Consider the following 57,671-nt stretch of genomic DNA (forward strand, 5'->3'; position numbering starts at 1 on the left):
CTAAATCTTCCACTACGCGATACCCATCAAGTGGCGGGATCGGTAATAAGTTAAATACAAGTAAAACGATATTCAGCATAATAAAAATCTGGAAAAATTGAGCTAACGTATCTGCTACTGCAGATGGAATTGAGTATAATACACCAAATGTTAATAAGCTATACCAAATAATTAAACCGATTGCGCTTAAAATTAAGTTACTAATCGGCCCTGCAATTGAAACTAATATACCTGCAAGACGCGGTCTTTTAAAGTTATATGGGTTAACAGGAACCGGTCTTGCCCAACCAAATCCAAGAATTAATACTGCAATTAAACCTATAGGGTCTAAATGAGCCATCGGTGATAACGTTAAACGCCCTTGTCTCTTTGCTGTATCGTCCCCAAATTTATATGCTACATATGCATGCGCAAATTCATGCACTGATAATGCGATAATAATGGCCATTGCTACCAAAGGAATTTGGTGCAACGGGTATCTAAATAACTGATCCATGCTTCATCTCCTCTTCCATATGTCAAAAAAAGAAATTATTTGTTTTTTCGATTGTTCTTCCCCATAATCCGCTATAATAAGATTGTAACTTACATAAAAGGAGCGATTATATATGCCATACGTAACAGTGAAAATGTTAGAAGGACGCACAGAGGAACAAAAGAAAGCTCTTGCTGAGAAAGTAACAGCAGCAGTAAGCGAAACAACTGGTGCTCCTGAAGAAAACATCGTTGTTTTCATCGAAGAAATGTCTAAAAACCATTATGCAGTTGGCGGAAAACGCTTAAGCGACAAATAATTTCAAGTTTTTTCATAAGAAGCAGCCATTAGCTGCTTCTTATTTTTTTCCTTCTAGTAACTCGATGATTCTCTCTTTATATTTTCCTTTTCTTCCATCTTCATAGATTAAATCATGCGGATAGAATAGCTTTTGATCCCTTCTCTTCTTACCAGTAATCGCCTCAACAATATCCGATTCACGTGAAAGCTCTCTAAGCTCTCCATTTGGCATAAGAAGTAAGATTGGCAGGCGTTCTTCTTCTTCACCAGCACGGTAAAAGTCGTACGGTAAGTCTGATGTTGAATCAACTACTAAATAGTATTCTGGATCGAGTCCAATCTTTTTAAATAAGCTACTTAATTCCATCCAATTATCTAAACCGTGCTTATCTGTAAACTCTACATATTTAAATAGGTTTCGATTCATAAAACGACGGCATAGATCGCTTAAAATTGGATCTTCTTCGTCCTGCCATACTTGGAAGTAATAATACATAACGTTCTCGTCTAACTTTAAATAATCCTCTACTGTCACTTCTTCTTCAAATAAAGAATAGAAATGAACAGGGTGATTTTTAAATGTATAATACTTCTCATGCAATGATTTTGCACGGTGTAAAATCTTCGTTAAAATAACTTCAGCACTGCGCGTTACCGGATGGAAATATACTTGCCAATACATTTGATAACGACTCATAATATAATGCTCAACAGCATGCATACCACTATTTTTAATAACTACTTGATTCCCGTACGGACGCATAACACGCAGTATACGTTCCATATCAAAGTTTCCATATTTTACGCCAGTAAAGTACGCATCCCTTAATAAATAGTCCATGCGATCTGCATCAATTTGACTAGAAATCATGCTAATCGCTAATTTATTATTAGATGTTTTCGCAATTACATCGGCTACCTTTTGTGGGAAATCTTTATCCACACGACTTAATACACGATTAATTTCCGTATCTCCAACGATAATCTTTTGCGTAAATTTCTCATGGTCTAATGAAAATACTTTTTCAAACGAATGAGAAAATGGACCGTGACCGACATCATGAAGCAATGCCGCACATAAACATAACAATCTATCTTCAGCATTCCAATTCGGTCTGCCATCAAACACATCATCAATCATACGACGAATAATTTCATATACACCTAACGAATGAGTAAAGCGACTATGCTCTGCACCGTGAAATGTAAAAAATGTCGTTCCAAGCTGCTTAATACGGCGCAAGCGTTGAAATTCTTTCGTTCCGATTAAATCCCAAATAACACGATCGCGCACGTGCACATATTTATGTACCGGGTCTTTAAACACTTTTGTTTCGCTGAGTTTGTCGTTTAAATATACCACTTTCCGACATCCCCCTTTCTTTACTGCATTCTTACTATATATTATAAACGAAATAGGAAACAGAAAGAAATGAAAGACTATATTAATTGCCCTTATATAAAGAAAAAAACCACTTTTACCGGAGTAAAAGTGATTTTTTTTACACATTATTTCCCTAAAACGAACTCAGCAACTTCATCTAAAATCATTTCTTTACCTAGCGGGAAGTAACCTTTGTTTAAGTCTTCGTTTTTAATTGTAAATACGTGGTTATTTTTAACAGCGTTCATATTTTTCCAAATTGATTCTTCTTGGAATTCTTTTAGACGCTGAGAACCGTCACCAGTCGTAAATACGAATAAGTAATCTGGGTTGTAATCAATTAAAGCTTCTTTTTGTACTTGTACTAACGCTTTATCAGTTGGTGTACCTTTAACCGCTGGTAATTTTAAATCTTTAAAGATTACGCTACCGTAACCGTAGTCACCATATACGCGGAAAGCGTTTGGATATGCAGCCATTTTCATGAATTTAGCATCGCCAGTTTTCGCAACGATTTTATCATGTAATTTGCTTGCTTTTTCATCATACTGTTTGAACCATTCTTTTGTTTCTTTCTCTTTACCGAAGATTTGGCCTACTTCTTCGAATTTTGGACGCCATTGGTCTAATGGAGTTTTTAACATAACTGTTGGTGCAATTTTAGATAATTGATCATAAATCTTTTCTTGACGATCGTTTACAAGAATTAAGTCTGGTTTTGCAGCAGCTACTGCTTCGATATTAATTTTATCGCCCCAAGCAGAGCCAACCGGTTTAACGTCTTTTAATTTATTTGCAATATGTGCATCAATTTTTTCTTGAGATGTATTAGCAGTAATAATCGGTTTCATACCAAATATTAACAATTCTTCTGTTGAACCACTAAGGTCAGCAATTTTCTTTGGATTTGCAGGAATTTTAATTTCCCCTTTTGCATGTTGTACAGTGCGCTCTTCAGTCTTCGCATCTTTCGCATCTGCTTTTTTCTCTTCTTTGTTAGAACAAGCTGCAAATAGTACAGAAGTAACGACTAGTACCATTGCTAATAACGCCATTTTAAAATTCTTCATGTTTCCACTCCTTCTAGCTGTATTTCTCTTATAAGTTACAGTGAACTATAAGAAACAAGGTTAACAATTAATCAATATATATTTATTAATTGTTGTTTATGCCCCGTTCTAACGGGTGTTCAACTTCCTATTTACTAATAAGAAGCTCAACATCCATTAGAAGCCCCCCTCTTTACGAGGGGGATTCTACTTATGCTTTTTTACGCAATTGATTACTAATCATCGCTAAATCATATGTTAAACAAATTGGTTTACAGTTTACTGGACATGGAACGATTTGAGCTTCAATCTCAAATACACTGCGAAGTGTTTCACTCGTCATCACTTCGTCTGGCGTTCCTTGTTTCATTAACTTACCAGCTTTTAATGCAATCATATGATCTGAGAAACGAGAAGCATGGTTTAAGTCATGGATAACCATAACAATCGTTCTACCTTCTTCTTCGTTTAACTTTTTCAATAAGTTTAATACTTCTAATTGATGAGCCATATCTAAGTACGTTGTCGGTTCATCTAATACAAGTAATTCTGTCCCTTGTGCAAGAGCCATCGCAATCCATACGCGTTGGCGTTGCCCACCTGATAACGCCTCTGCTGGACGATTTGCGAATTCTGTCATTCCCGTCACTTCAAGTGCCCAATGAATGTAGCGATAATCCTCTTCTTTCAACGTTCCAAATCCTTTTTGATGAGGAAAGCGCCCATATGAAACGAGTTCAAATACAGTAAGGCCAGTTGGCACTTCTGCAGTCTGTGGTAAAATTGCCATTTTCTTTGCGATTTCTTTCGTTGGTTGTTTCTCGATTGCTTTTCCGTCAAGATAAACAGTACCTTTTTTCGCCTTCAAAATACGAGAAGCCGTTTTTAATAATGTGGACTTCCCACAACCATTTGGTCCAATAATTGTTGTAATTTTCCCTTCCGGAATTTCAACTGTTAATCCATCAATAATTAACCCTTCATTATAGCCAACAGATACCGCATCAACCGCTAAAGTTGCCATACAAAAAGCCTCCCTTTATTTTGTCCTCATAAGTAAGTATATAAAATACGGTGCACCAATTACAGAAATAACAAGACCGACCGGTATTTCTGAAGTTGTTAACACACTTCTTGAAATTACGTCTGCGAATAAAAGTAAAAACGTCCCTATTAGTGCAGCCGTAGGCAGCATAATTTGATGTTTACCACCAACAAGGCGCCTCGCTAAATGCGGAGCCATTAAACCGATAAAACCAATTCCTCCGGCAACAGCAACAGATGCACCAGCTAAACAAACTGCAATAAATAATAATTTACGTCTTTCTTTTTCTACATTTACACCAAGGCCAACTGCTGTGGAGTCGCCTAGGTTCATTACGTTTAATATGTGAGCCTTACTAATAGCAAGTGGCAAGAAAATAACCATCCATGGAAGTACACTTAGTACAAACTTCCAATCTGTGCCCCATAGACTTCCTGCTAACCAAATCGTAGCAAAACGGAAATCGTTAGATGTCATCTTCATAGAAAAAATTAAACTAACAGCACCAAACCCGGCTGCAACAGCGATACCGACAAGTATTAATCTCGTTGATGAAACGCCGTCTTTCCATGCTAATAAATAAATAATAACAGCTGCTAATATCGCTCCAACTAGTGCGAAGAACGGAAGAATGAATACAGATAAAAATGTACCAGTTCCTACTTTCCCGAAGAAAAAGTAGACAAAGATAACAACTGTTAATCCCGCTCCAGCGTTAATACCGATAATACCTGGATCAGCAAGTGGATTTCGTGATAACCCTTGCAAAATCGCACCTGACATCGCTAAAGCAGATCCAACTAGTATAGCAATGACCATACGTGGCATACGGAATTCAAATAAAATAACAGACTGATCTTCAGCCCCCAGTCCAACCAATGACTTTAATACGTCCATTGGGGGTATTTTAAATGTCCCTGTATTTAAACTCACTAAAAATACAGTAACGATTAATCCTACTAAAATTGTTAAAACCGAAACGTTCTTTTTTGTTAAGACACTTGTCCTCACATTTTTCCTCTCCCTTCGTTACGTGCTAAGTAGAGGAAGAATGGAACCCCAATTAGCGCTGTAATTGCTCCAATTGGCGTTTCAAACGGCGGATTAATAACGCGAGATAACATATCTGCACATTCAATTAACAGCCCGCCTAAGACCGCAGAACATGGAATAACCCATCTATAGTCTGAGCCTACAAGGAAACGAGTCATATGTGGGATGACAAGACCAACAAATCCAACCGATCCTGCCATAGAAACTGCCGAACCTGTTAACACAAGAACAAGTACTGTCCCGATAAATTTAATTAATGTCGTATTTTGACCAAGTCCAATCGCAATTTCTTCACCGAAGCTTAAAATTGTAATATACCTCGACATCATAATTGCAATGAAGAGACAAACTAGGCCAATCGGTACTAACATATTAATACTTTCCCATTTCACTCCAGCAACTCCGCCCGCATTCCACATACTCACCTCTTGGGCAAGATTGAAATATAGCGCAATTCCAGATGAAATGGCCCCTAATAAAGCACTAATCGCGGCACCCGCTAAAGCTAATTTCACAGGCGTTAATCCACCTGGCGAAGAAGATCCAATTCCATATACAATACTCGCTCCAAACGCAGCACCAATAAAAGATGCGATAACGAACATTAAATAAGGTGAATTAGGGAAGAATGCATACATAATTGCAATTCCAAATACAGCTCCATCTGTAATCCCCATTAACGATGGTGATGCAAGTGGATTTCGCGTCATACCTTGCATAATTGCTCCTGATACCGCTAAAAAGGCACCTGCTACTACGCCCCCTATTGCTCTAGGCATGCGAAGTTCTTGAATTACATTATGATGCGTAATAGAACCGTCAAACTGAAATACAGCTTGCCATACAGTCTTTAAACTAATATCTGCAGCACCAAACGAAATAGACAATGCCATGCTTAAAGCTAACAAAATTGTACCTGCTACTAAAATAATAGAAGCAATGAGCGGCCTGCTCTTAATCTCTTTAACATTCACATCTTGCTGTTCTATACTCCTTGCGCTCGCTTCCATCCCTCAACCATCCTAACCAACAACGTATGTTTAATTTAATGAAATGAAATTTATTCTCAAATAGCAATAAAAAAATTAAATGAATCGGCCCTTTCCTGATAATGATTCTCAGAATCAGACACCTTCTATTCTACCTATCGCTTCAAAAGACTGTCAACCATTATTTTGAAATACAAATTCATATAGGTCGAGACCTTAATAAATGGATAATGCCTATCTGTCATGAACTATTATCATCACCAGTTAAGCTTTCTCAGAATAGATTCTTCCTCTTATGGGCATAAAAAAAGAAGAGTAATCTGTTCACTCTTCTTTTCCTTACTTATTTAACTTCGCTTCAATTTTTACAATTAATTCATCTTCTGTTGGCGCTGCAACTGGACGATTATTTACAAATGCGAATGATTTTTTACGGCCAGGGCCACAGTAAGACTGACATCCAACTTCAATCGTTGCACATGAATCTACTTTTTTTAGCTTTGGAATCAACGTTTTAACGTTCGTTGCCTGACAATCATCACACACACGAAATTCGTTTCCCATTATATAACACTTCCTCTATTTTAAACTTTTCTCAAGTACATTTAAAAATAAACACTAAATGGTATTTTACCGCTCTTTGAAGCTCGTTGCAAGTTTCCTTTCGACGCTCTTTCCTCATATAATGCTACATATTTATATGTTTTCCTACAGCAGCTTCCATCATTCTTGGCAAAATTTATCCCGCTTTAATGGGCAGTAAGATCCCCACCTCAAAATTCAGCGAAAGCAAAGAAGTTAGGTGGGGGATGAAGAACCTCCCCACTGATTAAAGTTTCACTTTATACCTCTCATCGAAATCTACCATATTTTTAAAAGCTTTGTATAAAAGCTCATTTTTTTGCCCATTATAAAAATAGGAAGTTCATAAAAAGAAAGGGAGTTGAATCTATGAAAGTAAGACAAGATGCTTGGACAGATGAGGATGATTTATTACTTGCTGAAACTGTACTTCGTCACGTTCGAGAAGGAAGTACCCAATTAAATGCATTTGAAGAAGTAGGAGACAGATTAAATCGTACATCGGCTGCCTGTGGTTTCCGTTGGAATGCTGTTGTTCGCTATAGCTATGAACAAGCTCTTCAACTAGCAAAAAAACATCGTAAAGATAAAATGCGTGCTGCAAGTGGTGAACAAGCGAAAAAACGTTTACTTTATACACCACCAGCTTCAGATTCGATAACTAATTATGAAGAGTTCGTACAAGAGGAATCAATTGTACAATATAAAGAAGCTACTCCATATCAAGAAACTACCGTTCCTGCTACAAAGGGCTCTATGACAATGCAAGATGTTATTTATTTTTTACAAACAGTCGGATCTTCAAATATAAAAGTGACAGCTCTTGAAAACGAGAATACGAGATTGAAACAAGAAATTAAATCACAAATCCTTCGAAATGAAGAACTAGAAAAGAAATTGGAAAAATTAGAAAAACAATCTCATACTGTACAAGAAGATTACGAAACACTCATGAATATTATGAACCGTGCTCGTAAGTTGGCAGTCATGGATGAAGAAGAACGTTCTCAAACATCTTTCCGAATGGACCGAAACGGTAATTTAGAAAAAATTGCAGAATAAAAAGGATGCATATAATGCATCCTTTTTATTATTTCACCTTTAAACTTTCCCTTTATATGTGAGGAAACTCCATTCTTCATTTTTTGCTATAATAGAGATTGTCATTTTAAAGATAAGGGGTTAGTTATATGAGCAATTCCCGTTCCATTTTATCTCAGCCAGAGTGGCGTATTGTAGATCAGTCTAGTTTGGGACCAACATTCCATGCATTGCAGTCATTCGCAATGGACGACACATTATGCACAAGTATAGGAAATAGCCAATCAGCTGCAACAATGCGCTCTTGGGTTCATCACAATACAATTGTTCTTGGCATTCAAGATTCACGCCTACCACACTTGGAACAAGGTATTACCTTTTTAAAAGAAAACAACTTCAATGTTATCGTTCGTAATTCTGGCGGGCTTGCAGTCGTACTTGATGAAGGTGTGTTAAACGTATCACTTTTATTCCAAGAGACGGAAAAAGGTATCGATATTGATCTTGGATACGATACAATGTGGCATTTAATTCAGGAAATGTTAAAGGATTACGATGTTACAATTGAGGCAAAAGAAATCGTTGGTTCTTACTGCCCTGGTAGCTACGATTTAAGTATTCGCGATCAAAAATTTGCTGGTATTTCACAGCGCCGTATTCGCGGTGGTGTCGCTGTCCAAATTTATCTCTGTGCTACAGGAAGTGGCTCTGAACGTGCCGCACTCGTTCGTGATTTTTACAACCTAGCCATTCAAGGAGAAGAAACACGCTTTACTTATCCTGAAATTGTACCGAGTACGATGGCTTCACTTTCAGAATTACTTGGCGAAACCATTACAGTGCAAGATTTAATGATGCGCCTTTTAAAAACACTGCAACAATTCGCTCCAAAGTTAACACCATCTCAATTAACAATAGATGAAATACCTTTATATGAGACGAATTTACAACGTATTATTGATCGTAACAATAAAGCACTTGGCTTAGAAAAATAAAGACCGTCGCTATTTTAGCGACGGTCTTTATTTCAATTCGTTATAGAATTAAAGTGCTTGAGCTGCTGTAATTAAAGCTAACTTGTACACTTCTTCTTCGTTACATCCACGAGATAGGTCGTTTACAGGCATGTTTAAACCTTGTAAGATTGGTCCTACTGCTTCGAAGTTACCTAAACGTTGAGCGATTTTGTAGCCGATATTACCAGCTTCTAAGCCTGGGAATACGAATACGTTAGCATCACCTTTAATTGTAGAACCTGGAGCTTTTTTCTCAGCTACAGATGGTACGAATGCAGCATCGAATTGGAATTCTCCATCTAGAGCTAATTCTGGAGCCATTTCTTTTGCAATGCGAGTTGCTTCTACAACTTTTTCTGTTTCTGGAGATTTCGCAGAACCTTTTGTAGAGAAGCTTAACATAGCAACGCGTGGATCAATGCCGAATAGTTCAGCAGTTTTCGCACTTTCGATACCAATTTCAGCTAAATCTTGGCTATTTGGTGCAATGTTAATTGCGCAATCAGCGAATACATATTTCTCTTCTTCACGTACCATGATGAATACGCCAGAAGTTTTTGTAACGCCTGGTTTTGTTTTAATGATTTGAAGTGCTGGACGAACTGTATCAGCTGTAGAGTGAGCTGCACCACTTACTAAACCGTGTGCTTTGCCCATGTATACAAGCATTGTACCGAAGTAATTTTCGTCTTTAAGGATTTTGCGAGCGTCTTCTTCAGTTGCTTTACCTTTACGGCGTTCAACGAAAGATGCTACCATTGCATCCATTTCTTCGTATGTAGCTGGATCGTAAATATCAACGCCTGCTAATGTTAAATTCATGCTAGCAGCTTTTGCGCTAATTTCTTCTTTATTACCAACTAAGATTGGTTTTACTAACTCTTCTTTTGCTAAACGCTCTGCAGCGCCTAAAATTCTTTCATCAGTTCCTTCAGGAAGTACGATAGAAATGCCTTTTCCTTGAACTTTTTCTTTTACTGTTGTAAATAAGTTGCTCACGAATAAACCCTCCTACATATGTTAAAAAACTCTATCTTTAAGAATACTTCTTTTCCTCTATATTTTAAACTTATAGCTCCCAAAAAATAGATAAAATAAAAATGATTATATTTTCATAAAATTCAGCCGTTAAATTCACCTTGCTTAAACACTTAAATGTGACAATTTTATGCGCCAAGGTTTTATATAGATGATTTTAAAACTATATATGCTATAGTTAACGTGTAAAACTATCATTAACTGAGGTGAATAGAATGAGTGAAGCAACAACAACGTTAGATGGCTGGTATTGTTTACATGATTTACGTTCTATTGATTGGGCTGCATGGAAAACATTATCTAGCGACGAACGCGGACAAGCTGTGTCTGAATTTTTAAATGTCGTTGAAAAATGGAACGACGTAGCTGCTGCAAAAAAGGGCAGTCACGCAATGTATACAGTTGTTGGCCAAAAAGCTGATATTATGCTTATGATTTTACGTCCAACAATGGAAGAGTTAAATGAAATTGAGACAGAATTGAATAAAACAACTTTAGCTGAATATATGGTTCCTGCATACTCTTACGTATCTGTTGTTGAACTAAGCAACTACCTTCCAGCTGATGAAGATCCATACCAAAATCCACAAATCTTAGCTCGCTTATATCCTGAGTTACCGAAAGCAAATCATATTTGCTTCTATCCAATGGACAAGCGTCGCCAAGGTGATGACAACTGGTACATGCTTCCGATGGAGGAACGTAAGAAAATGATGTACAGTCATAGTAAAATTGGTCGCCAGTATGCAGGTAAAGTACGCCAAGTTATTTCAGGATCTGTTGGATTCGACGATTTTGAGTGGGGCGTAACATTATTCGCTGACGATGTTCTTCAATTTAAAAAGCTTATATATGAAATGCGCTTCGATGAAGTAAGTGCTCGTTATGGTGAATTCGGAACATTTTTCGTCGGAAACATTTTACCAGACGAAAAGGTAGAGAAATTTTTACACATATAAAGTGAAACTTTAATCAGTGGGGATTTTGTTCATCCCCACTGATTATTAGTTGAACCAATCGGGCTTTTACGGGCAGTTGATCGCCCACCTAACCTCCTTGCTTTCGCTTAATTTTGAGGTGGGGATCTTACTGCCCGTTAATGCGGGGTAAATCGTGAAAAAGGAACGAAATTCGTTCCTTTTTTTATTCCTCTCTATATTTCTCCTCAAAAAAGTTCTTTTTTCCGCAAATTTGAACAAAAATCGACAAATTCCTTTTAAATACCTTACAAAATTGTAACCTTTCTATATCCAAATTTATGCTAAAATGGTACGAGCTATATGCTAATAACGATGCGAAGGTGATAATGTATATGAAGAAAATCTTGTCTATTTTACTAGTGTTTCTATTGTCAATTTCTTCCTTAGGAGTAACAACATCCCATGCAGAAGAAAAAATACACATTGAGGCAGCTGCTGCACTTCTATTTGATGCAGATACAGGAAAAATACTGCATGAACAAAATCCAGATGAATTACTAGCTATCGCTAGTATGTCAAAATTAATTGTTGTTTATGCCGTGTTAGAAGCAATTAAAGAAGGAAAAATCACTTGGGATACAAAGGTAAACATTTCCGATTACGCTTATGAAGTTTCACGTAATAATGAATTCTCTAACGTGCCGTTCGAAAAAGGACGTCAATATACTGTAAGAGAACTATATCATTCTATCGTTATCTTCTCTGCAAACGGATCTAGTATTGCCTTAGCAGAACTTCTTGCAGGAAGTGAGAAAAACTTCTTAAATCTTGCAAATGAACATGCAAAAAAACTAGGGTTAAAGAAATATAAATTTGTAAACGCTACTGGTTTAAATAACGCTGACTTAAAAGAAAAACATCCTGAGGGTACTGATCCAAATGCAGAAAACTCTATGTCAGCTCGCGATATGGGTATACTTTCAAAAGCAATGATTACAAAGTATCCAGAAATGCTAGAGGATACAAAACAAAGATTTAGAAATTTCCCAGATAATCATCCGAAACCAATTCGTATGGAAAACTGGAACTGGATGTTACCAGGAGCTGCTTTCGCTTATGAAGGTACTGATGGTTTAAAAACTGGAAGTTCTGATACAGCTGGATACGGATTTACTATTACTGCTAAACGTGGTGATGTACGTCTTATTTCAGTTATTATTAAAACAAAATCAATGGACGAGCGCTTCACAGAATCTCGTGAGTTAATCGAATACGGGTTTAATAACTTCGAAAAACAAAAACTAAAGGTCGATAAAAACAATACACTCTCTGTAGTACAAGGGAAAGAAGATCAAGTAACTGTTGCACCGGAAAAAGAAATAACCGTAATTGCAAAAAAAGGTAGCAAAGACCCTTATAAAGTTGGAACTGAAGCAGATAAATCACTTGCTGAAGATGGTCATTTAGTTGCTCCTATTAAGAAGGATGCCAAAGTAGGCTCCATTACGTTAGAATCAACTGATAAATATGGTTTCTTAGACGGTAGTAAAAGTATGAAAGTTACTGCAAAAACGACAGAAGAAGTTGAAAAAGCAAATTGGTTTGTGTTAACAATGCGCTCTATCGGTGATTTCTTCTCAAACTTATGGTCTAAAGTTTTTTAATAAAAAAGCTGGCTCACGCTAGCTTTTTTTATTTTCTACTCCCAATGTAAAACTTCGTTTGGTTGTCATATCTGACTCTTTTTCCTCATACGTATGAACTAGTAATTGTTACACACTTCATCTAGAGATAAACCTCTTTCCAAAAGGTATTCCAAAAAGAGAGGTGACACATAATGGGCGTTATCGCGCATAACGAAGAAGATGTTAAATTATTAGCTAGATTGATGCGTGCTGAAGCTGAAGGAGAAGGGCAACAAGGAATGTTAATGGTTGGAAATGTTGGAGTAAATCGTGTCCGCGGGAATTGTTTAGACTTTAAAAATATTCGTAATTTACGTCAAATGGTTTATCAAAACCCTGGCGGTTTCGAAGCAACGCAAAAAGGATATTTTTATCAGCGTGCGCGTGAACAAGATATTGCTCTGGCAAGACGGACCATTCAAGGGCAGCGCTTTTGGCCTGCCAACTTTGCCTTATGGTTTTTTAGACCTGAGGGTGCATGTCCACCAACTTGGTATAACCAGCAAAACTCTGGTCGCTTCAAAAAGCACTGCTTCTTCCAGCCAAATGCTGGGGATTGCCCTAGCATATATTAAGGAATGAAAAATGAGGAGGGATTTTTGAATGGCACAGCAACAAAACCCGTATTACGGAACAGGTTTCTATCAACCATCTGGAACTTACGTACAACCGCAACAAATGACTCCACAGCAACAGCAACAACAGCAAGCAATGCAACAACAAGCTGCGCAAGCTCAATATGCTGTTTCTCAAGGTATGTTACCTCTAGAACAGTCATATATTGAAAATATTCTTCGCTTGAACAAGGGCAAGCAAGCCACAGTTGTAATGACTTATGAGCGTGGCAGTTCACTCGGTACACAATCCTATACAGGTATTATCGAAGCAGCTGGTCGTGATCATATTGTAATTAGTGAGCCAGAGTCAGGGAAACGTTATTTACTACTAATGATTTACTTAGATTATGTAGAATTCCCAGAAAGAATTACGTATTTGCCTGGTCAACAAGCAACTTATGCTCCAAGACCATAAAAAAAGCTGGCATATGCCAGCTTTTGTTTTTATAATCCTTTTACAACTGCAGTTCCGACTAAGATCCATGCCACAATAAACGCTACACCACCAAGAGGTGTAATTGGACCAAAGAACTTAATACCCGTCGTACTTAATGCATACAAACTACCTGAAAACATAATAATCCCGGCTACCATAAGCCAGCCAGCAGTAGTTAAAAGTGATGATTGAATTTTATCCATCAATAAAGCAACTACAAATAGTCCACCTGCATGAAACATTTGATATGTAACACCTGTTTTCCAAACCTCTAACATTTTTGCAGAAACTTTATTTTCTAAACCGTGTGCTCCAAAAGCCCCTAACGCAACAGATAGCCCCGCTGCAATACAACCTAGTAAAAAGAAAATTTTCATCTTAATTCCCCTTTTTTACTTTTATCATAAGCAATTTTTTCATATAAGCCAAACGATTTATCCTCTAAAAATCAAATAAAGAATTACCGTTTGCATCACTTTCTTTTATATACACTGGCTCATTAGAAACCGGTGCAATTGGTTGCATCGTGATTGGTTGTGATCCAATTATTTGTGATTGAATTTGCGGCTCTCTATACGTAGAAGATTCAACTTGCTCATCTAATAATAAATCACATAAAGCACGCACAACTAATACATGTTCTTTTGATTTTTGTCCTTCACTACTTTTTGCCTTTGCAATTTCATTCGCCATTTTATTTAAAATCTTATCGCTTGATATTTGCATCCCTTATCACCTCGTACTTTGTAGTTCTTTCTCAAATTGCCCCAGCTTCTCTACTGAACCAAATACTATTATCATATCATGTTCTTGCAACTTTTCCTGCCCCGTTGGATTATGTATAACATTCCCATTTCTCAAAATCGCTAAAATTGTTACATCAAATTGATTTCTAACATCACTCTCTAATAATGATTTATTAGCTAAAATAGAGCCCTCACCGACTGCAATTTCTTCAATTACAAATGACTGCTCCACGCCATACAGTACTGTATCAATATAATGAACTGTTAGCGGATTCGCAATACCTTTTGCAATATGAATCCCTGCCATACTAGATGGATTAATCACCTTATTTGCACCAGCCCTCTTTAATTTGTCTTCGGTTTCTGGTTTTTCTGCTCTTGCCACAATTTTAATTGCATCGTTTAATCCTCTTGCAGTTAACGTAATAAATACATTTTCAGCGTCATTTGCTACGATAGCAACTAAACCAGCTGCCTTTGAAATCCCAGCATGATGTAACACTTGGTCTTCTGTTGCATCTCCATGTACATATAAAAGCTTTTCCTTCTCTAATATGCTTTCATCCTTATCCACGACGACAAATGGAATTTTCTTTTCTTGCAATTCATGTACAACTTGAAGCCCTACTCTACCGCAACCACATACGATAATATGATTTTGTAACTGTGCTATTTGTTTATCCATCTTCTTCCTCCGTACTGCATGAAATAAATTCCCTTCAATAATCATAGCTGCCACTACACCGATTGCATACGTAACGATACCGACTCCAATCGGTATGATAAGGAGCGCAAAAACTTTTCCTGCCTGTGTTACAGGAATGGCATCTCCGTATCCAACAGTTAATACAGTAATCATCGTCATCCAAAATGCTTGAAACAAACTAATCTCTTCAATCGTCATAAATCCTAGCGTTCCTAAAATTACAACAAAAGTCATACATATAACTGCTATCCATAATTGCTTACGTGCATTCATATCATGTTTCAACTCTTTTCTCTATCTACAATCTTTGCCAGTGGAAATGAAATACATATATACTAGATACGGAATCTATGAAAGAGGTTGATATAATGAAAACATTTCTTTCCGCCTTACAATGGGCACTATTTATTTTAGCTGGGAGTCTTATTGTACCAATTAGCGTCGCAACTAGTTATGGTCTTGATGGCGCTGAAGCTATTGCATTCGTACAAAGAACATTATTTGTTCTTGGCTTTGCCGGTCTACTGCAAGCTATATTTGGGCATAAACTTCCTATTCAAGAAGGTCCTGCTGGCCTTTGGTGGGGAATTTTCTCCCTTTACGCAAGTTTAGGTGTCGTATTATTTGGATCAAACAATGAGACACTTAAAGTTCTTCAATATGCTTTCTTATTAAGCGGTATCATTTGTATTATTCTTAGCGTTTTTGGACTTATTGATAAACTCGTTCGCTATTTTACACCGACAGTCATTGGAACGTACTTATTTCTTCTTGTTGCACAACTTAGTGGTTCCTTCTTAAAAGGAATGTTCGGTCTTGATGGAAAGCATACAGAAGTACAACCTAACGTATTTATTCTTTCACTCATTGTTATTTTACTATCCTTTTTCATCATGAAGCTACCTATTATCGGACAATATTCTGTTCTTTTCAGTATCGTCTGTGGCTGGATATTATTCGCATGCTTCGGATTATCCAATCCAATAACACCAGTGACAGATATAATCCGTTTTCCATCCTTATTTGTTTTCGGAATGCCTCGTGTTGAATGGAACATGGTAATTACGGTCATTTTCGTTACACTCTTACTTCTAACAAATATGTTAGCAAGTATTCGCGTTGTACAAAAGGTTGTCTCTAAATATGAAGAAAATGCTGCATCAGATCGTTTTAAACAGGCCGGTATTATAACAGGAATCAATCAATTACTAGGCGGCCTGTTTTCGGCTATCGGACCTGTCGCTATTTCTGGATCAGCAGGTTTTATTGCAACGACTAATATTTATAAACGCCTCCCATTTATATTAGGGTCAAGCTTTATTATTGTCGTTAGTATATTCCCAAAGATCACTTCATTCTTTGCGGCAATCCCAGTTGCAGTTGGTTATGCTGCCATTTATCCTGTATTTGCAAGCATGATCGGTCTCGCCTTTCGAGAATACGAAACGGTACAGGATAAAGAACGATTATTTAAAGTAGCAGGTCTGTCAATCTTCACAGGAATTGGGGTTATGTTCGTTCCAGCAGGAGCATATTCCACGCTTCCACCATTTCTAGCTTCATTCCTAAGTAATGGTCTCGTTCTTGGGGCTGTAATGGCAATCTTACTAGAAATACTATTTTCTCGTTCGACAACAAAACAAGTATCGTAAATTGGAAAACTTCCATTATTGCACTCTACCTTTAGAGTTGTTACGATAAAATAAACATTTAATCATTGGGGTTTTGTCCATCCCCAATGATTATTAATTAATATGATGAGAAAAACACTCAGAAGAATGAATCTACTTCTTTTTAAAGAGGTTCGATGTCTTACTATTATTTCTTACATCTCCATGAACATATATTTGATTTAAATAAAGAAGGGAATTTTCAATATGACTTATAAAATGATTGTTTTAGATTTAGATGATACTTTATTACGTGACGACCATACTATTTCACCTCGTACGAAAGAAGCTCTAATGACTGCACAAGAACAAGGTGTAAAAGTTGTACTTGCTTCCGGACGTCCAACGTTTGGTATGCGCAATGTAGCGAAAGAACTTCGTTTAGAAGAATACGGCAGTTTCATTCTATCTTTTAATGGCGCAAAAATTATTAACTGTAAAACAAACGAAGAAATCTTTAGTAGTACGCTTTCTCCTGAAATCGTTCACAACTTATTTGAAATTAGTAAAACTGAAGATGTATGGATTCATACTTATATTGGCGATGATATCGTAACAGAAGAAAATAATCCTTACACTGAAATCGAGGGCGATATTACTGGGATGCCTATTGTTGTAGTAGATGACTTTAAAGCTGCTGTTAAAGAGCCTGTAGTAAAAGTATTAATGAATAAAGAAGCTGAACGCCTTGTTGAAGTAGAAAAGAAATTACAAAAACAACTAGAAGGACAATTAAGCGTTATGCGTTCTAAACCATTCTTCTTAGAATTTACTGAAGCCGGTGTTACAAAAGGAACGAGCTTAAACCAATTAATCCAAAAACTTGGCATTAAGCGCGAAGAAGTTATCGCAATGGGCGATAGCTATAACGATCAGGCGATGATTGAATTCGCCGGTCTTGGTGTTGCAATGGGCAATGCACCTGATGATATTAAGGAAATTGCAAACTATGTAACAGATACAAATATGAACGATGGTGTAGCAAAGGTTGTAGAGAAGTTCGTACTAAAAAAAGAAGCACTTGTTTAATATTTCCACTCATAAAACCTATTTGAAGTCAAACACTTCAAATAGGTTTTTATTTAAATTACCATGCTTTTGTGACTATATTTTGAACTTTACACTATTCTCGTAGTGTAAACTTTCTTTTTGTATATAATGAAACAAAATAGACTATTTTATTTTAAAAAAGAATACAAATTTACTATAAACAAGCATACGTTAAGGGAGGCTATTTTACATGTTATCTACACCAATCGGACGATTAAGAGCAATTGGACTTATTGAGGGGATTTCTTTTCTACTACTATTATTTGTAGCAATGCCATTAAAATATTTCGCAGGATTTGCAACAGCTGTTAAAATTACAGGCATGGCTCACGGTGTTTTATTTATTTTATTTATCTTCGCAGTAATTCAAGTAACAATCGTACACCGTAAATCAATTTTATGGGCACTTGGGGCATTCGTTTCATCAGTTATCCCATTTGGCACGTTTGTACTAGATGCAAAATTAAAGAACGAGCAACAATAATGAAAAGGTAGTTAACGACTGTTAACTACCTTTTTTATTTACAAATTTGGAATTTCCCAATCAATTTCCCTCTCGCCCATATTAGCTAAAATCGTATTTACTTTAGAGTATGGCTTACTTCCGAAGAAACCACGTCTTGCTGATAGTGGGCTTGGATGTACAGATTCGATAATGTGGTGCTTCGTATTTGTAATTAATTTTTTCTTCGCCTGTGCATGGCGTCCCCACAATATGAAAATAACTGGCTTTTCACGTTCATTTAATAGCTCAATTACGCGATCTGTGAAATGCTCCCATCCTTTTCCCTTATGAGAATTTGCTTCACCTTGTCGAACTGTTAATACAGTATTTAATAATAAAACGCCTTGCTCTGCCCACTTTACTAAATAACCGTTATTTGGAATATCATACCCATATTCATCTCGAAGTTCTTTATACATATTTAACAACGACGGTGGCGTTTTAATACCGGGTTGCACAGAAAAGCTTAAACCATGCGCTTGATTCGGTCCATGATATGGATCTTGTCCTAAAATAACGACCTTTGTATTTTCATAACTTGTATACTCTAGAGCGTTAAAAATATCTTCTTTCTTTGGGTAAACAACATGTGTACTGTACTCTTCTTTCAAAAAATCAGCTAGCTTACGATAATATTCTTTCTCAAATTCTGGTGCCAATAATGGCCCCCAATCATTTTTTAAAACATTTTCCATGCTTTCACTTCCCGTCTAATTAATTCACCATATCCTGTTTTGTAAATACTACAAATGAAATGATAAGGGAAACAACTGCCCAAACCGTTAAATTCATTAAAGAAAACTCCATCGATAAACCTTGTAATGCAGGTAGTTTTCCTGATAGATAATCTGTTAATGATAAATTCACACTAAAAATATATTTCGCACCTTCCCAAGATGTTGCGAACGAGCTTAAAATACCGCCTGCAATTAATGCAGCTAGCATAACGCCCATACCAGCTGGTGTATTACGAATTAAAACAGAGACCATAAATGATATAGTTCCGACAACGATAGCAACAAACCAGGCTAGTCCATACGCCATTAAGATGTATTGCCACTGCGGAATAAGATGTACAAAATTCGTATTTAACGTTTCCTTATCAATAACAAATCCAGTTAAAACAGGTAAATTCCATCCCGAGTATCCAAATACAAGCCCTGATAATACGTAAGCAAACACACCTACAAGGAGCAGTATGAGCGAAATGAAAAATAACATCGTTACGTATTTACTAAGGAGTATTTTCCAGCGCCGAATCGGCCGCGTAAGTAACATCTTCATCGTTCCATCACTTCGTTCTCCTGAAACGATATCAATGGCGACAATCATTACGAGAAGTGGAATAAATAATGTAATTCCTTGCTCAATAAACGCCCTTACAAAAGTTGGTGCGCCCGGTGCCATCGGGTTAATATCATGATCTAAATAATATTGTTGCTGCTCAACTCTTACCTTTAACCAATCACGCCATTCTTCTGGCAACCTAGAATTGTTCAAACGGTTTTGAGAATCAACAATTTGTTGCTGCAGCGAAACTTTCCAATCCGTTGTACCTAGCCTTTTTTGTGTTGTTTCTATTTCACGATACTGCGCATACACGAAGAGCGGGATTAAGATTGCTAAAATAAGCATAACAACAAAAATACGCTTCTTACGATAAATCTTCTCCGATTCGTTTAAAACTAGATTCGCAAATTCACGCATGCTGCTCACCCCTTGTGAGTTCAATAAATAAATCTTCTAGCGTAAATACAAGTTCCTTAACACTATGTACATCTATCCCGTTTTCTACAAAATGTTTATTCCAATTACTTATAGATGCGATATTCATGCGGCATAGTAATCGATCACCTTCTATACTCACTTCTCTTACTTCCTCAGCATCTTCTAGCATATCTTTTGCCTTCCCAATCGGCGTAACAATCCATTCTACGCGGTCACTTGCTGTTTTAATTAATTCTTCAACCTTGGCAACTGTTATCATCTTTCCTTTATGAATAATAGCAACGCGATCGCATATCATTTGCACTTCACTTAGCAAATGACTTGAAATAAACACGCTCATATTTTCTTCTTTTACAAGCTTATGTATAAATTCCCTAAGTTCTCTAATCCCTGCTGGATCTAAACCATTCGTTGGCTCATCTAATATGAGCAATTTTGGATTCCCAAGGAGCGCCTGCGCAATTCCAAGTCGTTGTTTCATACCAAGTGAGTACGTTTTTACCTTGTCATGAATTCTTTCATCTAAATGAACCATTTCAGCAATTTCAATAATACGTTCATCTGATATATCACCTAACATACGAGCAAATTGCTTTAAATTTTCCCATCCCGTTAAATATGTATACAACTCTGGGTTTTCAACGATACTCCCAATTTGACGCATCGCTTCTCTAAAATTTTCCTTAATCGAATAACCACCGATAGAAATCGTACCTTCTGTCGCCTTAATCAATCCGACTAACATTCGAATGGTAGTCGTCTTTCCAGCACCATTTGGTCCTAAGAACCCGAACACTTCTCCTTGCTTTACATCAAAGGAAATATTCTCTACAAGAGTCTTCTTTCCAATTACCTTCTTCAAGTCTCGTACGGAAAGTATCGTCGTCATTTTATCCCTCCTTGTTCTAGTTTTAATTTACTTGCTACATTTTGAACTAATCGGTCCGCCATATATGTATACCCTACTTCATTCGGATGAAAATGATCGGAGTATAATAAATCTTTCCCACGGTTTTGGAATAAATCAAATGTCGGCGTAATATACACATTTTTATTATTTACCGCTAATTTTTCTAAAGATGCATTCCAGTCTACAACAATGTTTGAAGCCCCCTTTAAATCTTCTACATCTTCAAAAGGATTATATAAACCTAGCCAAAAAATAGGGCTATCTGCATTTAATTTACGAATTTCTTCTATAATTTTCTTCGCTTCATTTTGGAATGTTTCCGTATCAGGACGATATGTTTCTAAATCTATCTTTCCAAGCGATTCCCAGCCTGGAAATAAATCATTTCCTCCAATCGTTAAAACGATTACATCTGCTTGTTTAATTGAATATTGAGCGCCACTACTTTCAATTTGTTTTAATAAATCGGGCATTTTTGCACCACTAACTGCTAAATTCGTTAAGGCAACCTTTTGCTTATAATCTTTTTGTAAATCTTCTTTCATCCGTCCAATATAGCCAATTCCTTCTTTATCACCAACACCGCGTGTTAATGAATCACCTAAACTAACGATTTGTAACGTTCCCGTTTTCTTTTTCTCCTTTGTCACTACATCGGTCTTTTTAATTAAATTTGAAGCTTTCGGATTTAATACATCATTTACACCTGAAACAAAGCCATATGCAAATAAACAGAAAGATGCAATTGTAATGAGTAGAATTACTTTAACTACTTTTGATCTCATATCAAAACCCCTTTTAGCCCTCATAGATTGTCCATAATTATACCAAACGCAATTTTGAAAAGCGATTTTCAAACCTTATCTATTATGTTGTTTCCCTATGTACTAATTGTGGCAATAACTCTACGTGCTTTATATCGATTTGCTTATCATTAATCTTTTCATATAATAATTCAAATGCCTTCACGCCAACATTTTTACTACAATATGAAATCGTCGTAATGCCTAAAATGTCTGCTACATCTTGATCATCACAACCGATAATCGTAATATCCTCTGGAATACGAATTTCTTGTTTTTTCGCTTCTGTTACCATCCCCGCTGCAATATGGTTGCAAGATACAAGAAACGCTGTTGGTTTTACTGACATAGAGGCCAATTCCCTAATTACATTACGCCCATCTTCCACCGTAAAACAGCCTTTAAACTTCCAAGCCTCTATCGGTGTTACAGCAATCTGTTGAAGCGAATCTTCATATGCTTGTTTTCTTCTTTGACTATTAATACTGTTACTTCTTCCAATGCAATACCCAATACTTGTATGGCCCGCATCTATTAAGCTCTTCATCCCGCGCGAAAACACTTTATAATAATCAATATGCACACTCGAAATGTAGTTCGAGTCTATTTCTTCACACATAACAATAGGACCAAATTTCGTATATTCTTCGAGCTTTTCCTTACTATTTGCCCGCGAACATATAATAACCCCATCAAGCTTTTTCATTTTTAACATATTCAAAATTTCTAATTCTCTTTCCTCGCTATAATTCGTCTGACAAAGCATCATATTATAATTATTCTTTGCTGTTTCCTTTGATATTCCCTCAATAATAGCACTATAATATTGGTCATTTACATGCGGTAATAAAACGCCAATGACATTCGTTTTCCCTTTCACTAAATGAATTGCATTCACATTTTGCGTATAGTTTAATTCTTCTATAATTGCTAAAATTTCTTTTCGCTTCTGTTCATTCACATATGGATGATTATTTAGTACACGTGAAACAGTTGAAACAGATACCCTAGCAAGTTCAGCAATCTTTCTTATATTCGTCATCTCATTTTCCCCTTCTCATAAAAATTCTCCCTTGACCTGGTAAGCTTTCCACAATATATCCTTTCCTAGCAAATATATTTTGAAAGGATATACAACTATGTTTCGACTCAAATTAGAACATATATTTTTCATTAGCGGTCTACTTATTCTCGCCATCGGCATTAATATGATGACGACAATTACTTCCTTTGGACTTAGCCCTTATGATTCCTTCTTTATTGCACTATATCAAAATTTTGGGATAAGTATCGGTTTTTGGATTTTCATGATTAACTTTGCTTTTACCCTTATCGTACTCTTTTGGAATAAAAAACAAATTACGATCGGTACAATTGTAACAATGGTTCTTATTTCTCTTTTTGTTGATTGGATTGGTTCCATTACGACTATTATGGACGCTATCCGTTCTCTTCCAAAATATATAACACTTATTTGCGGAAATCTATTCGTTGGAGCCGGTATCGGTCTTTACGTCTCTACAAATCTTTGCGCAGCACCTCAAGAAGCTTTCGTTTTAACAGTTGCTGAGAAAAAGAAATGGACATTTAGAAGGACAGAAATTTCATTAGCATTCTTATTTTTAACATTAAGCTTCTTATTAGATGGACCTATCTATTTTGGAACAATTATTTTATCCTTTACAACAGGCTGGATTATACAAGCATTTATTCAAGTTGGTACACAAATTTTAAATAGAAAAAAACCTATTAAGCAAGCTGCTTAATAGGTTTTTTATTAGTAGAGATACTACTTAGCATCTCCTTCAATTCGGTAGTTTGCTTTCAAACAATCTATTTCTTCATACCCTTGCAACGTATGTAGAATATAATCATAATCAGCAAGAGACGCACGATGCGTTACAATGACAATTTCAGCTTTTCCTTTCTCTTCAAGTGGCATTTGAATAATTTTTTCAAAGCTAACGCCACGCTCAGAGAATAACGAAGTAATTTTTGCAAATACACCAATTTCATCTTTCACATGAAGTCTTAAAAATTTCTTCACAACAATTTCGTCTGGCTCTTTTAATACTTTTTGATATTGCGGGACTACAGCACTATTTCCTGTTACCCCTAATCTAATATTTTGCATTACAGCTACTAAATCAGAAACAACAGCTGTTGCTGTCGGTAAACTTCCTGCACCTGGTCCATAAAACATCGTTTCTCCAACTGCTTCACCATACACATATACAGCGTTATATTCATTTTGCACGGCCGCAAGAGGATGTGTATTTGGAAGTAAAGTCGGTTCAACTGTAACCTCTAATTTTTCACCATCTCGCTTCGCAAGACCGATTAGTTTAATCGTGTAACCTAAACTCTTACTGTATTCGATATCTTCCTCTGTAATAGAAGTAATCCCTTTTACCTTCACATCTCCAAGCTCTACATTTGTAGAGAAACCAAGGGTAGCCAAAATTGTCATTTTTCTTGCTGCATCTAAACCTTCTACATCTGATGTTGGATCCGCTTCTGCAAATCCAAGTTGCTGGGCTTCTTTTAACACGTCGTTATATGCTCTCCCTTCATCTGACATTTTCGTCAAAATAAAATTTGTCGTTCCATTTACAATTCCCATTACTTTCGTAATAAGATCTGAAGAAAGTCCCTCTACGATACTTCGTAAAATCGGAATCCCTCCGGCTACACTTGCTTCATAAAACAAATCTGCTTTATTATCTTTTGCTACCGCTAACAGTTCCGCTCCATGTAACGCCATTAAATCTTTATTGGCAGTCACAACATGCTTCCCGCTTTGTAAAGCTTGTAAAATATACAATTTTGCGTCATCAATGCCACCCATCACTTCGATGACAACATCAATATTTGGATTATCTAAAATTTCATTTGCATTTTGCGTTAATAGAGTAGAAGGTACCTCTACTTCTCTCTCTTTTTCAATATTTTGTACTAGCACTTTCGTTACTTTTACAGGACAACCTACTTGGTGTATCAGTCGCTCTTGGTGATCTGTAATTATACGAACTACACCGCTACCAACTGTCCCAAGACCTAATAAGCCAACTTGAATTTCTTTCATAATACTGTCCACCCCTCAAAAATTGTGTTTAGATGAAATTATATGAGTAAAAAATCTGAAAAACAATATTTTTAGAACATTCGGAAAAATATAAGTTAACCATTGCAGAGAAAACGTTGCCACGTGTTACACAATCTTTTTTTATAATACATAAGGGGTTTCTTGATACACGTAATAATTTAGCCAATTAGAGAATAATAGATTTCCATGGCTTCTCCACCTTACAAGCGGCTTCTCATTTGGATTATCATGCTTAAAATAATTTTTCGGCACATCAATATTTAACCCTTTGTCACGATCTCGCTCGTATTCTTGCTTTAACGTATCACAACTATATTCACTATGACCGAGCGCAAACACTTGTCTTCCTTCTTGCCCAATAACAAGATGAACGCCCGCTTCCTCAGAGTTGGCTAATAACGTTAACTCCTTCACTTCTCTAATGTCACTCTCTCGTACTTCCGTATGACGAGAATGCGGGGCAAAAAATAATTCATCAAATCCTTGTAACAATTTCACATGTTGCTCACGAACTTCATGTTCAAATACACCAAACATTTTTTCCTTAAGAGGATACTTTTGAACACCATAATGATGATACAAACCAGCCTGTGCCCCCCAGCAAATATGAAGCGTAGATGTTACATTCGTTTTTGAATACTCCATAATACGTTTAAGCTCTTCCCAATAATCTACCTCTTCAAAAGAAAGGGTTTCAACTGGTGCTCCTGTAATAATGAGTCCATCAAATTTCTCATTCTCAATATCACGGAATGTTTTATAGAAACTCGTTAAATGTTCCTGTGCGACATTACGGGACAGGTGTGATTCCATATGAAGTAAATGTACATCTAATTGCAACGGTGTATTGCCAATTAAACGAAGTAATTGCGCTTCTGTTTCTTGCTTTGTAGGCATTAAGTTTAATATAGCAATTTTCAATGCCCGGATATCTTGTGTTTCTGCTCGCTCTTTTGTCATTACAAAAATATTTTCCTCCTGCAACACTTTGCGAGCTGGCAAATCTTTATCAATTATGATCGGCATGTTGTTTGCCTCCGACTAGCGCTGCTTCTAAATCTGCAATAATATCCGAAACATCTTCTATACCAACTGATAGACGAATTAAATCTGATGTGACGCCAGCTAAGCGCTGATCTTCAGCACTTAATTGTCTATGTGTTGTACTTGCGGGATGTATAACGCAAGTTCGCGCATCAGCCACGTGCGTTACGAGAGTTGCTAGTTTTACATTTGCGATAAATTCTTTTGCTGCTTCTAATCCTCCCTTAATGCCGAATGTTAAAACACCACTCGCACCTTTTTTCAAATACTTTTGTGCTAACGAGTAATTTTCATTACTATTTAATCCCGGATAATTCACCCATTCAATACGTTCATGATCAGCGAGCCACTTAGCAACTGCAAGAGCATTTTCACTATGACGCTCCATTCGTAAATGCAATGTTTCTAAGCCGATATTGCTAATATATGCATTGAATGGGCTCATACAGTTTCCGTAGTCTCTTAATAATTGAACACGTGCCTTCACAATATAAGCTGCTGCACCAAAATTTTGAACGTAACTTACGCCGTGATAACTTGGATCCGGTTCAACTAGTTCAGGATATTTCCCGTTTGTCCAATCGAAGTTCCCTCCGTCAATAACAATGCCACCTAACGAACTTGCATGACCATCAATATATTTCGTCGTAGAATGAACGATAATATTTGCTCCGTGCTCAAATGCTTGGCATAAATAAGGAGTTGCTAATGTATTATCCACGATAAACGGTACTTCCAACTCTTTCGCTGCATCTGAAAACTCTTTGAAATTTAAAACGTTCATCGCCGGATTTCCTAGCGATTCTGCATAAACGAGTTTCGTCTTATCATTAGCAAGGGCCACAATTTCATCAGCAGTTAAATTCGGATTAAAGAATGTAACATCGATACCAAGCTTACGCAAACTCACTCCAAATAAATTAAACGTCCCGCCATAAACTGTGGAAGAACAAAGCAAGTGGTCTCCGCTACTACAAATGTTTAAAACAGCAAGCATAATAGCAGCCTGCCCAGAAGCCGTTGCAACAGCTCCTACGCCACCCTCTAAATCTGCTAGCTTTTGCTCAAATGCAGCTAAAGTAGGATTTCCAATACGCGTATATATATATCCTTCTGCCTCTAAATTAAATAAGGCTGCTAAATCATCCGAAGTATCGTATTTATACGTTGTACTTTGATAAAGCGGTAAAACACGCGGTTCACCATTCTTTGGCGTATAGCCACCTTGCACGCAAATTGTTCCTTTCCCCCATGATTCTCCCATCTCTTATTCTCCTTTCTTTTATACAAAATAAAAAACTGCCCCTTTCCTGAAAACAAGAAAGGAGCAGTTTGAAAACACGCTCTAAAGGCTCTTTCTTATCTCTCAGGGTTTATTACCTGCAGGATTTGGCACAATTCCGTTATACGGCTGTTGCCAAGGTTTCATCGGGCCTGTCCCTCCACCTTTTCTTGATAAGACTATGCAATTACCGTTGATTTTATAGCAATAATTCCCTAATGTCAATCGGTTTTTCTGAATGTTCTAAATTAACTACGAAGAATTTAATGTACATAACAAAAGAAATATATTCCATATCCATTTGAAAAAGACCTTTTAAAACCCTCAATTAATATATAGAATTAAATAAGTAGTTTAACTGTATACATTTCAGATTCTCACGAGACCTCAATATATTGAATAAGCCACCCTCTCAAAAAGATACTATACATATTCATTTCACAGTAGCATATTTAATCCTTTTGACATTAAAACTTACATAACGGAGGTATAACATGACAAACCAGAAAGACATGCACTATATACTCGCCCTATACGGCATTCTATTAGGCTCTATAGTCGGCGCAACAGTCTGGTTATTTTTAGTTACAATAAATATCGGCATTCACTTTATTTGGGGATACTTACCTACTATCTTCTCTTCTCCCCCGTATTACACCATTTGTGTAACAACTATCGGTGGTATTCTTGTTGGTTTAACTCAAAAATACTTCGGTACATGTCCACGCCTTATGCCGGAAGTAATGAGTGAATATAAAAAAACAGGTAGAATTGAATACCGTTTCGTACATAAAGCCACTTTAACTGCGATTATCGTTTTAATATTTGGAGCTAGCTTAGGTCCTGAAGCAGCACTTGTTGGCATTATCGGTGGGCTTTGTACATGGGTCGGGGATCGCTTTACATTCGCCTTAAAAGGAATGAATGAACTAACAGAAGTTGGGATTGGTGCTACTTTAAGTGTAATTTTTAACGCGCCATTATTCGGTTATTTAGCTCCAAGTGAAAATGAGGGAGAGCAAATTAACGAATTCTCTAAAGGAAAAAAAGCAATTGTATATTTGGCTACCACTTTCGCTGGTTTTTCCGTTTATTTATTGCTTAGTAAATTTGATAATCGTGGATCCTTTATCGTTAATTTCGGAGAAGGTTCTCTTTCTCTTAATGAATGGATTGCATTTCTTCCACTTGCTAGTATTGGTGCTATAGTCGGATTCTTTTATTTCAAATTAGAGTTCACATTAGAGAAATTAATCCATCCCTTAAAAGAATACAAACTATCGCTTGGAATTATCGGTGGCATTTTATTAGGGATTGCAGGAACTTTTCTCCCATACACATTATTCTCCGGAGAACATCAATTAAAAGATTTAGTCGTTGAATGGAGCCATTTATCCTTCTGGGTACTACTTCTTTCAGGGGTTTTAAAATTATGTATTACTGCTGTTTGTTTAAATACAGGCTGGCGCGGTGGACATATTTTCCCAATTATATTTTCTGGGTCAAGTATCGGATATGCTATAGCGTCCATTGCCCCAATAGATCCAATCGCTTCGGTCGCCATCGTCACGACAGCAATTTCAAGCTATGCACTAAGAAAACCAATTGCTATAACATTACTATTACTCATGTTTTTCCCGCTCAATTTACTATTACCGATGCTTGGGGCAGCAGCAATTGGTAATGCATTTCCACTTCCTAAAAATAACGAAGCTATAAACGAATAGAAATAGGCAGTAGGGACGAAAGTTCCACTGCTTATTCTCATTACACATGTTGCTTCAATAACGCGTATAACTCTTCAAAATTTTGCACTTCATATGTTGGCACAATCCCGCTATTATTAAATTTCTTTTCTGGATTAAACCAACAAGTATCAATTCCCGCTACATATCCACCTTTCATATCAGCGCTTAACGAATCCCCAATAATGAGCCCTTCTTCAGGAACAAAGTTAGGGATCCTTTCAAAAACATAATCAAAATACTCTTTCATCGGCTTTTGATAACCTGTATCTTCAGAAACGAAAATATCTTGAAACAAGGCATGTAACCCTGCATTACGTAATCGTTTATCTTGCGTCTTAGAAATACCGTTTGTCACTATATATAAATCGTACTCACTTTGAATTTGATTTATAAATTGTAAAGCACCTTCCATGAGCTGATTTCCTTCTTCTAAGTAACTGCGATAATTATTTTCGAATAATATCCCATCTACTTCTTCCCCGTATTCTTTAAACAAAATTGAAAATCGTGTATTTACAACTTCATCACGACTTATTTCACCTTCTTCAAAAGCAGTCCAAAGACTTTTATTAATTTTTTTATATTGCGCTTCAATTTCGCTAGTTAGAAACATCCCTTTCTCTTCAAAAAGCATACGTAATGCCGATTTTTCCGCCTTTTGAAAATCTAACAATGTATCATCTACATCGAATAATAATGTTTTATATTTTTTCATAAGCCCTTCACACTCTCTTTTCTACAAAAACAAATTTACGTAAATCGTATCATTCTTTCTTGTAAAAATAATAGGAGATATCTCATACTAAACATGAGGTGAAAACATGAAAGTCAGCAGAAATAGCGAAGAAATCTCTCATTACATACAAACTTACAATTTCCATACTCTTTTTTCTTTTGATATCTTACCGTATGCTGAACTACATTCCTTTCAGAAAAGAGAAAAGATATGTAATGAAGGGGTCGATGTTCCTTATCTTTATTACTTAATTGCTGGGAAAGCAAAAATATATATGAGTCACAAAAACGGAAAGGTCTCCTTGATTAACTTTATTCAGGCACCTTCGTTCATTGGGGAATTAGGATTAATTGGCGTAGAATCTATTACGAAAACGGTGGAAGTAATTGAAGATTGTATATGCTTAGCGCTTCCTCTTAAAGATTGTCAGCATCTTTTGTTACAAGATGCTACCTTTCTACAGAAACTATGCAAATTTATCGGTGAGAAAACCATTACCCGAACAGAAAGTTATGCTAAAAATAATAGTTATCCGTTCGAAAATCGATTAGCGGCGTTTATTCTATTAACAGAACAAAATAACAGTTATATAGAAAAACATACCGAGGTTTCGGAATACTTAAATGTTAGCTACCGTCACCTTTTATATGTATTAAACCAATTTTGCCAACAAAATTACTTAAGGAAAGATGGAAGAACCTATTACATACAAGATCGAATTCAGTTAGAAAAACTAGCTGACGAACTTAAAATATAAAAAAGTAGCATTAACGTTTATCTGTTAATGCTACTTTTTTGAGTGACGATTTTATTTTCAATTAAAATTTACTTGCTACTTTAGCTGCTTCTTCAAGACCAGCTGCAATGATTTCTTCTGCTTTATCTGGGAATTGATTATGTCCTTCAATAACTACTGTTTCCATGTTTGTTGCACCGAAGAAGCCCATCATGCTTGCTACATATTTAACAGCCATTTCTACTTCAGCTGCTGGACCTTCAGAATATACACCGCCGCGCGCGTTTAATAATGCAATCTTCTTATCACCAATTAAACCAACTGGGCCTTCTGGCGTATATTTAAATGTTTTACCAGCTCGGTTTAAATAGTCAATATATGTGTGTAATACTGCTGGAATCGTTAAGTTCCATAATGGGAAACCGAAAACGACTTTATCAGCTTCTAGGAATTGATTTAAATACTTATCAGCAACTGCTACTGCTTTTGCTTCCTCTTCAGTTAAATCAAATCCTTTACCTGCTTTGAATGTACCATTAATCATATCTACGCCTACATATGGTAATTCTTCTTTATATAAATCAAGTTCTACTACTGTATCATTTGGATGTGCTTCTTTATAGTTCGCTAAAAATGCCTCGTATAATTTCACACTAACTGCTTGTTCCGCTGGGCGGTTGTTTGCTTTTACAAATAAAACTGTTGCCATTGTTTTTCCTCCTACTACTCACTCTTATGTTGTTATATGCTTTTAAAAAGGTATCCCTTGTAATTGTTGTTTTGTTGCTTACAAACATATTTTATCTTTATATCAAGACAATTTCGTCCTCACATAGACGTATTTTTCCATAAAAAAAGTCCACCTTCTAAAGGCGAACTAGGTCTTACGACTTTCGTCTTATACAACTCCATTTTTCACTGCATATAATGCCGCTTGCGTACGATCAGATAAATTCAACTTACTCAAAATACTACTTACATGAGCTTTTACCGTTTTTTCTGTAATAACTAAAACAGAAGCGATTTCTTTATTACTCATCCCTTTCGCTAATAGCTGCAATACTTCATTTTCTCTCGCTGTTAGCACATCCACTTGAATAGAAGGCTCTTCTTCTTTTTCTTCTACAGGTAATGTTTGAGAGAGAAGAGCATTTGCTATATCAGGATGTAATTGAATATTACCTTTATATGCACTTCGAATAGCCTCAACAAGCTGATCCGGTTCTACATCTTTTAAAATATACCCGCTTGCTCCAGCCCTTAATGCTGGTAACACATGCGCCTGATCAGAAAAGCTAGTTAATACAATTACTTTCACATCAGGATATTCTTTTTTAATACATGCTGTCGCCTCAACACCATCCATTTCGGGCATATATAAATCCATTAGTACAACATCAGGATTCGTCTCCCCTACTTTTATTAGTGCCTCTTTCCCATTACTTGCTTCTCCAACTAACTCTATATCTTCCTGTGTACTTAAGAAAAATGCTAATCCTTTTAAAACGACTGTATGATCATCCACTAACAATACTTTTATTTTCACAAACTTCCCTCATTTTCACATCATAATGGTACGTTTACTTTTACACTTGTTCTTTTTTTATCACTTACAACTTTAATTGTTCCACCGATTAATTCTACTCTTTCGCGCATCGTAGTCATGCCAAGTGATTTCTTCTCTTTTATATCCTTTTCTACAAAGCCGTTTCCTTGATCTACTATTTCTAATGATACATTCTTCTCCGTCACTTTGAAATAAATCGTCGCTTCTCTAACATTCGCATGCTTACTTACATTATTTAAAGCTTCTTGTCCAATTCTCCATAGCGCTTCCTCTACTACACGTGGTAAATCACGGACACCTGTAACTTGTTCCCGAATTTTCAATCCCAAACTTTCACCATATTGCTTTAAAGCTGGTAATAACCCTTTCTCTAAACCCGCTGGACGTAGTTGCCAAATTAACGTCCTCATTTCTTTTAAAGCTCCTTGCGCTAGTTCACGCATATCATGCAAAGATCGATCCACTTTTTCATTTTGACCTTTTAAAACTGCCTCAGCGCCTTTTGTCATAAAGGTTAACGAAAATAGCTTTTGTGAGACGGAATCATGTAAATCCCTTGCTAACCGATTTCTTTCTTCCATTCGTACAAGTTCACGCCGTTGCTCATTTAACCTTAAATTTTCTATCACGAAGGAAATATGATTTGTAATTGCTTGAAGTACATCTATCGTATTCACATCAAATTCACCATTATTTGAACTAACACATAAAACACCAAATATGTGAGTTTGAATCTGTATTGGTGTAGCAATAACCGTCCTATTAGAGGCTACCTTATGACTGACTTGATGATTTAATAGAATAGGTTCACCTTTTTCTAATGCTTCTTTCGCTGCTTTTTTTATATCCTCTTGCAATTCTTCCTGGCAATAAGATGCCCGCAAGGATAATTCTTTCTCTTCCCTAATAAAGAATGCGACTTGATTCCACTGAAACACTTCACCTAATTGATCTACAACTTTTTCAGGCAATATATTAAATTGATGAATCGTTCTTAAAACTTGAATGAACCGTTCTAATTTCACATAATAATGTGCTCTTCGCTTTTCATTTTCATATAACTTTGCTCGTTTTAAAGCCGTTCCAATTTGGAAGGCAACTGATTGAAGCAATACTAATTCTTCTTCTGAAAAATGTGTTTTACCTGGGCTTGCCACATTTAACAAACCAAATTTTTCTCCTCCAGCCTTTAAAGGAACCGTAGCATGATGAAGAATTCCTTCTGTATCTCCCCAATTATATTCAATTGCATTATTAATTCTTTTACATTCAATAATATTAACAGCTCGTTCTAATTTTCCATCAACAAAGCCACGTAAACACCAACATTCCCCTTCACACATCGGACGTTTGTTTTCATATGTAAGTGCCTCTGGTAATTGATAATCAATTAATTTTGTATACCTACCATCTTCATCCGCAAGAAATATCCATCCTGTCGTTAAACCTGTTACACTCAGCAATTTTTCTAGTACTGCTTGCAATACATGATATGTATCATTTGATGTATTTAGTGTTTCTGCAATCTCTTTTAATATAACTAATTCATTTGTACGATTCTCTTGAAACATAATTCGTCTCCTACATACAAGATTTTACATAGTTCCTAACATAAATCATCTACTTTTCACTTTGTACTTATTCGTAACATTGATATAATGGTGAAAACATAGTTTTCATTATATCACCTGAGGGGGCTTTTCATAATGACATTAAATAAAGCACTTACTATCGCTGGTTCTGACACAAGTGGCGGTGCTGGTATACAAGCAGATTTAAAAACATTCCAAGAACTTGGTGTGTACGGAATGACATCTCTTACGACAATCGTAACGATGGATCCACATAACGGTTGGGCACATAACGTATTCCCAATCCCAGCTTCTACATTAAAACCACAATTAGAAACGACAATTGAGGGAGTTGGCGTAGATGCTTTAAAAACAGGTATGCTTGGATCAGTAGAAATTATTGAAATGGTTGCAGAAACAATCGAAAAACATAATTTCAAAAATGTAGTAGTTGACCCTGTTATGGTATGTAAAGGGGCTGATGAAGCATTACATCCTGAAACGAATGATTGCTTACGTGACGTTCTTGTTCCAAAGGCATTAGTTGTCACACCAAACTTATTTGAAGCTTACCAATTAAGTGGCGTAAAGATTAATTCTCTTGAAGACATGAAAGAAGCAGCGAAAAAAATCCATGCTTTAGGTGCGAAGTATGTCCTAATTAAAGGCGGTAGCAAGCTTGGTACCGAAACTGCAATCGACGTTCTATATGATGGAGAGACATTCGACATTCTAGAATCAGAAAAAATTGATACGACAAATACACACGGCGCAGGTTGCACATATTCTGCTGCAATTACAGCAGAACTTGCAAAAGGAAAACCTGTAAAAGAAGCAGTAAAAACTGCTAAAGAATTTATCACAGCTGCTATCCGTTATTCATTCAAGATCAACGAATACGTAGGCCCAACACATCACGGTGCATATCGTAAATTCGTTGTATCAAAAGAGCTTGTCTAACTTATAAATAAAAACACCCACAGAGTGTGTATTTCCCTCTCTGTGGGTGTTTTTATTTATAAGCTCTTCTGGTCATCCTATCTTTAAGATGCGGAACTAACCTGATTTCTACCATTTCTTTTGGAGTAATATAATGCATCATCGGCAGCTTGAATAAATTGCTCTGGTGATTCTTCATATACTGAAACGCCTACTGAAACTGTAATTTTTATTTTTGTTCCATTTAACAATTCGAATGAATGGTTTTCAACAGCTGTGCGAACTTTTTCCCCCGTATGCATTCCGTAAGCTAATCCCTTCTTTGGTATCAAAAGCGCGAACTCTTCTCCACCTTTTCGAAAGGACAAATTTGGGAACGGTGAAACTTCCCTTAAAATACTACCTATTTGTTTTAACACTTCATCTCCTGCAGGATGCCCATACGTATCATTTACACACTTAAAATGATCAATATCTATAAGTAGTAAACAAAGTGAATCATTTTTCATACGCTTATTACCAATATGATGATTCATTTCTAAATCAAACTGCCTTACATTTCCTAAACCTGTCAATGCATCTATCGTTGCATATTGCTTCATCTTTTGAAATAACTCATTGGATTGTAATACATAATTCGCGCTTATAAATGTGATATATGCCGCTATACTACTACAAACTAAATATAATACTACTATAGATCTATCCTTAAATAAAATAGAAAGTGGCACTACTAAAATAGATAAACTATATATATTAAACCATATCCACCTTGTAAATATAGAAGCTTTCATCCGCCAAATAAAAATAATTCCAACGCCTATTAATACAATAGTATAACAAGCCAATTCAGAGGCTAAAGAGTACTCGGTTAAAAATAATCGGGTAATTAAAATAATCGTAACTGTTATACTACTAGCTATTGGACCTCCAATTGTAATTGCCAAAATAACAGCTAAATAACGTAGATCCAACATAATATCCTCAATATGTACGCCAAAATGCATCAATAGTATACTTAATATTCCAGTCAACAATCCTACTACACATTTCTGCCAAAAAGAGAACTCTTCTTTTAACGGCTTGTCCCTTAAAAGCTGCCCTCCAATAAAAATAAAGGAAAGAATAATTGTTGTATTTACAAATAAATCCCTTAACATAAAATAATCTCCCTACTTTTCTATCTATCCCTTTCCTTATTTTATTGTATACGAAATACCTATAATTCCCAAAGCTTTTTATTTATTTTTTGCTGTTCCACGTGAAACAGCAAAAAATAAAAAGGACGAAAATTCGTCCTTTTCACTAACAACAGCGCGAGATTTTTCCGCCCTTTGCATTAAATCTTGCTTCTTGCGCTTCTGCAAAAAATTGTTTTTGACATACAACTTCTTCTTCTGGATGATGCTTTTTCATATGCTCTACATATGTTTCATAGCTTGGTACCCCAACAAGTAAGCTAATAAAGTGTTTCCTTTGTCCCCATACTTGCCGTAGTCTTTTAAGCATAGTTCCTCGACTCACTTTCATCTCTAGGGATATATGGTGCCTCTTTTAGCGGCATCGGCTTATTTCTTAATACTTGAATCCAAATACGAATTGCAGAAATTAATACAGCGATTACAACGATCATAAAAATCCCACAAAGTGCCGCATCAATATAATCATTGAAAATAATTTGCTTCATTTGGGCAACATTTTTAGCTGGCGCTAACACTTTCCCTTCATCTAATGCTCCTTGAAACACCTTCGCGTGGGATAGAAATCCTATTTTAGGATTTTCATGAAATAGCTTTTGATAACCCGCTGTCATCGTTACAATAAGCAATCCGACAGTTGGAATAAGCGTCACCCAAACATATGCCTTTTTTCCCATTTTGAATAAAATTGTCGTTCCAAGTAATAATGCAATACCTGCTAACATTTGATTTGCAATACCGAAAAGTGGCCATAATGTATTAATTCCACCAAGTGGATCAACTACCCCTTGATATAAGAAATAACCCCATCCTAATACACATAACGTTGTAGCTATTACATTCGCGAATGTAGAATCCGTTTTCCCAAATGGCTTATACACATGCCCTAAAATATCTTGAATCATAAATCGGCCGACACGCGTTCCAGCATCAATTGTTGTTAAAATGAATAGTGCTTCAAAGAGAATCGCAAAATGATACCAAAATCCCATCATGGCCGTTCCACCTATTACTTGTGAGAAAATATATGCCATACCTATCGCTAACGTTGGTGCACCACCTGTACGTGATAAAATCGTTTGCTCTCCAACGTTTACAGCGAGATCTTTTAGTTCATTTGGTGTAATAGCAAATCCCCATGAGGAAATAACTTGAGCTGCCTGCGAGACATCTGTACCGATAAGTGCTGCAGGACTATTAATTGCAAAATACGTTCCCGGTGTTAATACACAAGCTGCAATCATCGCCATCGCCGCTACAAACGACTCCATTAACATTGCTCCATAACCGATTGGCTGTGCGTGTCCCTCTTGCTCAATCATCTTCGGCGTCGTACCTGATGAAACAAGAGCATGGAATCCAGACACTGCACCACAAGCAATAGTAATAAATAAGAACGGGAATAAGTTTCCAGAGAACACAGGACCAGTTCCATCAATAAATTTCGAAACTGCTGGCATTTGTAAATCTGGTGCTACAATTAAAATACCGATTGCTAATCCTACAATTGTTCCGACTTTTAAAAATGTACTTAAATAATCACGTGGTGCTAAAAGCATCCAAACTGGTAATGCCGATGCGATAAACCCATATACAATAAGCATTATAGCAATTGTTTCTCCGCTAAACGTGAACATGCTTGCAAGCGCTGGATTTTCCGCTACATACTGCCCTCCAATAAGAGACAGTATAAGTAGGATAATTCCAATTACTGACCCTTCACCAACCCGTCCAGGCCTAATGTAGCGCATATATACTCCCATTAAAATAGCAATAGGAATCGTCGCTGCTATCGTAAACATTCCCCAAGGGCTTCCGACAAGCGCCTTTACTACTACTAATGCTAATACTGCTAATAAAATAATCATAATGCCTAAAATACCAATCATTGCAATAAGTCCTGTAACAGGACCAATCTCATCTTTAATCATTTCACCGAGAGATTTACCATTACGTCTCATCGAAGCAAATAAAATGACAAAATCTTGCACAGCTCCAGCGACAACTACCCCTACAATAATCCATATTGTCCCTGGCAAATATCCCATTTGTGCCGCCAAAATCGGTCCTACTAAAGGCCCAGCCCCAGCGATTGCTGCAAAATGATGCCCAAATAATACCCATTTATTTGTCGGAACATAATCTTTTCCATCATTTAATGTATGAGCTGGCGTTTGCCGATTATTATCTAAACCGAATACCTTTCTCGCTATAAATCTACTATAAAAGCGATAAGCAACTGCATACACACATACCGCAGCTACTAAGAGCCATACAGCATTAATAGTTTCACCTTGTGATAAAGCTATTACACCAAAAGCACCGGCTCCTACTGCTGCAATAACTCCCCAAAGTAAAATTGACTTCACTGTTCTCACATACAATCCCCCCAATACTATTTCTTAGTGGGATTGTACTAAATTTTCTGAATATTTAATTTGAATCCTCCCTATCATGAAGGATTTTTAGTTTATCATGTTAAAAAATTCGCATTATCTGCTATAATTCAATTTTATTTCGAAGTCGTTTCACATAATTACGACTTACTGGAATCGGTTGCTCATCATATTTATCTAAATACAGATTATATGTGCCATTATAGTAAGGCTTTAACTCTTGTACATATGACATATTAATTAAATAACTTTTATGCACCCGTAAAAAATCATATGCATTTAGCTTATTTTCTAGCTCCTGGAGTGTATATGTTGAAATATACTGATTATTTGTTGTATAAATTGAAACTGTTTTGTTTTCCTTATTTTTGCTTACATATACAATATCTTCAGGGAAAATATACCGAATCCCCTCTTGACCTTCTATCGGTAGTTTACGCAAATAGCTCTTTGCTTTCTCACCTTGCTCTTTAGCCATTCTATATAAAAGGAATTGCAAATCTTCCTCGCGGAATGGGCGTAGTAAATAATAAACTGCTTGAAAACGAAATGCTGTAATGGACTCTTCTATATCTTCACCCATAAAAATAAATTTCGTATAACAATTTACTTCCCGTAATAAACTCGCATATTCAAAACCCGTTCCATCTAGTAATTTTGAATTTAAAAAAACAAAATCTGGTGTATGCTTCTTCATCATAAATAATGATTCTGTTCCCGTATTTGCTTCAAAACATTCTACATTCCTTATATTTTCAGTAAATTTTTCAGCTAAACTTCTTCGCTCTTCTGCATCTTCCATGATCAGTAAAATTTTCATTTCTTCAACCACCTAATTCTTTTGTCCGTATGTCCTGTTGTATACATTCGCTTTTATAAGGAACATTCCCTTTTTCTTACTATACCATTATTTATCTAAAAAAACAGAAAAAAGGGAACCATCATGGTTCCCCCTGCCCTTTTATTCCGTTATTTGTAGGCAGTAAAACCCACTGAATAAGAAAACATGAGCTCTTAGTTTTACTACTCTAAAACATAATTGGTACGGACCAATAATTGAGATTACTTACCGATTAAAGTTTAACCTTATACTAATTCTCGTTGTTTCGTTTCTTGCCCAAGTATAATTACAGCAAATACGCCTATTAAAATTGATCCACAGAAAATCGTAAATATTAGTGATAGTGAAGCCTGTGAAGCAACTAAATATCCTACTAATAGCGGTCCAAGAATACCACCAATACGACCGAATGCTGCCGCCATCCCTGCACCTGTACCACGAATAACTGTTGGGTATTGTTCAGGTGTATAAGCATATAATGCACCCCAAGCACCTAAATTAAAGAATGATAGTAACATGCCTGCTACGATTAATACCGTTAATGACTCTGCTACTCCAAATAAGTAAGCACTGCAAGCTGTACCAATTAAATACGTAACTAAAACAAACTTACGACCAAGACGTTCAATAAACCAAGCAGCTGTGAAATAACCTGGCAATTGAGCTAACGTCATAATAAGTACGTATTGGAAACTTTTTATTAAACTAAATCCTTTTAATACCATTACACTAGGTAACCAAAGGAACATGCCATAATAGGAGAAAACAACAGAAAACCATAAAATCCATAACATAATTGTTGCCTTACGATATTCCCCAGACCAAACTGACTTTATATTTTCGATAACGGATGGCCTTTTTTCAACCTTTTGGAATCTTGGAGAATCCGGTAAATTCCATCTTAAATATAAAGCATATAGCGCCGGAACCGCACTCAATATCATCGCAACTTCCCAACCATATTTCGGTATAACAAAATACGAGATAAGAGCTGCGATTAGCCATCCACCTGCCCAAAAACTTTCTAATAGCACAACTATTTTGCCACGTTCATGTGCTTCAACACTCTCCGATACTAATGTAGAAGCAACTGGAAGTTCTCCACCAAGCCCCATACCAATTAAAAATCGTAAAACAAGGAACATAGCAAGTGTCGTCGTTAAAGCCGTTAAACCACTACCGATAGAAAATAATAATAATGTAATAATAAAGACTGATTTTCGCCCTATTTTATCTGATAGTATTCCAAAAACGAGCGCCCCGACCGCCATACCAATTGAATTAATGCTGCCTATCCAGCCCATTTCTTGGGTACTTAATCCCCAATCTTTTTGCAGCGCTACCATTACAAATGAAAGCATTCCAACATCCATTGCATCAAATAACCATCCAAGCCCCGCTATACTAAGTAGCTTTCGCTTCGAAATTTCTTTCACCTTGCCCACAAGAAGTCCTCCTTACACAGCTGTCTTTACACATCATTTTACATGTGTGAATTGTATAAGTAAAATACTTTCGTGTAAAAAATTCTCCTTCATCATTCCCAAAAAGTAAAATACTTATCCGACTATTTGAGGGCAGTAAGACCCCTCACCTCAAAATTCAGCTGAAGCAAAGAGAGATAGATAAAAAAACCATGGCCATTAAACACCCGATTAGTGAGTGTCCGCAATCGGTAGTAGATGAATAAAAACGCACTTTATTAAAAATGGACAAATAAAAAAGTAGCGATAGAACGCTACTTTTTTGAACGCATGACTTCTTTTAAAAATTCCGCTAATACTAACTGACGACGCCAACGCGTTGGATTGCTACACAATCTATAAAACCACTCTAAATGGATCGCTTGAATCCATTTTGGTGCACGTTTTACCTCTCCAGCCCATACATCTAAACTTCCGCCTACTCCAACGGCCATTTTCGTTTCTAAACGATGCTTATTCGTTTGGATAAAGTTCTCTTGTCTCGGGAAACCAAGTGCAACAAGCAATAAGTCTGGTTTTGCCTTTTGAATACGAGAAACAATATTTTCTTCTTCTTCTTGTTTAAAATACCCATCTTGTATACCCACAATAGATACAGCTGAATACGTCTTCGTTAAATGATCTGCTGCAGCTTGTACAACATGCGGTTTTGCACCTAATAAGAAAACTGATACTGGTTTATTGTCTTCTGATAACGCCGCAAGTAAATTACACATTAAATCAAAACCTGCTACACGTTCCTTTACAGGTGTACCTAACATACCACTTGCTTTTACGACTCCAATACCATCAGGTGTAATTAAATCTGCATTTAATAATGTTTGATGGAATGCTTCATCCTTTTTTGCACACATAACAATTTCAGGATTTGCTGTTACTACCTGAAAAGTATGTGTTCGCTCCACTTCTAGTTGTTCTTTTAAATATTGGACCGTTTCATCCATTGTCATTGTAGAAAAAGGAACGCCTAGAATATCAACTGTTTGTACTGCCATAGTTAACTATCCTCTCTATCATTACAAGTTTTTCGCTATTAATTGCTTATATGTTTCCTTTGTATCTTCATATAGTTTTTGAAGTGAGAAGTTCATAATAGCATGCTCATAAATATGTTTCCCCATTGCTGCTAATTCTCCAGTTTTCCACTTATCATACGCTTCTTCTAAAGCTAATGCTAATGCCCTTCCATCATCTGTTGGCACAATCCATCCGTACGTTTCATCTACAATTAATGGTTCAATCTCTCCAGCCCTAGTCACAATTGATGGTACGCGTTGATTTGCCGCTTCTAATAAAACTAGTGGGAACCCTTCACTATGGGAGGTTAATAAATTCACATGTGACGACGCAAATAATTGTTTTACATCTTGACGATGCCCTAAAAACTCAACTTTATTATTAATCCCTTTTTCAGTAGCCAATGACTTTAGATTTTCTTCTAACGGGCCATCACCAACTAACAATACTTTAATTTTCTCTAATTTTGTTCGTTGTAACGCATCAAATAGAACTTCATGTCCTTTCACAGGATGCAATCGTGCTACTTGGATTGCCGTAAATACATCTTCATCAATATTGAACATTTCTTTTTTATTATAACCTTCTGCTTTTTCCTTATCGTATTCAATTCCATTATAAATAACATGCATCTTTTCATTAGAAATGCCTAAAGCAGCTAAACTTTTCTTTAATCTATTTGTTACAACAAAAAATAAATCTACATTTTTTAAGGCTTTCAAATTCAATTTCGTAAAAATCCAACCTTTTAAGCCTTGTTTAGTAAAGTCTTCAAATGGATCACTATGAATAGTCGTTACCCATTTTGCCGTTATTCTCTTTTTCATTAAAGAAACATAGAAATTAGCCCTAGGACCATGCGTATGAACTATATCAAATTTTTCATTATTAATGAATTCGCTTATATTCTTTAAAATAGATAAATCATAGCGGGATTTTTGTGAAAACACATGGACTTTTATCCCTAACTCTCTTGCTTCTTTCGCAACAATTCCATCTTCAAATACCGCTAATTCTACTTCACCAGTTGGAAACTGATCGAGAAGTGAAATAATATGTGTTTTCCCTCCCCCATCTTCTGCTCCTGCATTCATATGCAATATCCTCATATTTTTTCCTCCTTTAAATCCTCGCCACATTTCCATCTATCTTTATTTTACTGTACTAAAAAATAAAAGCTAACAAAAGTTAGCTTTTATTTTGATCATTCAATTTCTAAGTCTACAATTAGATAAGCTAACACCACTACAAAGTAGATCCCAACTCCTGGTGCTGTTAAAATATGTCCTGCAATATAAGCAATACCTAATGCTAACAATAAGCTTGCTGCAATCATTCCATATTTTATATTAAATATCTCTTTAAACCTTGTAATAAATACTAGTAGGATTCTTAAGCCGTAATAAATAAATGGAATCATTAGTAATGCAAAACCAATAATCCCAAAGTCATAAAACCAATCATGGAAGTCCATTTCAATTAGCTTTGGATCTGGCTGCTTTTGTTCATTATATTTAAAATTACCTGCATAACCCATTCCTAATAACTTTTGTGACGTTGGCGCTTCTTTAAAGAACTGCTTATGTCTTTCTTCATATACTTGACGTCCGCTGAAAATAAGATTTTCTTGATTTTCTTTCTTTTGCTCTTTCTCAAGCTCTTTCTTAACTTCCTCTTCTATCTTTGCCTTTTCTTCTGGCTTTTCAACTTTATGATGATTTTCTTCTTTTGCTTTAAGTTCTTGCTCTTTTTTCAGCTTCTCTTTAATTTCTTTTTCTTTTTGACCTTGCTGTGCCACATTTTGCTCTGATAAATAGTTATTGTGAATGCCCATATTTTGTGCTAATGGCGTTTGTTTAAACGTTCCAACTACACCAGCTAATAGGACAATAGCAATTACTGCATTAAGCGCAAGGGATTTTTTGTTCGGATTTTTTCTATCAAATAATAATTGTAGTACAATGATCCCGATTGCTGCCGCTAACGTAGCACCAATTGAGCCCATTCCTACTTTCGTACCGACCTGAATTAATGAGTAAATCATTAAAAGCGATGGAATCCAATATAAAACGTGTTTCCAGCTCTTTGTTTTTTGAATAGAATATAGTACCACAATAGGGAAAATAATGGCTAAGATTGAACCTAGTTCATTCCCTGCATAGAACCAACCTCGAGAACCCACCTTCATCCATTCATAACTACCAAAGTCAGTAGATGTTGAAATAGAAATAACCATAATTGCGTTAATGATTAATGTAGAATATACAATACTATTTCGAACCTTATCACTAATATTAACTTTCTTTTTCAATGATTTTAAAGCTAAAATGTATGATCCCAGCATGATATATATATATAATGCTTTCGCAACGAATTTAACTTCTTCACCAAGTACAATAGGATTCTTAACTAGTTTGTTATTAATAAATCCTACCCCTAAAACTCCGGCTAGTAATATAAGATAAATTAAAAACTTTCTATTTCCCTTCTCTTTTGCCTGAATTAAAATGTAAATACTACCCACAGCCATAATAAGGAATCTTACTAAAATTCCAACAGTAGCACTTGACTTTAATAAAGTGATGCTAAGAGACGTTAATAAATCTAAAACAGGCTGTAAAATAATAAAAAAGAGCAAAAAACGCTCAAATCTAACCCTAGCTTGATTTGCTAACATTCCAAGACCTCCATACAAAATCTTAACATTATCTTTTAATCATAATTTTTTATCATTCAAACACACCTAGCAATTATAACATAACTCATATTCAAATCGAGAACTATTTTTCCAGCTAAAACTAGCCAGGACAAGTATTAATCAGTAATAGAAATTACTGTCCTTTCGCTATACTCCCTATTTTTACAAAAGCTATCTAACAACCATCCCCTTATTTTTGTCAGTATATACATATTTTTTTATCATTTTATACAGATGTAAACAACATACCTATCATTGTAACATTTTACCAAATAGGTAACACCAAAAAAATGTAAAATTAATCTTTTCATATCTTTTTCAAATTACTTTATAGCTATTTTCCAAACATTTTCAAACGCTTTCTTTATGTATTTTATCCGTTTTTCTACATGTAGCGAAAAGTAATTGTTATTTCCAATACTTTAGTGTATATTTTTTCTCTGGAACATCTTTAAGAGGAAGGGATTAAGGCCATGTTATTAATCGATATATTTACGTTTCTTGGCATTATCGCCGCTGCCATTTCTGGTACATTAGTTGGTTTAAAAAAAGATTTAGATTTATTCGGTGTCCTTTGTTTAGCTGTAGCTACTGCGCTCGGCGGCGGTATTATTCGTGATATTATGATCGGTAACCTGCCTCCCGTCGCATTTGTTAAACCCATTTACTTTTTCGTAAGCGTATTATCAGCATTATTTACTTGTATGTTTTTTGAGCGTATCAATAAACTTCAAGTTGTTATTATGCTTTCTGATGCTGTTGGTTTAGGCGTTTTTACAGCTATTGGTGCAAATGCGGCAATGTCACATCATGTTGACGCCTCATTTTTAGTTGTTTCAATGGGAGTCATTACAGGTATTGGAGGCGGTATTTTGCGTGACATTTGCGCTCAAGATATCCCCTACGTATTCCGAAAAGAAATTTACGCCATCGCTTCTATTTTAGGGGCAATTAGTTTCCTAATCACATATGCAATGGGGGCACACGTATTGGCTTTCTATGTTTGTTTATTAGTAACATTCATTATTCGTGTTGTCACTGTCATATATAATGTACATTTCCCAGTTTTCTTTAAAACACATGCTAAAATTAATAAAGGTCATTAAGAGAATTCTATATGGAATTCTCTTAATTTATATACTATTCTACACACTAATATAGAGTAATTGTATATAAATATATATAATTATATTAGAACCAAAAAATGAAAACGCTTTACAAACAGGGGGAAGAACGATGCTTGGGGTTTTTAAAAAACATAACAATACAACAAACGTAAGTATACTTGAATTAAGTAAGAATCAACAAATCACTTTTAACGTTCCTACTAATTCTGAACTGAAAATTCAAATGGATATGCTACATATTTCAAAAGAAGATTTACAAATCGTAAAGGTACTACAGCCTTTTATTTATGAAGAAATTGATTGGATTACTGAAAAATTCTATTCCAATATTACAAAACAGCCTAATTTAATTACGATTATCGAACGTTATAGCTCTATTCCAAAACTAAAGCAAACTTTAAAAACACATATAAAAGAATTATTTAGCGGAGATATGCATGAAAACTTTATTGAACAACGTGTTAGAATTGCAAAAAGACATGTACAAATTGGGTTACATAGAAAATGGTATACTGCCGCTTATCAAGAATTATTCCGCTCTATCATGAAGATTTTAAAAACGAAAATTACAACAATTGACGATTTTTCTTATTCTATAAACGTAATAAACAAATTACTTACTCTTGAACAAGAACTCGTTATTGCGTCTTATGAATCTGAATATGAAAGAATGCAAAAAGAACTTGAAAAAGAAAAAGAAATAACAGCTATGACCATTACGCATATTGCAACAGAACTAGCATCTGTATCTGAAAAAACAAGTGCTTCTATTCAGCAGTTAACCGCTAAATCTGAAACGATTGTAGAAATTGCTAAAACAGGTACGTCATTAGCTACAACATCAGAAGAAAAAGCAAATAAAGGTAAAGAACAATTAAATGAGCAAAATAAACGAATGGAATACATTCAAACGAACATGGAAACGATTATTACAGATACACATGAACTTCTCGATATTTCTAACAAAATTAACGAAATTATAGATATTGTAAAATCAATTGCCGAGCAAACAAATTTACTCGCACTAAACGCTGCAATTGAATCTGCGCGTGCTGGGGAATTTGGCAAAGGCTTTTCTGTTGTAGCTGGAGAAATTAGAAAGTTATCAGAGCAAACGAAAGAATCTATATTTAACGTTACAAAGCTCGTTGAAAAAACAAATGAACAGATTGTTCGTGTCTCTTCTTCCGTGAAACAAATTAGCTCTCTCGTATCTGAAGGAACTGATAGTATGTCTGCAACGGATCAATACTTCCAAGAAATCGTAAAAGACATGTCTAACTCAAAAGAACAGAATAAAAAAATTGAAAATGAGTTAGAAACCATTTCACAAGTAATGAAAGGAATTCAAGACGATTCCTCAAAAATGGCTCTAACAGCTGATAGTTTACAACTAGAACTGAACCGATAGAGCGATTACAGTAGAGATTTTTTATCTCTACTAGCTCTTAGTATTCATCTTCCATCAAAAAAAAAGAATCCAATTTGGATTCTTTTTATTTTCTAAAGAATATTTTTTGACAATACACATAACTCATATAAACACCAAAGCTTTGCAAAATAAACAATGCTGGCACAATAAGATTATAATATGCCATATCGACTTGGAAGAGCTTTAACAATACGTACCCGCTAATTAACAATAAGAACAACATATATCCCTCGTTTTGTTGTTTCTTAATAAGGAAGTGTAATAGAGCTATAGTCATAAATAATGTTACCGCTATATATATCAGTTTTTCACATTTAAAAAGAATAGAATTTATTCCCTCATCTGAAAACTGATTTATCACCGGTTCTAAAAGTTTAAATCTTTCTCCCTCAATCTCTTTTAACTTTTGATCAATATGCTCTGTTACACTTTGATTTTTCGATACTTTTTCCTCACGTTGCGTTTTTCCAATTAAGACAGATTGAACATACGTCTCATTCGTAATCGTATATTGTGACAGTCCCATTGTCTTAATTCCATAATTCACACTAAAATGAGCACTATAAAACAGAATAAGTATCCCTATCGTCTTTAGTAACACTTTTTGTTTCGTTGCTGATTGAAACACTTCAATTAATAATACATATATCGTGATAAAAATAGGAAGAAATAATCCCATTGGGAAAATCATATTACTACATGCAAATAAAATCGCTGAAAACACCCACATATAAGGATGATCTAATCCTTTATATAAAAGTATGTAGCAAGCAAAATAAAATAAAAACATTGCAAGTGACTCAGGAGTTAATACGGAACTCATGAATATATTTGGAATATACAGAGCATAAAATGTGGAAGCAATACGACCGCATTCTTCTCCAAAAACCATTGCCGCAATACGATAAATAAAAAGTGCAGTTCCTGCGCAAAATAACACATTAAATAGTTGCAAAGCAAATAATGTATTACCAAATATACGAATAATTACTGACTCATATATAATAAACGGCAAATGAGTTACAGTCCCTATATTATTACCAATTGCAATCTCCTTTGCAGACTCATACATCACTTTCATATCACCAATTATTGGAGCGTCTACAAATAACAGCATACTAAGCCTCACAAGTATAGATACACTTATAAGAAAAATAAGAAATTGTTTGTCTGTAAAACGATATTGTAGAATTGATGCCACTAACAAAATGAGTATGACGAAAATTGCCAATATGATTGTTACACTTGTTGTACTTCCTCCAAAAAATTGCTTACTTGTCTCAAATGCTGTCCAACAACTATAAACAAAAAATGCGAGCATCGCACCAATCGTAATTTTATTGAAGAAAGATGAAAAATTTGTTTGTATATGATTCATATGTCCATTGCACCTCTATTTCCATTCATAACAAAACGATTCTATCATGAATGGGTACACGGCTGATAGGGAATTTCTATGACAAATATATAGTCATTACTTTTTACTTGCAATGTAAGCGAATCCTCTTTTACACTACATTTTAGATAAAATAAATTTTCTTTTAGTTACATGAATACAAATACAGAAGTTTAAATAATCCTCTTTTGGAATACGCTTTACTTTATTAAATATCTAATATGAGTAATCCACTTACACATATTATTCTGATTGAAAACAGACTATAGGGGCTGAATATATGGAAAAGAAATTCATGCGAGAATCAAAAGCAATTAAAACAACACGTGTTTTTCCTAACGATTTAAATAATCACCAAACACTTTTTGGAGGGAAATTATTAGCAGAAATTGATAGTATTGCTTCAATTGCGGCTGCAAGACATAGTCGTAAACATTGCGTAACAGCATCTATTGATTCAGTTGATTTTTTAACCCCAATTCACCAAGCTGATTCTGTTTGTTATGAAGCATTTGTATGTTATACAGGGAAATCTTCAATGGAAGTTTTCGTAAAAGTAATCGCAGAAAATTTATTAGCAGGCGAGCGTAGAATTGCCGCCACTTGCTTCATTACATTTGTGGCAATAAAAGATGGAAAACCTTCGTCCGTACCACAAGTACTTCCTGAAACTGAGGAAGAACATTGGTTACACACAACCGGTTCAGAACGCGCGGAAAATAGAAAAAAAGGACGTTTAAAAAGTAAAGAAATGGCTGAGGTTTTAACTTTAAATAAACCTTGGAATATTTAATACGATACTCTTCCATATACATGCATAGGTTCTTTCTTCCTTGCATGTATTTTTTATACAAAATATTCTCTCTTATCCTTTTATTCTCAATCTGTTCTCTTAAAACATGCACCAGCTTTTCCTTTATTTTGTTATACTGTTAATGGTATATTAAATAAAGTTCGTTTAAAAATAACCATAATATGATTAAGTATATAAGGGATGGTGCGGTAATGACTATTGAAGTACCAATTTCAATACCAAAAACGTTAATTATTATTCCAGCGTATAACGAGGAAGAAGCAATTGCAGATACATTAACAAGATTATTAAAACTAAAACAGCATTTTACTGGATTAAGCATTTGCGTTATTAATGATGGATCACACGATAAAACAGCTCAAATCGTAAAAGAATTTCCTGTTCACCTTGTGAATTTACCCTATAATCTAGGTATTGGCTCAGCTGTACAAACTGGATATAAATACGCATATGAGAATGGATATGATATTGCGATTCAGTTCGATGCTGATGGACAACATAACCCAGATGATTTATATAAAATTATAAAGCCTATCGCTGAAGATGAATGCGATATGGTACTAGGGTCACGTTTTACAGAAAAAACAGCATATAAAGGTAGTATTTCCAGAAGAATCGGTATTTTTTATTTTACTGCCCTATTGAAAGTACTAACAAAACAAACATTTATGGATCCAACTTCTGGATATCGTGCTATCAATCGAGAAGTAATTACAATTTTTGCACACAATTATCCAAAAGATTATCCAGAACCAGAAGTTCTTATTCATTTAAAAAAGAAAAAACTTCGCATTAATGAAATATCTGTAAATATGCAAGAGCGACAAGGTGGACAATCTTCTATCACACCTTTTAAATCTGCATATTACATGATTAAGGTAAGTCTTGCTATATTGATGCAAAAAATCGTGAAAGGTTGATAATAAATGCCTATAATTACCTTTTCATTCATCTTTATTTTATTATTATTATTATTAATTATTAATTCTATTCGTCGCGGAACTTTAGAAACGAAATATGCTGTTTTGTGGATTTTTGTTTGTATTGCAATGGCTATTTTAAGTTCTACCGATAAAATTATAAACTGGATTGGAAAACTATTAAAAGTAGAATATCCCCCTTCCATTTTATTTTTATTTGGATTATTATTCTGTTTCATCTTAATTTTTGACCTAACAAGAAAAATTTCTAAACAACATCATCAACTTGTAACATTAACGCAAGATTATGCGTTACTAAAGCAAAAATTAAATGCAACGGAGACAGAAAAAGAATAACCTATCATTTCAATTCTTAATACAAAAGCCTCTTAATTTCATATTAAGAATTGAAGGGCACTCCACTTGTTAGACATATTCTAACAAGTGGAGTGCATTTTTTATGGCTCAATTTTCTTCAACAGAAAAAATCCAAGTAGTGAAACAATATTTGGATGATACAGAAAGCGAAAAAATAATTGTTAAATCTATAGGAGTTACTCCATATAGCGATATAAATAATCAATAATTATATTTCTTAATCAAAGCCTCCCATAATAGACTACCTATTATTCCAAGTATACAGCTCCAAACAGAATAACTACCTTTTATACACATTATAAATAATATAAAAAGTTGATTTACAAAGTTTATATGCGGTAAACTTATACAGATGTTCTTGTTTTTACTTTTAAAATTTTAGAATAAATATTTTGGTTCATTACAAAATTAAAAATATATTTAGAAGGGTTCTATTATGCAAAAATCAATTGCTAAAAATATTATATACAAAATTTTACTAAACATTTTCAATGTCATACTTCCAATTCTTGTTGGCCCCTATGCTTATCGTACACTAGGTGCCTCTTCGATGGGGAAAGTGAACTTCTCTGAAACAATTTTTACTTACTTCTTTATTTTTGCTGTATTTGGCATCCATCAATATGGATTAAGAGAAATTAGTGCCATTAAGGATAATAAAAAGAAATCTGAACAATTATTTACTAGTTTATTTATATTAAGTATCTTCACGAATTTATTAACATTTGGAGCATATTTACTATTTAGTTACTTCGGATATGCGGAAAAAGGTTTATTTTATATCCTCCTCATATTTGGATTTAACTTTATTGCAAATATTTTTTATGTAGAGTGGCTAAATGAAGCCTACGAAAATTTCGACTTTATTACATTAAAGACCATCATTGTAAAATTAATTTATGTCGTAATGCTTTTTATCTTTGTACAAACTGCTCAAGATTTTTATCAATTTACAGGACTATTAGTACTTTCTAATTTCTTAAATAATATTATTAGTTATATATATATAAGACGTACTGTAAAATTCGATTTTTCAAATATTACTATCAAAAAACATTTAAAACCATTATTATTAATCGCCATCTTCTCAAATGCGCATATACTTTATACTCACTTGGATCGCTTCTTCCTTGGAGAATACGTAGGCGAAAAATATGTTTCTTTCTATGTAATGGCTTTTCAAATTATGTCTATTATTAACTTACTCATGTTAAGCGTTATACAAGTAACCTTACCAAGGCTTTCTTACTTATCCGAAGGTGATGATGAAACAGCATATGATAAATTATTAAATACAATATCTCAACTTTATTTCATCACCTTATTCCCAGCAGCTATAGGAATTATCATTGTCTCGAATTTAATTGTTGTAATCTATGGCGGCGCACAATATGCTGCTGCTGGACCTACATTGGCTATTTTTTCTGTTTACATGGTTATATTAGGTATCCAATCCATTCTTGGAAATCAAATTATGTACATTAAACGTAAAGAACATATATTGGTACGTGCGCTATTAATATTTGGGGTTATAAATATTATACTTAAAGTAATACTCCTAAAGATCAATTTATTTACACCAACGACAGCAACTTTGACAACAACAATTGCAACGCTATTACTTGTTGTGTATATATATTTTTATATCAAAAAATATTTAAAGGTAAACTATCACCTATTTACGATGGCCAACTTTAAATATTTATTCTATTCCCTTACATTCTTTCCGATTTCTTATGCAGTTCAACTATACGTGTCAGGAACAATTCCTTTATTTCTAGCATTAGTTGTCACAAATGGACTTGCATATACTCTGTTGTTATTCCTGACAAAAGATGAAATCTTATTCATGGCTCTTTCTAAGTTAACATCTAAATTTAAAAAATCTTAAAGACGTAATAAAAAGAGACGTACCATTCACTTTTGAATAGCACGTCTCTTTTCTTATTTTTAAACTTATAAAAACTGTTCTCATTATAATATTTCAACATTGAGTTGATTCCAATTACTTCTTCAGTAAACTCTTCGCAATTATACGTGTCAGGAGGCCTTTATCCATCAATAAAATAGAACAAAATTTAGGAGAAAATAACATTTTTATATTCCATAAACCATGATTCGTTCCTTTAAGAATCATATCAAGCCATAGAAATTGGAATATTTGCTTAATATTTTTATCCTCTTTGTTAGCCTTATGATATTGTTCTTCTAATTGGCGTTTTACTTCTAATAATTCTTCTTTCGTTAATGTACCCCTTGCAAATGGTACGCGATTAAATTCAATTCCAATACGAGATAAAGCCTCTGTAGAAATCTTTGCGGCCATAACCTCTTGATCGGAGGCATTAAGACTACTTACACTTGTTTCTGACCAACGATAATTCAGTAGTGGCTCCTCTAAGTTAATTACTTTATACTTCTCACTTAATCTCTGGAACAACTCATAATCTTCAGCATGTAAGTAATTCAAATCATAATAAATGTTGTGTTCTTTTAAAAATTCTGTGCGCATCATCACAGATGGATGAATCATACAGCTTCGAACATACAAACAATTTCTTATTAATTCTGAAGAGCCTGAAATTTGCCACGGTTTTCGATTCTGACCTATAACTTTAACACCCGTTCCACAAACTGCAACATCAGGATGCTTCTCCATATACTGCAATTGAATTTCTAAACGTTTTGGATCTGCTATATCATCACAATCCATCCTAGCAATATATTCTCCTGTTGCTAAATCAATTCCCTTATTTAATGTTTTAATCAACCTTAAATTTACTTCATTTGTCACTATTCTTATTCGTGAATCACTATAAGAATTCAAAATCTCCATACTACTATCTGTTGATCCATCGTTTATAATTAATAATTCAAAATCTGTAAAAGTTTGGTTCAAAATACTATCAACAGACTCTCTTAAATATTTTTCACCATTATATACAGGCATTAGTACCGTAATTTTTGGCATTGTTGACCTCCATAAAAAGAATTTAAAATTGTTTCATATTATATAATAGATACTTTACATCATTCAAGAAAGGGCTCACCTTTCCATTTAAACCAGATCTGTCTATTTTCCACATATATAACGATATCCGGTAAAGCACTAATATAATTTTTTATTTTTTCTAGTGTATATTTCATAATTCTCTTCACTTAGTATAGCAGGTTCCCCTATTAAATATAGTACCTCTACAAATTATACAGTAACCTAATTAACTTCAACATATTTATACCTTAATTATCATTTGTTCATTTAAATTAAAAAACACCCAATAATATACATATAAAAACATAATAATCCATCCGATTTTCTGTATTTCATCTATAAAAATCCGGAAAATGAATAATGTACCTTTTTGAAATAATAGCATTATATCACAGAATTTAGTATCATGATTCAAGGTACTATTTCAAGTTGGACGGAGGATACTATGAGCTTATTAACAGTTGAAAAATTAGGACATACATTTGGCGATCGTACATTATTTAAAGATGTATCTATGCGATTACTAGCAGGTGAGCACGTTGGATTAGTTGGTGCAAACGGTGTTGGTAAATCAACATTCATGAATATCATTACTGGTCAGCTTATTCATGACCAAGGTCGTGTAGAATGGACACCGGGCACACATTACGGTTACTTAGATCAACATACGGTTTTAACGCCTGGACGTACAATTCGTGACATACTAGCGGATGCATTTTTACCGCTATTTGAAAAAGAAAAAGCTTTAAATGAAGTTACAGAAAAAATGGGAACTGCTACACCAGAAGAACTAGAAGAACTTCTTGAGCAAATGGCAGAAATACAAGATGCACTTGAAGCAGGTGGTTTCTATTTACTAGATATGAAAATTGAAGAGGCTGCACGTGGTCTTGGAATTGATGCAATTGGTTTAGATCGTGATGTTTCAGCACTAAGTGGTGGACAACGTACAAAAGTATTGCTTGCAAAGCTATTACTTGAACAACCAGAAGTATTATTACTTGATGAACCTACTAACTATTTAGACGTTGAACATATTCATTGGTTAACAAATTATTTAAAAGAATACCCACATGCATTCTTATTAATTTCTCATGATACGGAATTTATGAACAAATGTGTTGATGTTATTTTCCATCTAGAATTCACAAAAATGACACGCTATACAGCGACATATGAAAAATTCCTAGAACTAGCAGAAATCAATAAAAATCAACATATAAACGCTTATGAAAAGCAGCGCGAGTTTATCAAAAAGCAAGAAGATTTCATTGCAAAGAACAAAGCCCGTTATTCAACAACAGGTCGTGCAAAGAGTCGTCAAAAACAACTTGACCGCATGGAACTTATCGATCGCCCGGAAACAGCAATTAAACCTGAATTCTCATTTAAAGAAAGTCGTGCAAGTAGTCGCTTCGTCTTTGAAGGTGAAAATGTAGAAATTGGATATACACATCCACTACTACCAAAGCTATCAATGACAATTGAACGCGGTGAAAAAATTGCTATCGTTGGATGTAATGGTGTTGGTAAATCAACGTTACTAAAAACAATCTTAGGTAAAATTAAACCTTTAAGCGGTAAAACAAGCCTTGGGGACTTCTTAGAGCCTGCATACTTTGAGCAAGAGGTTAAAGCTGACAATATAACACCAATTGATGATGTATGGAATACATTCCCTGGCTTAGACCAGCATCAAATTCGTGCGATGTTAGCAAAATGCGGATTAAAAAATGAACATATTTCTCGCCCGTTAAGTCAATTAAGTGGTGGAGAACAAGCAAAAGTTCGTTTATGTAAACTAATGGGTGAAGAAAGTAACTGGCTACTATTTGATGAGCCGACAAACCATCTTGATGTTACAGCAAAAGCAGAACTTAAGAAGGCTATGAAAGCATATAAAGGAACAATCCTCCTTGTATGTCACGAACCAGACTTCTATGAAGATTGGATTACAAAAGTTTGGAATGTAGAAGAATGGTCTCAAAATAAAAATTAATAGATATAAGATTTTCATCCATATTTTATGCTATACTATACTTTGCGTGACAACATCTTGCTCTGTTGTCACGTTTTTTATAGAGTAAGATTTTATTAATGCTGGGGGCTATATTATGCTTTTTAATTCTTTTGAATTTATGCTTTTATTCTTGCCTATAGCAGTAATTGGATATTTCCTATTGCAAAAAGTTAACAAAAATTTCGCGAAACTTTTTTTAGTAGGTATGTCCCTTTACTTTTATGCATATTTTGAGGTGAAATACCTATTGCTAATAGGAGTTTCATTATTTACAAACGCATTTATAGGCCAACAAATTATACAAAAAATCAATCAAAAAACCCGAAAAGTATTTTTAATAGTTGGTTTAGTATTTAACATCTCATTACTGGGATACTTTAAATACTCTGATTTCTTCTTAGATAATATAAATACCCTATTTGGAACTGATGTACCTTTATTAAAGTTATTACTGCCTTTAGGCATTAGTTTTATTACCTTCCAAAAGATAGGTTTTTTAGTAGATTGTTATAAGAGGGAATTAACAAAGTTTAATTTTATTGATTTTTGCTTGTTCGTAACGTTTTTCCCGCAACTTATTGCAGGACCCATTGTCCATCATAGTAAGGTCCTCCCTCAATTTCAAGATGAATCTAAAAGAAGGCCGAATATTGAAAACATTACAAAAGGACTTTACATATTCGGAATTGGTCTTACTAAAAAAGTAGTAATTGCTGATTCACTAGCACAATGGGCTGATTTTGGCTTTAGCAATGTAAATCAACTATCTACGACCGATGCATGGGTTTCATCACTTGCGTATACATTACAACTGTATTTTGATTTTAGTGGATATTGTGATATGGCAATAGGTGCAGCGTTGTTATTCAACATTATACTACCAATTAACTTCTTCTCTCCTTATAAATCTTTAAGTATTCAAGATTTTTGGAGACGTTGGCATATGACATTAGGACGATTTTTCACCCAATATGTATATATTCCATTGGGTGGGAGTCGAAAAGGGCAAATTCGTACTTATTTAAATTTATTTACAATTTTTCTTATAAGTGGAATTTGGCATGGCGCTGGATGGACGTTTGTTATTTGGGGCGTTTTACACGGATTAGCTATTGTAATACATCGATTATTTAAAAACTTAGGTGGAAAAATGCCTAAATTTATTGCTTGGATTTTAACAATGGGATTTGTACATGTAACATGGGTGTTCTTCAGAGCTACTTCTGTAGAAGATGCATTAACTATGTTAAATCGCATGTTCAACGTAAATTACTTACACATCCAAACAGCACTTATTCAATTCCGTCCAGAAACATTAACTGGTGTGTCTATAATGGATAATTTAATTTATTCAATTTGTAATTTATTCCCGTTCCAAGTGACTGGTGATCATTTTAACTTCCAAACTATTTTATACCTAGCAATTGGAATCGCTATTGTATTATTTACAAAAAATTCTATAGAAAAATTAGAATCTTTCCGTCCAAAACCGATTTATGCTCTTGCATTAGCTAGCATGTTTATACTTTCTTTGATGTATTTAAATCGTGTAAGTTCATTCTTATACTTTAATTTCTAATAACCGTAGGTGAAAAATATGTATAAACGTTTTATATGTTGGTTTATTATATTCCTTTTCATTTTATCTGGAATAGTTTGCTCTATTGTTTATAAGCTTGACCCATTGTATGTATATAAATTTAAGAAGAACGATTATTTTTATGCTACTGAACGCTATCAAATGCCTGGACTTATTAAACATATGGATTATGATACCTTATTTGTAGGAACTTCTATGGGAAGAAACTTCCTTGAACCTGACGCTAATAAATTACTTCATACTACCAGCTTTAATGGCTCTCTTCCAGGTTCAACAGCTAGGGAACAAAATATGACAGCCCAGTTAGCTACGCATTCAAAAACTGTTAAAAATATTATTTGGGAGCTTAATTTATATTCATTCTCTGGAAAACCTGAATGGGTATCAGAAGGTGCTTCACCATTTCCAACTTACATGTATGATACAAATAAGTTGAATGATATCCAATATTTAATTAGCCCGTATTCTCGAAAAATAGCATTGCAGAATATGAAGTTAAAACTAGATCCAACAAAATCTCCACAGGATCCCCACTGGCTATACAAATTTGGAGATGACGAGCCAAATTTCTCAGTAGATATAGCTAAAAGGGTTGTTGACGGAACACCTCATCAATCAATCAGCGATGGTTGGTATCATGAACAAATGCTTAAATCTTTTGATTCTAATATTATTGAATTTGTAAAACAAAACCCGGAAGTACAGTTTACATTTTTCTATGCGCCATATCCAGTAACATATCACGTAGTTATGGATAAAAACGACTCAAAGCATACAAAGGAAAATATGTTATTTAAAAAAGAAGTATACACTAAATTAGCACAACTAAAAAATGTAAAACTCTATGATTTCCAAGATCAAAAAGAAGTTACGTATAATC

General features: G+C 34.9%; 57 protein-coding genes, 1 pseudogene and 1 riboswitch (2 of these 59 running past the window's edge). Of the genes and pseudogenes, 25 read left to right on the plus strand and 33 right to left on the minus strand.

Translation table 11 applies throughout. From position 1 onward, the window contains the following. A protein-coding gene (locus PDK19_RS09215; protein WP_000372453.1) for a site-2 protease family protein crosses the window boundary here: on the minus strand, positions 1-496 show its 5' portion. Its footprint begins 179 nt before the window's first position; only the first 496 of its 675 coding nucleotides appear in the window; it begins with the start codon at positions 494-496; its stop codon lies off the left edge, out of view. 112 nt (positions 497-608) lie between these two features. Here PDK19_RS09215 and PDK19_RS09220 point away from each other — a divergent pair, with 112 nt between their 5' ends. Further along, positions 609-794 carry a 2-hydroxymuconate tautomerase gene (locus PDK19_RS09220; RefSeq protein ID WP_001147171.1) on the plus strand — a complete coding sequence of 62 codons (186 nt, stop codon included), beginning with the start codon at positions 609-611 and terminating at the stop codon, positions 792-794. A gap of 39 nt (positions 795-833) precedes the next feature. On the opposite strand, the gene PDK19_RS09225 is transcribed toward PDK19_RS09220, so the two are convergent. The 6 genes from PDK19_RS09225 to PDK19_RS09250 form a co-directional block, all read right to left on the minus strand. Continuing rightward, positions 834-2,138, minus strand: coding sequence for an HD domain-containing protein (locus PDK19_RS09225; RefSeq protein ID WP_000262734.1), 1,305 nt, complete (start codon positions 2,136-2,138; stop codon positions 834-836). Between the two features lie 146 nt (positions 2,139-2,284). Next, on the minus strand, positions 2,285-3,229 hold the full coding sequence (locus tag PDK19_RS09230; protein WP_000787735.1) for an ABC transporter substrate-binding protein: 945 nt from the start codon (positions 3,227-3,229) through the stop codon (positions 2,285-2,287). Between the two features lie 190 nt (positions 3,230-3,419). After that, complete coding sequence (locus tag PDK19_RS09235) at positions 3,420-4,232, minus strand: ABC transporter ATP-binding protein (RefSeq protein WP_000212064.1); 813 nt, start codon at positions 4,230-4,232, stop codon at positions 3,420-3,422. A 15-nt stretch (positions 4,233-4,247) separates the two neighbouring features. Then, the gene (locus PDK19_RS09240) at positions 4,248-5,264 is read right to left on the minus strand and encodes a FecCD family ABC transporter permease (RefSeq protein WP_001260777.1); all 1,017 of its coding nucleotides are present in this window, start codon (positions 5,262-5,264) and stop codon (positions 4,248-4,250) included. Beyond that, entirely contained in the window at positions 5,261-6,316 is a 1,056-nt protein-coding gene (locus PDK19_RS09245) for a FecCD family ABC transporter permease (RefSeq protein ID WP_000388276.1), read from the minus strand. Before PDK19_RS09245 ends, PDK19_RS09240 begins: the two co-directional genes overlap by 4 nt. 318 nt (positions 6,317-6,634) lie before the next feature. Continuing rightward, complete coding sequence (locus tag PDK19_RS09250) at positions 6,635-6,859, minus strand: DUF1450 domain-containing protein (protein WP_000526077.1); 225 nt, start codon at positions 6,857-6,859, stop codon at positions 6,635-6,637. Between the two features lie 387 nt (positions 6,860-7,246). Between PDK19_RS09250 and PDK19_RS09255 the strand changes: the two genes are divergently transcribed. Together PDK19_RS09255 and PDK19_RS09260 are read left to right on the plus strand one after the other, a co-directional pair. Continuing rightward, positions 7,247-7,939 (plus strand): RsfA family transcriptional regulator, encoded by a 693-nt coding sequence (locus PDK19_RS09255; protein ID WP_000868373.1) that lies wholly within the window; start codon positions 7,247-7,249, stop codon positions 7,937-7,939. Positions 7,940-8,067: 128 nt separating this feature from the next. Next, the gene (locus tag PDK19_RS09260; protein WP_270707017.1) at positions 8,068-8,913 is read left to right on the plus strand and encodes a lipoate--protein ligase family protein; all 846 of its coding nucleotides are present in this window, start codon (positions 8,068-8,070) and stop codon (positions 8,911-8,913) included. A 48-nt stretch (positions 8,914-8,961) separates the two neighbouring features. On the opposite strand, the gene pta is transcribed toward PDK19_RS09260, so the two are convergent. Beyond that, the gene (gene pta, locus PDK19_RS09265) at positions 8,962-9,933 is read right to left on the minus strand and encodes a phosphate acetyltransferase (protein WP_270707018.1); all 972 of its coding nucleotides are present in this window, start codon (positions 9,931-9,933) and stop codon (positions 8,962-8,964) included. Between the two features lie 254 nt (positions 9,934-10,187). Between pta and hemQ the strand changes: the two genes are divergently transcribed. The 4 genes from hemQ to gerQ all read left to right on the plus strand — a co-directional run bounded on the left by hemQ (position 10,188) and on the right by gerQ (position 13,609). Further along, entirely contained in the window at positions 10,188-10,931 is a 744-nt protein-coding gene (gene hemQ, locus PDK19_RS09270) for a hydrogen peroxide-dependent heme synthase (protein ID WP_001287585.1), read from the plus strand. Positions 10,932-11,278: 347 nt separating this feature from the next. Then, on the plus strand, positions 11,279-12,556 hold the full coding sequence (locus PDK19_RS09275) for a serine hydrolase (RefSeq protein ID WP_270707019.1): 1,278 nt from the start codon (positions 11,279-11,281) through the stop codon (positions 12,554-12,556). Positions 12,557-12,729: 173 nt separating this feature from the next. Then, on the plus strand, positions 12,730-13,152 hold the full coding sequence (cwlJ, locus tag PDK19_RS09280; RefSeq protein WP_000538151.1) for a cell wall hydrolase CwlJ: 423 nt from the start codon (positions 12,730-12,732) through the stop codon (positions 13,150-13,152). A gap of 28 nt (positions 13,153-13,180) precedes the next feature. Then, positions 13,181-13,609 (plus strand): spore coat protein GerQ, encoded by a 429-nt coding sequence (gene gerQ, locus PDK19_RS09285; RefSeq protein ID WP_000068646.1) that lies wholly within the window; start codon positions 13,181-13,183, stop codon positions 13,607-13,609. Positions 13,610-13,638: 29 nt separating this feature from the next. On the opposite strand, the gene PDK19_RS09290 is transcribed toward gerQ, so the two are convergent. From PDK19_RS09290 to PDK19_RS09300, 3 genes are all read right to left on the minus strand, one after another. After that, positions 13,639-14,007, minus strand: coding sequence for a DUF423 domain-containing protein (locus PDK19_RS09290; RefSeq protein ID WP_000688322.1), 369 nt, complete (start codon positions 14,005-14,007; stop codon positions 13,639-13,641). A 64-nt stretch (positions 14,008-14,071) separates the two neighbouring features. Next, positions 14,072-14,356, minus strand: a complete 285-nt coding sequence (locus PDK19_RS09295; RefSeq protein WP_001167354.1) for a YwdI family protein — start codon at positions 14,354-14,356, stop codon at positions 14,072-14,074. A 6-nt stretch (positions 14,357-14,362) separates the two neighbouring features. Then, entirely contained in the window at positions 14,363-15,355 is a 993-nt protein-coding gene (locus PDK19_RS09300) for a potassium channel family protein (protein WP_000994000.1), read from the minus strand. Positions 15,356-15,450: 95 nt separating this feature from the next. Between PDK19_RS09300 and PDK19_RS09305 the strand changes: the two genes are divergently transcribed. The 3 genes from PDK19_RS09305 to PDK19_RS09315 all read left to right on the plus strand — a co-directional run bounded on the left by PDK19_RS09305 (position 15,451) and on the right by PDK19_RS09315 (position 18,286). Then, positions 15,451-16,734, plus strand: a complete 1,284-nt coding sequence (locus PDK19_RS09305; protein ID WP_000847024.1) for a purine/pyrimidine permease — start codon at positions 15,451-15,453, stop codon at positions 16,732-16,734. A gap of 225 nt (positions 16,735-16,959) precedes the next feature. Next, positions 16,960-17,781 carry a Cof-type HAD-IIB family hydrolase gene (locus PDK19_RS09310; protein ID WP_000221376.1) on the plus strand — a complete coding sequence of 274 codons (822 nt, stop codon included), beginning with the start codon at positions 16,960-16,962 and terminating at the stop codon, positions 17,779-17,781. Between the two features lie 211 nt (positions 17,782-17,992). Then, entirely contained in the window at positions 17,993-18,286 is a 294-nt protein-coding gene (locus tag PDK19_RS09315; protein ID WP_000953390.1) for a DUF3817 domain-containing protein, read from the plus strand. 38 nt (positions 18,287-18,324) lie between these two features. On the opposite strand, the gene PDK19_RS09320 is transcribed toward PDK19_RS09315, so the two are convergent. From PDK19_RS09320 to PDK19_RS09340, 5 genes are read right to left on the minus strand one after another with little or no spacing between them, the layout of a single operon-like run. Continuing rightward, positions 18,325-19,002 carry a uracil-DNA glycosylase gene (locus PDK19_RS09320; RefSeq protein ID WP_000432535.1) on the minus strand — a complete coding sequence of 226 codons (678 nt, stop codon included), beginning with the start codon at positions 19,000-19,002 and terminating at the stop codon, positions 18,325-18,327. Between the two features lie 19 nt (positions 19,003-19,021). Beyond that, on the minus strand, positions 19,022-20,014 hold the full coding sequence (locus tag PDK19_RS09325) for an ABC transporter permease subunit (protein WP_001206495.1): 993 nt from the start codon (positions 20,012-20,014) through the stop codon (positions 19,022-19,024). Next, positions 20,007-20,924, minus strand: coding sequence for an ABC transporter ATP-binding protein (locus PDK19_RS09330; RefSeq protein WP_000207715.1), 918 nt, complete (start codon positions 20,922-20,924; stop codon positions 20,007-20,009). Before PDK19_RS09330 ends, PDK19_RS09325 begins: the two co-directional genes overlap by 8 nt. Next, complete coding sequence (locus tag PDK19_RS09335; protein WP_139302951.1) at positions 20,921-21,802, minus strand: SGNH/GDSL hydrolase family protein; 882 nt, start codon at positions 21,800-21,802, stop codon at positions 20,921-20,923. Before PDK19_RS09335 ends, PDK19_RS09330 begins: the two co-directional genes overlap by 4 nt. A gap of 10 nt (positions 21,803-21,812) precedes the next feature. Continuing rightward, positions 21,813-22,790, minus strand: coding sequence for a LacI family DNA-binding transcriptional regulator (locus PDK19_RS09340; protein WP_270707022.1), 978 nt, complete (start codon positions 22,788-22,790; stop codon positions 21,813-21,815). Between the two features lie 97 nt (positions 22,791-22,887). Here PDK19_RS09340 and PDK19_RS09345 point away from each other — a divergent pair, with 97 nt between their 5' ends. After that, positions 22,888-23,514, plus strand: coding sequence for a YczE/YyaS/YitT family protein (locus PDK19_RS09345; protein ID WP_087955214.1), 627 nt, complete (start codon positions 22,888-22,890; stop codon positions 23,512-23,514). A gap of 23 nt (positions 23,515-23,537) precedes the next feature. Here the strand turns inward: PDK19_RS09345 and PDK19_RS09350 are convergent, their stop codons facing one another. The 3 genes from PDK19_RS09350 to PDK19_RS09360 all read right to left on the minus strand — a co-directional run bounded on the left by PDK19_RS09350 (position 23,538) and on the right by PDK19_RS09360 (position 27,162). Then, positions 23,538-24,833 (minus strand): homoserine dehydrogenase, encoded by a 1,296-nt coding sequence (locus tag PDK19_RS09350; RefSeq protein ID WP_000659114.1) that lies wholly within the window; start codon positions 24,831-24,833, stop codon positions 23,538-23,540. Between the two features lie 141 nt (positions 24,834-24,974). Next, entirely contained in the window at positions 24,975-25,880 is a 906-nt protein-coding gene (gene metA / locus PDK19_RS09355; protein ID WP_001121522.1) for a homoserine O-acetyltransferase MetA, read from the minus strand. Further along, positions 25,864-27,162 carry a bifunctional O-acetylhomoserine aminocarboxypropyltransferase/cysteine synthase gene (locus PDK19_RS09360; protein WP_000504752.1) on the minus strand — a complete coding sequence of 433 codons (1,299 nt, stop codon included), beginning with the start codon at positions 27,160-27,162 and terminating at the stop codon, positions 25,864-25,866. Before PDK19_RS09360 ends, metA begins: the two co-directional genes overlap by 17 nt. Positions 27,163-27,254: 92 nt before the next feature. Beyond that, positions 27,255-27,360, minus strand: a riboswitch (SAM riboswitch). 314 nt (positions 27,361-27,674) lie between these two features. Between PDK19_RS09360 and PDK19_RS09365 the strand changes: the two genes are divergently transcribed. Further along, positions 27,675-28,907 (plus strand): chloride channel protein, encoded by a 1,233-nt coding sequence (locus PDK19_RS09365; RefSeq protein WP_000184452.1) that lies wholly within the window; start codon positions 27,675-27,677, stop codon positions 28,905-28,907. Between the two features lie 40 nt (positions 28,908-28,947). Here the strand turns inward: PDK19_RS09365 and PDK19_RS09370 are convergent, their stop codons facing one another. Continuing rightward, positions 28,948-29,643, minus strand: coding sequence for a YjjG family noncanonical pyrimidine nucleotidase (locus tag PDK19_RS09370; protein ID WP_000760169.1), 696 nt, complete (start codon positions 29,641-29,643; stop codon positions 28,948-28,950). A 106-nt stretch (positions 29,644-29,749) separates the two neighbouring features. Here PDK19_RS09370 and PDK19_RS09375 point away from each other — a divergent pair, with 106 nt between their 5' ends. Continuing rightward, a complete protein-coding gene (locus PDK19_RS09375) occupies positions 29,750-30,421 on the plus strand; it encodes a transcriptional regulator YeiL (protein WP_000868835.1) in 672 nt (223 codons plus the stop codon). Positions 30,422-30,482: 61 nt separating this feature from the next. Here PDK19_RS09375 and PDK19_RS09380 read toward each other — a convergent pair whose 3' ends face one another. The 3 genes from PDK19_RS09380 to PDK19_RS09390 all read right to left on the minus strand — a co-directional run bounded on the left by PDK19_RS09380 (position 30,483) and on the right by PDK19_RS09390 (position 33,538). Continuing rightward, positions 30,483-31,109 (minus strand): FMN-dependent NADH-azoreductase, encoded by a 627-nt coding sequence (locus PDK19_RS09380; RefSeq protein WP_000246724.1) that lies wholly within the window; start codon positions 31,107-31,109, stop codon positions 30,483-30,485. Between the two features lie 189 nt (positions 31,110-31,298). Beyond that, positions 31,299-31,946 carry a response regulator gene (locus tag PDK19_RS09385; protein WP_000695782.1) on the minus strand — a complete coding sequence of 216 codons (648 nt, stop codon included), beginning with the start codon at positions 31,944-31,946 and terminating at the stop codon, positions 31,299-31,301. A 20-nt stretch (positions 31,947-31,966) separates the two neighbouring features. Then, a complete protein-coding gene (locus tag PDK19_RS09390) occupies positions 31,967-33,538 on the minus strand; it encodes a GAF domain-containing sensor histidine kinase (protein ID WP_000485089.1) in 1,572 nt (523 codons plus the stop codon). Positions 33,539-33,673: 135 nt separating this feature from the next. Here PDK19_RS09390 and pdxK point away from each other — a divergent pair, with 135 nt between their 5' ends. Continuing rightward, the gene (pdxK, locus tag PDK19_RS09395) at positions 33,674-34,498 is read left to right on the plus strand and encodes a pyridoxine/pyridoxal/pyridoxamine kinase (RefSeq protein WP_000174249.1); all 825 of its coding nucleotides are present in this window, start codon (positions 33,674-33,676) and stop codon (positions 34,496-34,498) included. An 83-nt stretch (positions 34,499-34,581) separates the two neighbouring features. Here pdxK and PDK19_RS09400 read toward each other — a convergent pair whose 3' ends face one another. The 8 genes from PDK19_RS09400 to PDK19_RS09435 all read right to left on the minus strand — a co-directional run bounded on the left by PDK19_RS09400 (position 34,582) and on the right by PDK19_RS09435 (position 44,091). Then, the gene (locus PDK19_RS09400) at positions 34,582-35,637 is read right to left on the minus strand and encodes a GGDEF domain-containing protein (protein ID WP_049114190.1); all 1,056 of its coding nucleotides are present in this window, start codon (positions 35,635-35,637) and stop codon (positions 34,582-34,584) included. 145 nt (positions 35,638-35,782) lie between these two features. Then, complete coding sequence (locus PDK19_RS09405; protein ID WP_000919824.1) at positions 35,783-35,986, minus strand: YbdD/YjiX family protein; 204 nt, start codon at positions 35,984-35,986, stop codon at positions 35,783-35,785. Next, positions 35,979-38,054 carry a carbon starvation protein CstA gene (cstA, locus tag PDK19_RS09410; RefSeq protein WP_270707026.1) on the minus strand — a complete coding sequence of 692 codons (2,076 nt, stop codon included), beginning with the start codon at positions 38,052-38,054 and terminating at the stop codon, positions 35,979-35,981. The genes PDK19_RS09405 and cstA overlap by 8 nt, the downstream gene beginning before the upstream one ends. Before the next feature lie 121 nt (positions 38,055-38,175). Then, complete coding sequence (locus PDK19_RS09415) at positions 38,176-38,892, minus strand: LytR/AlgR family response regulator transcription factor (protein WP_000698249.1); 717 nt, start codon at positions 38,890-38,892, stop codon at positions 38,176-38,178. Between the two features lie 266 nt (positions 38,893-39,158). Continuing rightward, the gene (locus PDK19_RS09420; RefSeq protein ID WP_000521111.1) at positions 39,159-40,358 is read right to left on the minus strand and encodes an MFS transporter; all 1,200 of its coding nucleotides are present in this window, start codon (positions 40,356-40,358) and stop codon (positions 39,159-39,161) included. Positions 40,359-40,651: 293 nt separating this feature from the next. After that, on the minus strand, positions 40,652-41,392 hold the full coding sequence (locus PDK19_RS09425) for a WecB/TagA/CpsF family glycosyltransferase (RefSeq protein WP_000290759.1): 741 nt from the start codon (positions 41,390-41,392) through the stop codon (positions 40,652-40,654). A gap of 21 nt (positions 41,393-41,413) precedes the next feature. Further along, positions 41,414-42,523 (minus strand): glycosyltransferase family 4 protein, encoded by a 1,110-nt coding sequence (locus tag PDK19_RS09430; protein WP_001221234.1) that lies wholly within the window; start codon positions 42,521-42,523, stop codon positions 41,414-41,416. A 95-nt stretch (positions 42,524-42,618) separates the two neighbouring features. Next, a complete protein-coding gene (locus tag PDK19_RS09435) occupies positions 42,619-44,091 on the minus strand; it encodes an O-antigen ligase family protein (RefSeq protein ID WP_000880773.1) in 1,473 nt (490 codons plus the stop codon). A gap of 494 nt (positions 44,092-44,585) precedes the next feature. On the opposite strand from PDK19_RS09435, the gene PDK19_RS09440 reads away from it, so the two are divergent. The 3 genes and pseudogenes from PDK19_RS09440 (at position 44,586) to PDK19_RS27400 (ending at position 46,650) form a co-directional block, all read left to right on the plus strand. Continuing rightward, entirely contained in the window at positions 44,586-45,218 is a 633-nt protein-coding gene (locus tag PDK19_RS09440; RefSeq protein WP_000924376.1) for a trimeric intracellular cation channel family protein, read from the plus strand. A gap of 250 nt (positions 45,219-45,468) precedes the next feature. Continuing rightward, positions 45,469-45,846, plus strand: a pseudogene (locus PDK19_RS27395) (protoglobin family protein); the annotation flags it as partial. Then, complete coding sequence (locus PDK19_RS27400) at positions 45,844-46,650, plus strand: methyl-accepting chemotaxis protein (RefSeq protein ID WP_369805093.1); 807 nt, start codon at positions 45,844-45,846, stop codon at positions 46,648-46,650. The pseudogene PDK19_RS27395 and the gene PDK19_RS27400, both read left to right, overlap by 3 nt. An 85-nt stretch (positions 46,651-46,735) precedes the next feature. Here the strand turns inward: PDK19_RS27400 and PDK19_RS09450 are convergent, their stop codons facing one another. Then, positions 46,736-48,049 (minus strand): ArnT family glycosyltransferase, encoded by a 1,314-nt coding sequence (locus PDK19_RS09450; RefSeq protein WP_001015644.1) that lies wholly within the window; start codon positions 48,047-48,049, stop codon positions 46,736-46,738. Positions 48,050-48,347: 298 nt separating this feature from the next. Here PDK19_RS09450 and PDK19_RS09455 point away from each other — a divergent pair, with 298 nt between their 5' ends. The 5 genes from PDK19_RS09455 to PDK19_RS09475 all read left to right on the plus strand — a co-directional run bounded on the left by PDK19_RS09455 (position 48,348) and on the right by PDK19_RS09475 (position 52,070). After that, the gene (locus PDK19_RS09455) at positions 48,348-48,860 is read left to right on the plus strand and encodes an acyl-CoA thioesterase (protein ID WP_000412121.1); all 513 of its coding nucleotides are present in this window, start codon (positions 48,348-48,350) and stop codon (positions 48,858-48,860) included. Between the two features lie 212 nt (positions 48,861-49,072). Further along, positions 49,073-49,801 carry a glycosyltransferase family 2 protein gene (locus tag PDK19_RS09460; RefSeq protein ID WP_000151538.1) on the plus strand — a complete coding sequence of 243 codons (729 nt, stop codon included), beginning with the start codon at positions 49,073-49,075 and terminating at the stop codon, positions 49,799-49,801. Positions 49,802-49,807: 6 nt separating this feature from the next. Further along, positions 49,808-50,158, plus strand: a complete 351-nt coding sequence (locus tag PDK19_RS09465; RefSeq protein WP_001121775.1) for a DUF2304 domain-containing protein — start codon at positions 49,808-49,810, stop codon at positions 50,156-50,158. Between the two features lie 103 nt (positions 50,159-50,261). After that, positions 50,262-50,387: a hypothetical protein gene (locus tag PDK19_RS09470; protein WP_000046732.1), complete on the plus strand. Its 126-nt coding sequence runs from the start codon at positions 50,262-50,264 to the stop codon at positions 50,385-50,387. A gap of 228 nt (positions 50,388-50,615) precedes the next feature. Beyond that, positions 50,616-52,070, plus strand: coding sequence for an oligosaccharide flippase family protein (locus PDK19_RS09475; protein ID WP_001172389.1), 1,455 nt, complete (start codon positions 50,616-50,618; stop codon positions 52,068-52,070). Positions 52,071-52,184: 114 nt separating this feature from the next. Here the strand turns inward: PDK19_RS09475 and PDK19_RS09480 are convergent, their stop codons facing one another. Next, entirely contained in the window at positions 52,185-53,150 is a 966-nt protein-coding gene (locus PDK19_RS09480) for a glycosyltransferase family 2 protein (RefSeq protein ID WP_001124451.1), read from the minus strand. A 466-nt stretch (positions 53,151-53,616) separates the two neighbouring features. On the opposite strand from PDK19_RS09480, the gene PDK19_RS09485 reads away from it, so the two are divergent. The 3 genes from PDK19_RS09485 to PDK19_RS09495 form a co-directional block, all read left to right on the plus strand. Continuing rightward, the gene (locus PDK19_RS09485; RefSeq protein WP_000055406.1) at positions 53,617-55,170 is read left to right on the plus strand and encodes an ABC-F family ATP-binding cassette domain-containing protein; all 1,554 of its coding nucleotides are present in this window, start codon (positions 53,617-53,619) and stop codon (positions 55,168-55,170) included. Positions 55,171-55,285: 115 nt separating this feature from the next. Beyond that, positions 55,286-56,770 (plus strand): MBOAT family O-acyltransferase, encoded by a 1,485-nt coding sequence (locus tag PDK19_RS09490; RefSeq protein WP_000898525.1) that lies wholly within the window; start codon positions 55,286-55,288, stop codon positions 56,768-56,770. An 18-nt stretch (positions 56,771-56,788) separates the two neighbouring features. Next, positions 56,789-57,671, plus strand: the 5' portion of a protein-coding gene (locus PDK19_RS09495; RefSeq protein ID WP_000278073.1) for a hypothetical protein. The gene runs 188 nt beyond the window's last position; only the first 883 of its 1,071 coding nucleotides appear in the window; the start codon lies at positions 56,789-56,791; its stop codon lies off the right edge, out of view.

It is taken from the genome of Bacillus cereus group sp. BcHK124, from assembly GCF_027712065.1.
GTDB classification, from domain to species: domain Bacteria; phylum Bacillota; class Bacilli; order Bacillales; family Bacillaceae_G; genus Bacillus_A; species Bacillus_A pacificus.

Coding starts and splice junctions, on each gene's coding strand:
- PDK19_RS09220 (WP_001147171.1), top strand. CDS start 609: ATGCCATACGTAACAGTGAAAATGTTAGAAGGACGCACAGAGGAACAA.
- PDK19_RS09380 (WP_000246724.1), bottom strand. CDS start 31,109: ATGGCAACAGTTTTATTTGTAAAAGCAAACAACCGCCCAGCGGAACAA.
- PDK19_RS09260 (WP_270707017.1), top strand. CDS start 8,068: ATGAGCAATTCCCGTTCCATTTTATCTCAGCCAGAGTGGCGTATTGTA.
- PDK19_RS09480 (WP_001124451.1), bottom strand. CDS start 53,150: ATGCCAAAAATTACGGTACTAATGCCTGTATATAATGGTGAAAAATAT.
- PDK19_RS09255 (WP_000868373.1), top strand. CDS start 7,247: ATGAAAGTAAGACAAGATGCTTGGACAGATGAGGATGATTTATTACTT.
- PDK19_RS09275 (WP_270707019.1), top strand. CDS start 11,279: ATGTATATGAAGAAAATCTTGTCTATTTTACTAGTGTTTCTATTGTCA.
- PDK19_RS09435 (WP_000880773.1), bottom strand. CDS start 44,091: ATGTTAGCAAATCAAGCTAGGGTTAGATTTGAGCGTTTTTTGCTCTTT.
- PDK19_RS09310 (WP_000221376.1), top strand. CDS start 16,960: ATGACTTATAAAATGATTGTTTTAGATTTAGATGATACTTTATTACGT.
- PDK19_RS09325 (WP_001206495.1), bottom strand. CDS start 20,014: ATGCGTGAATTTGCGAATCTAGTTTTAAACGAATCGGAGAAGATTTAT.
- PDK19_RS09320 (WP_000432535.1), bottom strand. CDS start 19,002: ATGGAAAATGTTTTAAAAAATGATTGGGGGCCATTATTGGCACCAGAA.
- PDK19_RS09250 (WP_000526077.1), bottom strand. CDS start 6,859: ATGGGAAACGAATTTCGTGTGTGTGATGATTGTCAGGCAACGAACGTT.
- PDK19_RS09230 (WP_000787735.1), bottom strand. CDS start 3,229: ATGAAGAATTTTAAAATGGCGTTATTAGCAATGGTACTAGTCGTTACT.
- PDK19_RS09400 (WP_049114190.1), bottom strand. CDS start 35,637: ATGTTAAGGGATTTATTTGTAAATACAACAATTATTCTTTCCTTTATT.
- PDK19_RS09440 (WP_000924376.1), top strand. CDS start 44,586: ATGTTATTAATCGATATATTTACGTTTCTTGGCATTATCGCCGCTGCC.
- PDK19_RS09375 (WP_000868835.1), top strand. CDS start 29,750: ATGAAAGTCAGCAGAAATAGCGAAGAAATCTCTCATTACATACAAACT.
- PDK19_RS09300 (WP_000994000.1), bottom strand. CDS start 15,355: ATGAATGCACGTAAGCAATTATGGATAGCAGTTATATGTATGACTTTT.
- PDK19_RS09450 (WP_001015644.1), bottom strand. CDS start 48,049: ATGAATCATATACAAACAAATTTTTCATCTTTCTTCAATAAAATTACG.
- gerQ (WP_000068646.1), top strand. CDS start 13,181: ATGGCACAGCAACAAAACCCGTATTACGGAACAGGTTTCTATCAACCA.
- PDK19_RS09405 (WP_000919824.1), bottom strand. CDS start 35,986: ATGCTTAAAAGACTACGGCAAGTATGGGGACAAAGGAAACACTTTATT.
- PDK19_RS09390 (WP_000485089.1), bottom strand. CDS start 33,538: ATGTTTCAAGAGAATCGTACAAATGAATTAGTTATATTAAAAGAGATT.
- PDK19_RS09315 (WP_000953390.1), top strand. CDS start 17,993: ATGTTATCTACACCAATCGGACGATTAAGAGCAATTGGACTTATTGAG.
- PDK19_RS09360 (WP_000504752.1), bottom strand. CDS start 27,162: ATGGGAGAATCATGGGGGAAAGGAACAATTTGCGTGCAAGGTGGCTAT.
- PDK19_RS09365 (WP_000184452.1), top strand. CDS start 27,675: ATGACAAACCAGAAAGACATGCACTATATACTCGCCCTATACGGCATT.
- PDK19_RS09290 (WP_000688322.1), bottom strand. CDS start 14,007: ATGAAAATTTTCTTTTTACTAGGTTGTATTGCAGCGGGGCTATCTGTT.
- PDK19_RS09415 (WP_000698249.1), bottom strand. CDS start 38,892: ATGAAAATTTTACTGATCATGGAAGATGCAGAAGAGCGAAGAAGTTTA.
- PDK19_RS09345 (WP_087955214.1), top strand. CDS start 22,888: ATGTTTCGACTCAAATTAGAACATATATTTTTCATTAGCGGTCTACTT.
- pdxK (WP_000174249.1), top strand. CDS start 33,674: ATGACATTAAATAAAGCACTTACTATCGCTGGTTCTGACACAAGTGGC.
- PDK19_RS09475 (WP_001172389.1), top strand. CDS start 50,616: ATGCAAAAATCAATTGCTAAAAATATTATATACAAAATTTTACTAAAC.
- PDK19_RS09350 (WP_000659114.1), bottom strand. CDS start 24,833: ATGAAAGAAATTCAAGTTGGCTTATTAGGTCTTGGGACAGTTGGTAGC.
- PDK19_RS09460 (WP_000151538.1), top strand. CDS start 49,073: ATGACTATTGAAGTACCAATTTCAATACCAAAAACGTTAATTATTATT.
- PDK19_RS09370 (WP_000760169.1), bottom strand. CDS start 29,643: ATGAAAAAATATAAAACATTATTATTCGATGTAGATGATACATTGTTA.
- PDK19_RS09340 (WP_270707022.1), bottom strand. CDS start 22,790: ATGACGAATATAAGAAAGATTGCTGAACTTGCTAGGGTATCTGTTTCA.
- PDK19_RS09245 (WP_000388276.1), bottom strand. CDS start 6,316: ATGGAAGCGAGCGCAAGGAGTATAGAACAGCAAGATGTGAATGTTAAA.
- PDK19_RS09330 (WP_000207715.1), bottom strand. CDS start 20,924: ATGACGACGATACTTTCCGTACGAGACTTGAAGAAGGTAATTGGAAAG.
- metA (WP_001121522.1), bottom strand. CDS start 25,880: ATGCCGATCATAATTGATAAAGATTTGCCAGCTCGCAAAGTGTTGCAG.
- cwlJ (WP_000538151.1), top strand. CDS start 12,730: ATGGGCGTTATCGCGCATAACGAAGAAGATGTTAAATTATTAGCTAGA.
- PDK19_RS09465 (WP_001121775.1), top strand. CDS start 49,808: ATGCCTATAATTACCTTTTCATTCATCTTTATTTTATTATTATTATTA.
- PDK19_RS09455 (WP_000412121.1), top strand. CDS start 48,348: ATGGAAAAGAAATTCATGCGAGAATCAAAAGCAATTAAAACAACACGT.
- PDK19_RS09425 (WP_000290759.1), bottom strand. CDS start 41,392: ATGGCAGTACAAACAGTTGATATTCTAGGCGTTCCTTTTTCTACAATG.
- hemQ (WP_001287585.1), top strand. CDS start 10,188: ATGAGTGAAGCAACAACAACGTTAGATGGCTGGTATTGTTTACATGAT.
- PDK19_RS09490 (WP_000898525.1), top strand. CDS start 55,286: ATGCTTTTTAATTCTTTTGAATTTATGCTTTTATTCTTGCCTATAGCA.
- PDK19_RS09235 (WP_000212064.1), bottom strand. CDS start 4,232: ATGGCAACTTTAGCGGTTGATGCGGTATCTGTTGGCTATAATGAAGGG.
- PDK19_RS09470 (WP_000046732.1), top strand. CDS start 50,262: ATGGCTCAATTTTCTTCAACAGAAAAAATCCAAGTAGTGAAACAATAT.
- PDK19_RS09430 (WP_001221234.1), bottom strand. CDS start 42,523: ATGAGGATATTGCATATGAATGCAGGAGCAGAAGATGGGGGAGGGAAA.
- PDK19_RS09295 (WP_001167354.1), bottom strand. CDS start 14,356: ATGCAAATATCAAGCGATAAGATTTTAAATAAAATGGCGAATGAAATT.
- PDK19_RS09305 (WP_000847024.1), top strand. CDS start 15,451: ATGAAAACATTTCTTTCCGCCTTACAATGGGCACTATTTATTTTAGCT.
- PDK19_RS09485 (WP_000055406.1), top strand. CDS start 53,617: ATGAGCTTATTAACAGTTGAAAAATTAGGACATACATTTGGCGATCGT.